Source organism: Streptomyces sp. NPDC020299 (assembly GCF_044387825.1).
In the GTDB taxonomy this organism is placed as follows: domain Bacteria; phylum Actinomycetota; class Actinomycetes; order Streptomycetales; family Streptomycetaceae; genus Streptomyces.
Genome location: NZ_JBIRWL010000003.1, coordinates 590745 through 648415, shown reverse-complemented (window position 1 = coordinate 648415; position 57671 = coordinate 590745). Strand labels below are relative to the sequence as shown.

Annotated in this window: 44 protein-coding genes and 1 tRNA gene (1 of these 45 only partly in view); 17 read left to right on the top strand and 28 right to left on the bottom strand. The window is 72.1% G+C overall.

The window, feature by feature from the left end; translation table 11 throughout:
• The 3 genes from ACH45E_RS10925 to ACH45E_RS10915 all read left to right on the top strand — a co-directional run.
• Positions 1-308, top strand: partial view of a LysE family translocator gene (locus ACH45E_RS10925; protein WP_361446094.1) — the 3' end only. It extends 319 nt beyond the left edge of the window; the window shows 308 of its 627 coding nt (coding positions 320-627); its start codon lies off the left edge, out of view; its stop codon occupies positions 306-308.
• A 61-nt stretch (positions 309-369) separates the two neighbouring features.
• Positions 370-1101 (top strand): Clp protease N-terminal domain-containing protein, encoded by a 732-nt coding sequence (locus ACH45E_RS10920; RefSeq protein ID WP_361446096.1) that lies wholly within the window; start codon positions 370-372, stop codon positions 1099-1101.
• A gap of 34 nt (positions 1102-1135) precedes the next feature.
• On the top strand, positions 1136-2821 hold the full coding sequence (locus ACH45E_RS10915) for a bifunctional 3'-5' exonuclease/DNA polymerase (protein WP_361446098.1): 1686 nt from the start codon (positions 1136-1138) through the stop codon (positions 2819-2821).
• Here ACH45E_RS10915 and ACH45E_RS10910 read toward each other — a convergent pair whose 3' ends face one another.
• The 4 genes from ACH45E_RS10910 to ACH45E_RS10895 all read right to left on the bottom strand — a co-directional run bounded on the left by ACH45E_RS10910 (position 2822) and on the right by ACH45E_RS10895 (position 10661).
• Positions 2822-6034 carry a BTAD domain-containing putative transcriptional regulator gene (locus tag ACH45E_RS10910; protein WP_361446425.1) on the bottom strand — a complete coding sequence of 1071 codons (3213 nt, stop codon included), beginning with the start codon at positions 6032-6034 and terminating at the stop codon, positions 2822-2824.
• A gap of 409 nt (positions 6035-6443) precedes the next feature.
• The gene (locus ACH45E_RS10905) at positions 6444-7337 is read right to left on the bottom strand and encodes a glycosyltransferase (RefSeq protein ID WP_361446427.1); all 894 of its coding nucleotides are present in this window, start codon (positions 7335-7337) and stop codon (positions 6444-6446) included.
• Between the two features lie 217 nt (positions 7338-7554).
• A complete protein-coding gene (locus ACH45E_RS10900; protein ID WP_361446100.1) occupies positions 7555-9963 on the bottom strand; it encodes an ABC transporter permease in 2409 nt (802 codons plus the stop codon).
• Complete coding sequence (locus ACH45E_RS10895) at positions 9960-10661, bottom strand: ABC transporter ATP-binding protein (RefSeq protein WP_361446102.1); 702 nt, start codon at positions 10659-10661, stop codon at positions 9960-9962. The genes ACH45E_RS10900 and ACH45E_RS10895 overlap by 4 nt, the downstream gene beginning before the upstream one ends.
• A 185-nt stretch (positions 10662-10846) precedes the next feature.
• On the opposite strand from ACH45E_RS10895, the gene ACH45E_RS10890 reads away from it, so the two are divergent.
• The 4 genes from ACH45E_RS10890 to ACH45E_RS10875 are packed head-to-tail and all read left to right on the top strand — an operon-like array spanning position 10847 to position 13670.
• Complete coding sequence (locus tag ACH45E_RS10890; RefSeq protein WP_361446104.1) at positions 10847-12277, top strand: histidine kinase; 1431 nt, start codon at positions 10847-10849, stop codon at positions 12275-12277.
• A complete protein-coding gene (locus ACH45E_RS10885; RefSeq protein WP_361446106.1) occupies positions 12274-12960 on the top strand; it encodes a response regulator transcription factor in 687 nt (228 codons plus the stop codon). The genes ACH45E_RS10890 and ACH45E_RS10885 overlap by 4 nt, the downstream gene beginning before the upstream one ends.
• 42 nt (positions 12961-13002) lie before the next feature.
• Complete coding sequence (locus ACH45E_RS10880) at positions 13003-13281, top strand: hypothetical protein (RefSeq protein ID WP_361446108.1); 279 nt, start codon at positions 13003-13005, stop codon at positions 13279-13281.
• Positions 13278-13670, top strand: a complete 393-nt coding sequence (locus ACH45E_RS10875) for a PIN domain-containing protein (protein ID WP_361446110.1) — start codon at positions 13278-13280, stop codon at positions 13668-13670. The genes ACH45E_RS10880 and ACH45E_RS10875 overlap by 4 nt, the downstream gene beginning before the upstream one ends.
• Here the strand turns inward: ACH45E_RS10875 and ACH45E_RS10870 are convergent.
• Together ACH45E_RS10870 and ACH45E_RS10865 are read right to left on the bottom strand one after the other, a co-directional pair.
• On the bottom strand, positions 13584-14363 hold the full coding sequence (locus ACH45E_RS10870; RefSeq protein WP_361446112.1) for a DUF6397 family protein: 780 nt from the start codon (positions 14361-14363) through the stop codon (positions 13584-13586). The two genes, ACH45E_RS10875 and ACH45E_RS10870, sit on opposite strands and share 87 nt — an antisense overlap.
• A 417-nt stretch (positions 14364-14780) precedes the next feature.
• A complete protein-coding gene (locus ACH45E_RS10865; RefSeq protein ID WP_361446114.1) occupies positions 14781-15470 on the bottom strand; it encodes a FadR/GntR family transcriptional regulator in 690 nt (229 codons plus the stop codon).
• Positions 15471-15658: 188 nt separating this feature from the next.
• Here ACH45E_RS10865 and leuA point away from each other — a divergent pair, with 188 nt between their 5' ends.
• Together leuA and ACH45E_RS10855 are read left to right on the top strand one after the other, a co-directional pair.
• Entirely contained in the window at positions 15659-17458 is a 1800-nt protein-coding gene (leuA, locus tag ACH45E_RS10860; RefSeq protein ID WP_361446116.1) for a 2-isopropylmalate synthase, read from the top strand.
• Positions 17455-18264, top strand: coding sequence for an ATP-binding cassette domain-containing protein (locus ACH45E_RS10855; protein WP_361446118.1), 810 nt, complete (start codon positions 17455-17457; stop codon positions 18262-18264). Before leuA ends, ACH45E_RS10855 begins: the two co-directional genes overlap by 4 nt.
• Before the next feature lie 56 nt (positions 18265-18320).
• On the opposite strand, the gene ACH45E_RS10850 is transcribed toward ACH45E_RS10855, so the two are convergent.
• The 11 genes from ACH45E_RS10850 to bldG all read right to left on the bottom strand — a co-directional run bounded on the left by ACH45E_RS10850 (position 18321) and on the right by bldG (position 35347).
• A tRNA-Thr gene (locus tag ACH45E_RS10850) sits at positions 18321-18397 on the bottom strand.
• 120 nt (positions 18398-18517) lie between these two features.
• Complete coding sequence (locus ACH45E_RS10845) at positions 18518-20185, bottom strand: alpha/beta hydrolase (RefSeq protein WP_361446120.1); 1668 nt, start codon at positions 20183-20185, stop codon at positions 18518-18520.
• A gap of 97 nt (positions 20186-20282) precedes the next feature.
• A complete protein-coding gene (locus ACH45E_RS10840) occupies positions 20283-21488 on the bottom strand; it encodes a DNA polymerase III subunit delta' (RefSeq protein ID WP_361446122.1) in 1206 nt (401 codons plus the stop codon).
• 104 nt (positions 21489-21592) lie between these two features.
• Positions 21593-24799 (bottom strand): dTMP kinase, encoded by a 3207-nt coding sequence (tmk, locus tag ACH45E_RS10835; RefSeq protein ID WP_361446124.1) that lies wholly within the window; start codon positions 24797-24799, stop codon positions 21593-21595.
• A gap of 121 nt (positions 24800-24920) precedes the next feature.
• Entirely contained in the window at positions 24921-27791 is a 2871-nt protein-coding gene (gene topA / locus ACH45E_RS10830) for a type I DNA topoisomerase (RefSeq protein ID WP_361446126.1), read from the bottom strand.
• A gap of 261 nt (positions 27792-28052) precedes the next feature.
• Entirely contained in the window at positions 28053-28250 is a 198-nt protein-coding gene (locus ACH45E_RS10825) for a hypothetical protein (RefSeq protein ID WP_361446128.1), read from the bottom strand.
• A gap of 927 nt (positions 28251-29177) precedes the next feature.
• On the bottom strand, positions 29178-30716 hold the full coding sequence (locus tag ACH45E_RS10820; RefSeq protein WP_361446130.1) for a class I SAM-dependent methyltransferase: 1539 nt from the start codon (positions 30714-30716) through the stop codon (positions 29178-29180).
• A 19-nt stretch (positions 30717-30735) separates the two neighbouring features.
• The gene (locus ACH45E_RS10815) at positions 30736-31353 is read right to left on the bottom strand and encodes a small secreted protein (RefSeq protein ID WP_361446132.1); all 618 of its coding nucleotides are present in this window, start codon (positions 31351-31353) and stop codon (positions 30736-30738) included.
• A gap of 193 nt (positions 31354-31546) precedes the next feature.
• Positions 31547-33955: a sodium-translocating pyrophosphatase gene (locus tag ACH45E_RS10810; protein WP_361446134.1), complete on the bottom strand. Its 2409-nt coding sequence runs from the start codon at positions 33953-33955 to the stop codon at positions 31547-31549.
• Between the two features lie 330 nt (positions 33956-34285).
• Positions 34286-34717, bottom strand: a complete 432-nt coding sequence (locus tag ACH45E_RS10805; protein WP_361446136.1) for an ATP-binding protein — start codon at positions 34715-34717, stop codon at positions 34286-34288.
• A 288-nt stretch (positions 34718-35005) separates the two neighbouring features.
• Entirely contained in the window at positions 35006-35347 is a 342-nt protein-coding gene (gene bldG / locus ACH45E_RS10800) for an anti-sigma factor antagonist BldG (protein WP_010986038.1), read from the bottom strand.
• Positions 35348-35428: 81 nt separating this feature from the next.
• Between bldG and ACH45E_RS10795 the strand changes: the two genes are divergently transcribed.
• On the top strand, positions 35429-37957 hold the full coding sequence (locus ACH45E_RS10795) for a DEAD/DEAH box helicase (RefSeq protein WP_361446138.1): 2529 nt from the start codon (positions 35429-35431) through the stop codon (positions 37955-37957).
• Here the strand turns inward: ACH45E_RS10795 and ACH45E_RS10790 are convergent.
• The 7 genes from ACH45E_RS10790 to ssd form a co-directional block, all read right to left on the bottom strand.
• On the bottom strand, positions 37848-38279 hold the full coding sequence (locus ACH45E_RS10790) for an Rv3654c family TadE-like protein (protein WP_361446140.1): 432 nt from the start codon (positions 38277-38279) through the stop codon (positions 37848-37850). The genes ACH45E_RS10795 and ACH45E_RS10790 overlap by 110 nt on opposite strands.
• Positions 38276-38638, bottom strand: coding sequence for a TadE family type IV pilus minor pilin (locus ACH45E_RS10785; protein ID WP_361446142.1), 363 nt, complete (start codon positions 38636-38638; stop codon positions 38276-38278). Before ACH45E_RS10785 ends, ACH45E_RS10790 begins: the two co-directional genes overlap by 4 nt.
• Before the next feature lie 70 nt (positions 38639-38708).
• Positions 38709-38909 carry a DUF4244 domain-containing protein gene (locus tag ACH45E_RS10780; protein WP_361446429.1) on the bottom strand — a complete coding sequence of 67 codons (201 nt, stop codon included), beginning with the start codon at positions 38907-38909 and terminating at the stop codon, positions 38709-38711.
• An 80-nt stretch (positions 38910-38989) separates the two neighbouring features.
• Positions 38990-39781 (bottom strand): type II secretion system F family protein, encoded by a 792-nt coding sequence (locus ACH45E_RS10775; protein WP_361446144.1) that lies wholly within the window; start codon positions 39779-39781, stop codon positions 38990-38992.
• Positions 39778-40653: a type II secretion system F family protein gene (locus ACH45E_RS10770; RefSeq protein WP_361446146.1), complete on the bottom strand. Its 876-nt coding sequence runs from the start codon at positions 40651-40653 to the stop codon at positions 39778-39780. Before ACH45E_RS10770 ends, ACH45E_RS10775 begins: the two co-directional genes overlap by 4 nt.
• Complete coding sequence (locus ACH45E_RS10765; protein ID WP_361446148.1) at positions 40646-41884, bottom strand: TadA family conjugal transfer-associated ATPase; 1239 nt, start codon at positions 41882-41884, stop codon at positions 40646-40648. Before ACH45E_RS10765 ends, ACH45E_RS10770 begins: the two co-directional genes overlap by 8 nt.
• A complete protein-coding gene (gene ssd / locus ACH45E_RS10760) occupies positions 41881-42972 on the bottom strand; it encodes a septum site-determining protein Ssd (RefSeq protein WP_361446431.1) in 1092 nt (363 codons plus the stop codon). The genes ACH45E_RS10765 and ssd overlap by 4 nt, the downstream gene beginning before the upstream one ends.
• A gap of 586 nt (positions 42973-43558) precedes the next feature.
• On the opposite strand from ssd, the gene ACH45E_RS10755 reads away from it, so the two are divergent.
• Positions 43559-44389 (top strand): HAD-IB family hydrolase, encoded by an 831-nt coding sequence (locus ACH45E_RS10755; protein WP_361446150.1) that lies wholly within the window; start codon positions 43559-43561, stop codon positions 44387-44389.
• Positions 44390-44724: 335 nt separating this feature from the next.
• Here ACH45E_RS10755 and ACH45E_RS10750 read toward each other — a convergent pair whose 3' ends face one another.
• Positions 44725-45549 carry an oxidoreductase gene (locus ACH45E_RS10750; RefSeq protein ID WP_361446152.1) on the bottom strand — a complete coding sequence of 275 codons (825 nt, stop codon included), beginning with the start codon at positions 45547-45549 and terminating at the stop codon, positions 44725-44727.
• 100 nt (positions 45550-45649) lie between these two features.
• On the opposite strand from ACH45E_RS10750, the gene ACH45E_RS10745 reads away from it, so the two are divergent.
• Entirely contained in the window at positions 45650-46630 is a 981-nt protein-coding gene (locus tag ACH45E_RS10745) for an ATP-binding protein (protein ID WP_361446154.1), read from the top strand.
• 18 nt (positions 46631-46648) lie between these two features.
• Here ACH45E_RS10745 and ACH45E_RS10740 read toward each other — a convergent pair whose 3' ends face one another.
• A complete protein-coding gene (locus ACH45E_RS10740) occupies positions 46649-47914 on the bottom strand; it encodes a hypothetical protein (protein WP_361446156.1) in 1266 nt (421 codons plus the stop codon).
• A gap of 339 nt (positions 47915-48253) precedes the next feature.
• On the opposite strand from ACH45E_RS10740, the gene ACH45E_RS10735 reads away from it, so the two are divergent.
• Positions 48254-50590: a SulP family inorganic anion transporter gene (locus tag ACH45E_RS10735; RefSeq protein WP_361446158.1), complete on the top strand. Its 2337-nt coding sequence runs from the start codon at positions 48254-48256 to the stop codon at positions 50588-50590.
• A gap of 426 nt (positions 50591-51016) precedes the next feature.
• On the opposite strand, the gene ACH45E_RS10730 is transcribed toward ACH45E_RS10735, so the two are convergent.
• Positions 51017-51649 (bottom strand): hypothetical protein, encoded by a 633-nt coding sequence (locus ACH45E_RS10730; protein WP_361446160.1) that lies wholly within the window; start codon positions 51647-51649, stop codon positions 51017-51019.
• The gene (locus tag ACH45E_RS10725; protein WP_361446162.1) at positions 51646-52299 is read right to left on the bottom strand and encodes an RNA polymerase sigma factor; all 654 of its coding nucleotides are present in this window, start codon (positions 52297-52299) and stop codon (positions 51646-51648) included. The genes ACH45E_RS10730 and ACH45E_RS10725 overlap by 4 nt, the downstream gene beginning before the upstream one ends.
• A 148-nt stretch (positions 52300-52447) precedes the next feature.
• On the opposite strand from ACH45E_RS10725, the gene acs reads away from it, so the two are divergent.
• The 4 genes from acs (at position 52448) to ACH45E_RS10705 (ending at position 57514) form a co-directional block, all read left to right on the top strand.
• A complete protein-coding gene (acs, locus tag ACH45E_RS10720) occupies positions 52448-54403 on the top strand; it encodes an acetate--CoA ligase (protein WP_361446164.1) in 1956 nt (651 codons plus the stop codon).
• Positions 54404-54558: 155 nt separating this feature from the next.
• Positions 54559-56004 carry a Na+/H+ antiporter NhaA gene (gene nhaA, locus ACH45E_RS10715; protein ID WP_361446166.1) on the top strand — a complete coding sequence of 482 codons (1446 nt, stop codon included), beginning with the start codon at positions 54559-54561 and terminating at the stop codon, positions 56002-56004.
• Positions 56005-56078: 74 nt separating this feature from the next.
• Positions 56079-56570, top strand: a complete 492-nt coding sequence (locus ACH45E_RS10710) for a phage holin family protein (protein ID WP_361446168.1) — start codon at positions 56079-56081, stop codon at positions 56568-56570.
• Entirely contained in the window at positions 56567-57514 is a 948-nt protein-coding gene (locus ACH45E_RS10705) for an alpha/beta hydrolase (RefSeq protein WP_361446170.1), read from the top strand. Before ACH45E_RS10710 ends, ACH45E_RS10705 begins: the two co-directional genes overlap by 4 nt.
• Positions 57515-57671: the final 157 nt, after the last annotated feature.

The following is a 57671-nucleotide window of genomic DNA, read 5'->3' as shown; positions in this document are numbered from 1 at the left end:
CGGGACGGCGGCGGGCCTTCTGGCGCGGGGCCGTCACCAATCTGCTGAACCCCAAGGTGATCCTCTTCAACGTGTCCTTCCTGCCGCAGTTCGTGGACCCCGGGCTGGGTCATGTGCGGGAGCAGTTCCTCCTGCTCGGCGTCACGATCACGGTGATGGGCCTGGTGGTGGACGGCTCGGTCGGGCTGCTGTCGGGGAAGCTCGCCGGGCTGCTGCGGCGCAGCCGGCGGGTGGCGCGGGGGCTGGACCTGTTCAGCGGGACGGTGTTCGCGGGGCTGGCGGTGCGGCTGGTGGCAGCGCCCAAGTAATGGACCCGGCCACTGTCAACTTCGGGTTGACGCCTTCAGGGTGTCAACCTAAGGTTGACACATGTCGACGAACCCGACCACGTCATCCGTACGTCTCGACGACCTCATCGCGGCGATCAAGAAGGTTCACACCGAGCCTCTCGACCAGCTCCAGGACGCGGTGATCGCCGCCGACCACCTCGGCGAGGTGGCCGACCACCTGATCGGCCACTTCGTGGACCAGGCCCGGCGTTCCGGTGCGTCCTGGACCGACATCGGCCAGAGCATGGGCGTCACCCGGCAGGCCGCGCAGAAGCGGTTCGTGCCGAAGGAGTCCACGGACCTCGACCCGAACCAGGGCTTCGGGCGGTACACCACGCGCGCCCGCAACGTGGTGATGAGCGCACACAACGAGGCCAAGGCCGCTCCAAACACCGAGGTCGGGCCGGCCCATCTGGTCCTCGGCCTGCTCGCCGAGCCCGACGGCCTGGCCGCCAAGGCGATCGCCGCCCGGGGCGTCTCCGCCGACGCCGTGCGGGCGGCCGCGACCGCCGCGCTCCCGCCCGCCGCCGAACAGGCCCCGGAACTCGTCCCGTACAACTCCGACGCCAAGAAGGTCCTGGAACTGACCTTCCGCGAGGCCCTCCGCCTCGGACACAACTACATCGGCACCGAGCACGTCCTGCTGGCCCTGCTGGAGTTCGAGCACGGCACCGGGGTCCTGTCCGGCCTCGGCATCGAGAAGGAACCGGTGGAGACCGCGCTCGCCAAGGCCCTGGAGCAGTATCTGCAGGCCCCGCCCCAGTCGAGCTGAGGCCATTGTCAGACCCCCCTGCCACACTCCAGTCATGACCGACCGCTGGGCACTCGCCCCGGCCGAGGACGGCGGCGTGGAGCTCGCCCCCCTCGGCCCGGACGGGCTGCCCTGCGGGCCGGTGCGGCGGGAGCCCGATCCCGCCGGGGCGGTGCGGAGCCGCCCGGAGGTGACGCGCTGGGTGTGGCGGTCGACCGCCGAGGTCTATCCGCGTCTGCTCGCCACGGGGGTGCGAGTGGAGCGGTGCTACGACATCGAGGACGCCGAGACGCTTCTGCTGGGCCACGAGGGGCGGTACGGCGAGCCGCGTTCGGCCGCCGCCGCCCTGGCCCGCCTCCGGGGCGGCCCCGTACCGCCCGATCCGCCGCAGCGGGCCGCCGAACCGGGCGCGCAGTCCCCGCTGTTCGAGCCACAGGGCACCCGCCTGCCGCTGACGGACCTCCTCACGGTCTACGCCGAGCAGCAGCGGCGGCACGACCGGGCCGCGCACCCCGACCGGATGCGGCTGCTGACGGCGGCCGAGTCGGCGGGGATGCTGGTGGCCGCCGAGATGAACCGCGCCGGCCTGCCGTGGAGCGCCGGAGTCCACCGCGAGCTGCTGCGCGACCTGCTCGGCGAGCGGTACGCGGGCGGGGGCGAGCCCCGCCGCCTGGCCGAGCTGGTGGACGAGGTCTCCACGGCGTTCGGCCGCCGGGTGCGGCCCGACCTGCCCGCGGACGTCGTCAAGGCCTTCGCCCAGGCCGGGATCAAGGTGAAGTCCACCCGCCGCTGGGAGATCGAATCCCTCGACCACCCGGCGGTGAAGCCGCTGCTGGAGTACAAGAAGCTGTACCGCATCTGGGTCGCGCACGGCTGGGCCTGGCTCCAGGACTGGGTGCGCGACGGGCGGTTCCGGCCGGAGTTCCTCGCGGGCGGGACGGTCACCGGACGCTGGGTCACCAACGGCGGGGGCGCCCTGCAGATCCCCAAGGTGATCCGGCGGGCGGTGGTCGCCGACCCCGGCTGGCGGCTGGTGGTCGCCGACGCCGACCAGATGGAACCGCGGGTGCTGGCGGCGATCTCCCGGGATCCGGGGCTGATGGAGGTGGCCGGCCGGGCGAGCGACCTGTACCAGTCCGTCTCCGACCGGGCCTTCTCCGGCGACCGCGCGCAGGCCAAGCTCGCCGTGCTCGGCGCGGTCTACGGCCAGACCTCCGGTGACGGCCTGAAGAACCTCGCCGCGCTCAGACGCCGCTTCCCCAAGGCGGTGGCGTACGTCGATGACGCGGCACGGGCCGGCGAGGAGGGGCGGCTGGTGCGCACCTGGCTCGGGCGGACCTGCCCGCCCGCGGCCGGGGCCGGCCAGGACGCGGCGGAGGAGGCGGGCATCCCGGTCGGCGACGAGGAATCCGACGGGCAGCAGTGGGTCCCCGGTTACGCCTCCACCAACGCCCGCGCGCGTGGCCGCTTCGCCCGCAACTTCGTCGTGCAGGGCAGCGCCGCCGACTGGGCCCTGCTGCTGCTCGCCGCGCTGCGCCGGGCCTGCGCGGACCTGGCGGCCGAGCTGGTCTTCTTCCAGCACGACGAGGTGATCGTGCACTGTCCCGAGGAGGAGGCCGAGACGGTGGTGGCGGCGATCCGGGAGGCGGCCGGCCTGGCGGGGCGGCTGACGTTCGGCGAGACGCCGGTCAGGTTTCCGTTCACGACCGCGGTGGTGGAGTGCTATGCCGACGCCAAGTGATCACCCGTCCGCCGCGAGCAGCTCCCGCAGCTGTGTCACGACCGCCTTCTCGTCCGTGCCGTCCAGCGCGGCGATCGCCTCGCGCCAGGCCTCGTACGCCTCCCGAATACGCCCGTCCTCGCGCAGCAGGAACCCGTGCTGGTGGCGGGCGAGGCCGCCCATGTAGCGGTCGGCGCGGGCGTCCGCGCGGCTCAGCAGCTCGGCGCACTCCCGCCCGGCGCGTTCCACGCGGCCCAGCTGCCTGAGCGCGCGGACCAGGCCGAGCCGGGTCTGGGACTCGCCGTGCCAGTCGCCGTGCCCGCCGAGGATGCGCAGGCTCTCCTCGAAGTGCGTGGCGGCGGCGGCCGGTTCGCCCAGGGCGAGGTGGGCGTAGCCGATGTTGCAGTGCGCGGAGTGCTGCACGATGACGGCACCGATCGCGTCCCCGATCGCCAGCGAGCGCCGGTGCTGCTCGATGGCGGCGCGCGGGTCGGTGTGCTCGTACAGATTGCCTAGGTGGCTGTAGGTGATGGCCTCACCGTAGGGGTCGTCGAGCTGCCGCGAGTACTCCAGGCTCTGCCGCAGGGCCTCGCCGGACTCCGCGTACCGGCCGAGGCCCTCCAGCAGCAGGCCCCGGTTGTTGAGGCAGCGGCGGATCCAGGAGACCGTGCCCAGCCGCCGCCAGAGCGTCAGGGCCTGGTCGGTGAGGGCCAGGGCGTCGTTCTGCCGGCCGGTCAGGAAGTGCAGCCCCGCGAGGTCGCCCAGCGCGTACGCCTCGGCCGCCTCGTCGCCGAGCCGCCGCGCCACGCCCAGGGCGGCCCGGCCGAGCACCTCCATCTCGGCCAACCGGCCGCCGCGCTGGAGACAGGGGAAGAACAGCCGTACCAGAGTGGCGAGATGGGCGGCCTGCCGGTCGTCGGGGGTCTCGGCGTACCGCTCGACCAGGGCGACGACGCTCTCCAGCTCCTCGTCGCCCCAGGCGAAGGCCTCCTCGGCGGAGGCGAAGGGGGGTACGGCCCGCACCTCCGCCGCGTGCGCGGGGGGCTGGGCGGCCGTCGGGCGGCGGCGGTCGTCCTGGTCGAGGCCCGGTTCCACGATCGCGGTGAGGGTGCGCTCGGCGACGGCGGCGTACCAGCGCAGGGCTTCGGTGGCGGCGGCGGTGTCCTCGCCGGCGGTGGTGAGTTCCCGGGCGAAGTCGCGGACGAGGTCGTGGGGCGCGTACCGGCCGTAGGCGGTCTCCTCCAGCAGGGCGACATCGACCAGGCGGTCGAGGGCGGCCTCGGCCCGGCGCTCGTCGGTGCCGGTGAGACGGGCGGTCAGGGCCGCGCCGTACGCGGGCAGGTCGAGGGCGCCGATGCGGCGCAGGGCGCGGGCCGCGTCCCGGTCGGCCTCGCGCATGGAGGCGGCGAGCGCGTCGTGCGCGACGGCCAGGGAGCGGCGGACGCTCAGGTCGTCGTACTCCAGGTGGTGCAGGCGGCCTTCGGTGGCGGCCAGTTGGCCGGCGAGGACGTCGGGGGTGAGGGCGCGGCGGGCGGCGAGCCGGGCGGCGACCACCCGCAGGGCGAGCGGCAGCCGGCCGGTCAGCTCGACGAGGGGGTGCCCGGCGTCGAGCCCGTCGCGGCCGGAGACCGTGCGCAGCAGCGCCGCGCTGTCCTCGCCGGTCAGCGGCCCGAGCGGGAAGCGGGCGGCACCGTCGAGGGCGGTCAGCGGGGAGCGGCTGGTGACGATCACCGCGCATCCGGCGCCGGCCGGCAGCAGCGGCCGTACCTGCGCGGCGTTCGCGGCGTCGTCCAGCACCATCAGGGTGCGGGTCGGCGCGAGCAGGGAGCGCAGCAACGCGGCGGCCGCGTCGGGGTGTTCGGGGATGCCGCGGGGGTCTGCGCCGAGGTCGCGCAGGAGGGCGCCGAGGGCCTGGGCGGGGGGCAGCGGGGTCATACCGGGGGTGGCGCCGTGCAGGTTGACGTACAACTGCCCATCAGAGAAACGTTCCCGCAGCTGATGTGCCACATGCAGGGCGAGCGCGCTCTTGCCGACGCCGGCCATACCGCTGATGACGGCGACCACGGGGGTGCGTGCGGGGCCGTCGTCCGCGCCGCCTTCGACCGCGCCGCCTTCGTCCGGGCTGTCTTCGTCCGGGCTGTCTTCGTCCGGGCTGTCTTCGTCCGCACCGGGCCGGGCGAGGGCAGCGCGCAGGTCCTGGAGTACGGCTGCGCGGCCGGTGAAATGAGCCGGTGGCGGCGGGAGCTGAGCGGGCCGGGGCGTCGCGTCCTTGCGCGTGGACGCGGGGACGTGCGACGGGTCGGGGGTCTCCTCTCGGGGCGGCGCGCCTTCGTCGTCCTCCGGGCCCGGGGGCAGGGTTGCCGCCCCGGCCTCCGGCACTCCCCGCAGCACCTCGACATGGGCTTTGCGGATCGCCGGGCCCGGCTCGATGCCGAGTTCCTCGACCAGTCGGGTGCGCAGATCGCGGTGGACTGCGAGGGCCTCGGCCTGGCGGCCGGTGCGGTGCAGGGCGAGCATGAGCTGGCGGTGGAAGGCCTCGCGCAGGGGGTGTTCGGCCACCATGGCGGCCAACTCCGGCACCAGGGCGGGCAGTCGGAGGCCGCCGAGGGCCAGCTCGGCGTCGTACCGCCACTCCAGCAGGAGCAGCCGTGCCTCATCCATGCGCTGGACGAAGGCGTACCCGCCGAGTTCGGCGGACAGGCCGCTCAGCGGCGCGCCCCGCCACAGCGCGAGCGCCGCCGTGCAGGCGCGCAGCACGCCCGCCCAGTCCCGGCGGCCGTGCGCGGCCCGTGCCTCGGTCACCCGCGCGTCGAAGACGTGCACGTCCAACTCGCCGTCGTGGACATGCAGCTGATACCCCGGGGCAACGGCCCTCAGCCGCTCCGGATCGTCGAGGATCCGGCGCAGCCGGGTGACGTGGTTGTGCAGCGAGGCCCGCGCGGAGGCGGGCGGCGCACCGCCCCACAGCGCGTCCTTGAGCGAGTCGACCGACACGACCCGGCCGGCCTCCAGCAGCAGCGCGGCGAGCAGGGCGCGCACCTTGGGGCTGCCGATCGGCCGTACCGAGGGGGCGGAGCCGCTGCGGTCGCCGGTGTCGTGGGTGTGGCTCGTGCGGGAATCCTGGACGAGCGGGTCAGCGGCGTCCTCCACGGCGTTGTACGAAATACCGTACGCCGCACGGTCGTACAGGACGGGTGGTCCCAGCAGTCCGAACCGCAGCTCGCACCGCCGCATCTCGCCGTTCACTGCCTTCCCGCCCGGTCATGCCGGACCGTGCCCCCCGGCGAGCGTGTACCCGCCGTCCATGGCGGAATTCCGCCCTGTCTCCGGCGGTTTCCCGCCACCTGTCCTCTGTCGGTTACCGCCGGAATCCGTTACGGTTCCCGCCTACGGCCGTCGTCACGCGGCGAGTTCACGCCATCCGACCAGCTGCCTCAGAAGAAACCGTTGGCCACATGTTAGCGATCCGTTGGCGTGGCCTGATGTGATCATTCCATCGGATCTGGCCCGACGGCGCGCGCGTATGACGCGTAACTCGGGGGAGTGTCGCCGCAGGCCACATCCGGGGACGCAAGAGGGCTCCGGTCGGCGGAGGTGACCGACCGGGGCCCTTGTCCCGTCCGCCTCCCCCGTTCGGCTCGCGTCAGATGACGGGCGGGCGTCCCAGGCGGGTCAGCCGCCACACCGTCCGCCAGCGCATGGGCCGCCGCTCCCCGGCGGATTCGCGCAGCCCTTCCATGAATCCGCCGAACCAGGCCCTGAGACCGGCGGCCGACCGGGTGCGTACGAGGGTGAGGAGCGTCCACACGCCCAGATGGACCGGGATCAGCGGCAGGGGCAGCCGACGCCGGACCAGCCAGACGCGGTTGCGGGCGGTCACCCGGTGGTAGATGGCGTGCCGGGCAGGCGAGGTTTTCGGGTGCCGCAGGAGCAGCTCGGGCGCGTAACGGATCTTCCAGCCGGCGTCGACGGCCCGCCACGCCAGATCGGTCTCCTCGTGCGCGAAGAAGAACTCGGCGGGCCAGTCACCGGTTTCGGCCAGCATCCGCATGCTCAGGGCGTGCCCGCCGCCGAGGAACCCGGTCACGTACCCGCCCCGCATCGGATCCGAGGCGCCGACCCGGGGCACGTGCCGCTGCTGGGTCTCGCCGTTCTCGTCGGCGATGCGGAAGCCGACGATGCCCAGGCGCGGGTCGGCGGCGTACAGGTCCCGCACCCGGCGCAGTACGTCGGCGTCGACCAGCAGCCCGTCGTCGTCGAGGTCCACCACGACGTCCACGTCACCGAACTCCCGCAGCCGGGCGAGGGCGACGTTCCGGCCGCCGGGGCAGCCGAGGTTCTCGTCCACGTCGACGGTGGTGACCTCGCCGGGCAGTGACAGCCGCCGGGCGAACTCGGGCAGCCTGCAGCCGTTGCCGACGATGACGATCCGGGCCGGGGCGAGGTCCTGCTTGGCCACGGACTCCAGCAGGGCGTCGACTTCGGCGGGCCGGTTGCCCATGGTCACCACGGCTACGGCGATCCTCGGCTCGACCACGTCCACGTCCTCACCCCATCCGGCCGACGGCGGCCCCGCGCTCCGCGCGCGAGGTCCACCGTTCACCAAGATGTTGCCTCAGGGGCGCCAGTGCTCCCGACTTCGGTTTACTTTGCGGCGGCTTTGCTCCTGGTTTGTCGGCGTTTTCCCCGCCTGCTTCGCCTCTTCACGCCTGTTCTCGCCTCACGTCCCTATACGGCCCCGGACGCGCGCCCGCTCATTCGGTGCGCAGTGCGCCGACGGTGTCCCCCCTGGCCGCCCACCCGGCCGGCAGCAGCGCGCCCGCCACCGCGATGACCAGACCGCCGAGGGCGAGCAGGACGAGCTGGGGCGCGTGGTAGACGGCGATGTCCGACGGGGGCAGGGTCAGGCCGACCGCGTCACCCATCATGGGTGTGACGTACCGGTGCAGGGCGACCCCCACCGGGACCCCCGCCAGACCGGCGAGCAGCCCGATCCCGGCGACCGAGGTGACGACCATGGCCACGGTCTGGCGCGGGCTCATCCCCAGCGCCTTGAGGACGCCGAGGTCGTGGACGCGGTCGCGGGTGTCGAGGAGGACCGTGTTGAGGACGCCCAGGCCCGCCACCGCGACGAGCATCAGGGTGAGCGTGCCGATCAGCGCGTCCATGGTCATGATCACGTCGGACTCGTCCCCGGTGTCGGCCATGGCGACCGCGCCGGTCGGCTGGAGGGCGGTCCGGAGCGGGGCGAGGTAGTGCGCGAGGTTCGTACCCGGCTTCGTCCGCACCTCGTACCGGCCCGGTGTCGCGTCGAGTCCCAGGTCCGCGAGGGTCGAGGTACGGGTGAGGAGTTCCATGCCCTCGCCCTCGGTGAAGAACGCCTCGCCGACGATCCGTACCGAGGTGTGCTCCGAGGGGTGTTCCGAGGGGTGCCGTCCCTGGTCGGTCAGGTTCACCGTGTCGCCCACGTGGATTCCGGCGGCGTCGAGGAAGCGGCGGGTGACCACCGCCTGGCCCGGGCCGTCCAGCCAGTGGCCCGAGACCATCCGGGGGGCGGCCCAGGAGGCGTCGCCCTGGTACGCGACCACGGTCGTGGCGCCGGTGATCCCGGACGCGTCCACCTGCGCCTGGGCGATGCCGTAGAAGCGGGCGGTGCCGGGCTGGGCGCGGAGTACGGCGGCGACCCGGGCCGGGTCGGCCTTCGGCCGGTCCTGCCCACCGTCCGCGGGGACCGCCTGGGCCCCCGCCGGAGCCTGCGAACCGCCCGCCGCCACGGTCACCGAACCGGCCGAGTCGAGCATGCGGCCCGACTGGACCGCCCCTAGCGTCAGGGCGAGCCCGACCCCGAAGGTGACGGTGACCGCGCCGAAGGCGACCGCCGCGGCCGTCGTGGCCGAGCGCGCCGGGCGGGTGAACGGGTGCGCCAGCCCAAGCCCGACCGCACGCGGCACCGGCAGCCGTCCCGTCAGCCGCCGCACCGCACGCCCTCGTCCCGCGCGGGGCGTGCGTCCCACCGTGATCGCCTCCACGGTGCGCAGCCGGCCGGCGCGCAGCGCGGGCGGCAGCGCGGCGAGGGCCACCAGGGCGAGGGCGGCGGCGGGCACCGCGACGTCGATCCACACCGGGATCGACGCCGACGGCCCGTCGAAGGCCTCGCCGACGTCACCGAGCACCGGGACGGCCAGCAGATTGCCCAGCGCCAGCCCAAGTACGCAACCGACCCCCGCCGGGATCAGCGCCTGCCCGACGTAGGCACGCACCACCTGCCCCGGGGTGAAGCCGAGGGACTTGAGGATGCCGATCCGCCGGGTCGCGGCGCCCACCGCACCGCTCACCACGATGCCGATGACCAGCACCGACAGCAGCAGCCCAAGGACACCGAAGGCGGCCAGGAAGGGCACGAACGCCATCGCGTTGGCGGTCTCCCGCTGCCGGACGGTCAGATACGACTGCGCCCCGGTCATCGCGTCCTTCCCCGCCGCCGCGCCGATCGCGGCCCGGTCGGCGGCCACTTCGGCGTCCGTACCTGCGTGACGGAAGCGGTAGAGCATCTCGTACGAGGGCGCGCTGCCCGTCCCGGTCAGGGCCTCGGCCTGCGCGGGGGTCACCCAGGCGTCCGCGGTGCCGGTCACCGAGCGGGCGACGCCCACCACGGTCAGGGTCGGGCTGCCCGGTGCGTCGGGGATCTCCAGCCGGGCACCCGGGCTCAGCGGAACCGTGCCGACGGCCAGCACGATCTGGCCCGGGCGGGTGGCCCAGGTGCCCTCGGTGAGGGTGACCCGGTCGACCGGGCCTCCCGCGGCGGTCCGGCCGGCGACGGTCAGCGGCGGCAGGTCGACACCGGCGGGCAGCATGTCCGACGCGGAGACCGTGCGGGGGCGCGCGGAGAGGGTCGCGAAGGGGCCCGCCACGCCGGTCACCCCGGCCGCGTGCGCGGTGGCCGCGAGCCGCGCCGGCGTCACCTTCGTCCCGTCGAACCGTGCGGTCAGGTGGGCGCCGTCGCGCTGGGCGAAGGCGTGGTCGAAGGGCGCCCGGGACGCCAGGAGGAGCCCGGCGGCGAGGACGGAGGCCGTGACGGACATGAACGTGGTCATGATCAGCACGGCGGTCTGGACGCGGCGACGGCTCACTCCGGCGCGTACGACTCGGCCGAGGGCGCTCATCGGGACACCGTCGCGGGGGCGCTGTCGCGGACGATGCGGCCGTCGACCAGTTCTACGGTGCGGGTGGCGCAGGAGCGGGCCAGGCCCAGGTCGTGGGTGACAAGGACAATCGTCTGGCCTTCCGCGTTGAGGCCGGTCAGCAGCTCGCGGACGTCCTCGCCGGCGGCGGTGTCCAGCGCGCCCGTCGGCTCGTCGGCCAGCAGCAGGGCCGGACGGTTCATCAGGGCCCGCGCCACGGCGACCCGTTGCCGTTCACCGCCGGACAACCGGCCGGGGTAGGCGTCGGCGTGCCGGTCGATGCGCAGGTGCTCCAGCAGCCCGGCGGCACGTCTGCGGGCCTCGGCCCGGGGCAGGCCGGCCAGTTGGGCCGGGAGGAGCACGTTGTCGGTGACGGTCAGGTCGTCGAGGAGGTTGAAGAACTGGAAGACCATGCCGATCCGGGTCCGCCGGTAGTGCGCCGACCCGGCCTCGCTCAGTTCGTCCACCCGCAGGCCGGCGACCGTGACGCTGCCCGTGCTCGGCCGGTCGAGCCCGGCGATCAGGTTGAGCAGCGTCGACTTGCCGCTGCCGGACGGGCCGAGGACGGCGACCGCCTCTCCGGCGCACACGCTCAGGGTCACGTCGGCGATGGCCGGCGGGCCTTCGCCGTACGTTCTGGTGGCGTCCCGGATGTCGATGACGGGCCGGTTCGTTGTCATGGGGCCCGAAGGTAGGGGCCGGACGGTGCCGCGGTCGTCGGCCGCGACGGCGAACCCGGCTGCCGTTTCCGGATGACCCGGCGGGGGCGTCATCCTCGCGATGTAGGCGGGGGTTGTAGCGCCCTGTCGTGCCGTCCGCGTCGCGAGGGATGTGGGTGGGAGCGGGGGGTTGCCAGACTGGGCGCATGGCCGGGGCTGTGGGGGCGGGGATCGCGGGGATCGCAAGAATCACAAGGATCGCGGGGCGGTGGCGGTCGGGCGTCGCCGCGTCACTGGCCCGGCTTCCGCTGCCGGCCCCGGTGGCGTTGCTGGGGCGGGGCGCGTTGCCGCGCCCGTCCCGCTGGGCGTGGGTGGCCGACGGGATCCTCGCCGTCGTGCTCGCCGCGTGCACGGTGGGCAGTACGCAGCGGCAGGACCACGGCGCGTTTCCGGTTCTGCCGGATGCGCCCGTTCCTGCGGACCCGGGCACGATTCCGGTTCCTCCGGACCCGCCGGTTCCGCCGGACCCGCCGCCGGTGTCCGGTGGCGTACGGGGCGTCGAGCCGACGGCGGCCGTCTCGCCCGGCCTCCTGGTGCTGGCGGCCCTGACGGCGTTGCTTCTGGTGACGCGGAGGCGGTATCCGCTGGCCTCGTTCTGGGCGGTGACCGCCGTGAGCCTGGCGTTCGGCCGGCGCCTGGGCGGGGGCGACGCGACCGTGTACACCTTCCTCTCCTGTGTGGTCGCCGCCTACAGCGCCGCCGTGTACAGCCCGCACCGGGTGGGTGCCCTCGCCAGTGTGGTGCTCGGCGCCGGCCTGCTCGCCGCGTTCCACGACGAGACCTTCCCGCACCTCACACCTGGTCTGCTGCCGTTCCTCGCACTGCTCGGAGTCGGCTTCGGCGCCGGCGCGGTGCACACCTGGAAACAGCGCGTACGCGTCCTGCGGGAGGAGCAGCGGGCCGCCACCCGGCTGGCCGTGGAACGCGAACGCTCCCGTATCGCACGCGAATTGCACGACATCGTCACCCACAATGTGAGCGTGATGGTCATCCAGGCGGGCGCGGCCCGCAAGGTGATGGACGCCGCGCCGGACCGGGCCCGCGAGGCCCTCCTCGCCGTCGAGGCCGGCGGGCGCACCGCGATGACCGAACTGCGCCATGTCATGGGCCTGCTCACCATGGCGGACCCGGACGATCCCCCGGACCGGGTGTCGGACCCCGAACTGGCGCCGCAACCGGGCCTGGCGCAGTTGGATGCCCTCACCGTGCGCATGCGGGCGACGGGCGTCCCCGTCGAGCTGACGGTCACCGGCATCCCAGCGCCGCTGCCCGCCGGCGCCGACCTGGCCGCGTACCGGGTCGTGCAGGAGGCGCTGACCAACACGGTCAAGCACGCCGTCGGCGCCCGCGTCCGGATCGCCGTCGACCACACCCCGGACGCCGTCCACATCGAGGTGTCCGACACCGGAGGCACCCCCGCGGCACCGGCCGGCCCCGGCGGCGGCCGTGGCCTGACCGGACTGCGCGAACGCCTCGCCGTCTACGGAGGCACGTTGGAAGCGGGCGAACGTCCCACCGGCGGCTTCCGGGTCCGAGCGGTCGTACCCGCCGCCCCACCGGCCCAGGAGCTCTCATGACCCCACCGCCGCGCGTGGTGATCGCCGACGATCAGGCGCTGGTCCGTACGGGCTTCGGCATGATCCTGGCCGCGGACGGCGTCGACGTCGTAGCCGAGGCCGCCGACGGCGACGAAGCGATCGAAGCCGTCCACCGCACCCGCCCCGACCTGGTCCTGATGGACATCCGGATGCCCGGCACCGACGGCCTGGAAGCCACCCGGCGCATCCTGTCCGGTGCCCTGCTGGAGCCGCCCCGCGTCATCATGCTGACCACCTTCGACCTCGACCGCTACGTCTACGCCGCGCTCACCGCCGGCGCCAGCGGCTTCCTCCTCAAGGACGTCACCCCGGAACACCTGGTCGCCGCCGTCCGCCTCGCCCGGGGCGGCGACGCCCTGCTGGCCCCCACCATCACCCGCCGCCTCATCGAACGCTTCGTCTCCCACGACCCGGACTCCCCCACCCTCCACCGCGACCTGGCGCCCCTCACCCCCCGCGAACTCGAAGTCCTCCGCACCCTCGCCACCGGCCTGAGCAACGCCGAACTGGCCGCCCGCTTCCACCTCAGCGAGGCCACCGTGAAAACCCACGTGGCCCGCATCCTCGCCAAACTCCACCTACGCGACCGGGCCCAGGCGGTGGTCGTCGCCTACGAGACGGGGCTGATCGTGCCGGGAGCGGGCCGGGGGCAGGAGGCGTAGTAACGGCGAGGGGCAAGAGGCGTAGGTGACGACCGGCGTCGCATGGTCACCACCCCCGACCCCAGCCCCGGAGAAGGGCCCGTCCGCCCGGTCTCCGTCTCCCTCCATGAAGGCACCATCGCCGCTCTCAAGGCTCGCACCGGCAAGCGCGGCATGTCCGCCTACGTCGAAGCCCTCATCCAGCGCCAACTGGAACGCGATCGACTGCGCGAACTCATCGAAGACGCGGAGACCGAGCACGGACCGGTGGACCAGGCAGCGGTCGAGGCCAAGCGGGCGCTCCTGCGCGGTGACGCGGCCGGCTCGGTGGACGCGGCGTGAGCGGCACGCTCGTCCTGGACTGCGAAGGCCTGTCCAAGCTCGTACGCCGCACGCCCGAACTCACCGAGTGGCTGGCTGCGGCCGAAGCGGAGGACACCCGCCTCGTCACCAGCTCAGTAACCCTCGTCGAAGCCCGTGACCCGAAGACCGACCAGGCCCGCTTCGACTACGCCGTCTCCCGCGTCAACATCATCCCGCCCACCGAAGCCATCGCCCGCCATGCCGGCAAACTTCTCGCCACAGCCGGCCTCCACGGCCACAAGTACGCCATCGACGCGATCGTGGCCGCCACCGCGATGGCCTCACCCTCTCCCGTGACCATCCTGACGTCGGACCCCGAGGACCTCCGCATGCTGTGCGGCCCCGGCATCCGCGTAATCAAAATCTGACGACGCATCCCCGACCCGCTCGCGAGGCGGTGAAGAAACCGGGCGTGGCCAAAAGCACGCCGCTCTCACCGGTCGAGCCACCGTCAGCCCTTCCTCCACGGCACGCCGCGCGAGATGGACGGCCTCGGCCTGGCTGACCTGCACGAGTTCGGCAGGCGGCTGCGCGGAGCGAATCCAGTGCGACCACGCGGCCGCTTTCACCCAGGGGTCACGCAGCATCAGCAACGCCTGAGCACGGAGCCGTGAGCGATGCCCCTCCGCCCGGCGGTCGGCCCCGATGGCCAGTTCGGCCAGGAAGGGGCCGGGCAGCCGGGTACCGAGGAACTCGGGACGCCGCTCGGGCAATTGACGGACGTCGGCGGCCGAATACTGCCAGACCTCGGCATGGTAGCGGTTGGTGTACGACCGGACCGGGCGAATGACCCCGCCGCGCACCAACTGGTCGAATCGGTGCCTGCTGATCCCCGCAAGCTCGGCGGCCTCCGACGCATGCACCAGGCGGGTGAGCTCGGCGAGTTCACCGGGGCTCGCGCACCACCGGGCCACCTCGCCCGGTTTGACGCACAACTCGTCCCCGCTCCAACATGTACGGATCACACCGTTTTCGATCCCCAGAATGAACTCGCCCTTCCCCAGGCCGAGTTCCCGGCGCGCCACTTCGAGCGTGAGGCTTTTCACCGTCGTACCGGCCATGATGTTCCTCCCCCGTGTTCCCTGTCCTTTCACACTGTGACACGAGACACTGACAATCAGTGATCGAGAGATCATCGCGGGCGGCGAGGCCAGGCCGCACCGCCCGAGGACGTACGCCGCCGAAGTCCACCGGTTCCGGGTTCCGTGCGCGCCCTGCCTCCCCCGACCTGCCGATCGCCGCCATAGCGGAACTGAACCGGCGAACAGTCCTCCACACCTCGCGCACCCGGGTGACGCACGCCGCCGGGCCACGTCGGTCACCTGCGCCGCGAGGTGCTGGTAAGAACCGGCGGAGCCGCCCGAGTGCGGGAGAAGAGGACTGTCCAGGGTGTGGCGGGCCATGCGGCGGCGGGGAAGCACCGTATCCACGGTTCGGCATCGAGCACGGCTGCCGCCTTCTCCGGAAGAACGAGCGCGTCAGAGGGAATGGAGCAGTGCGAGTGTCTGCCTGAGCTCCTCCCTCAGCGCGCGTCCGGCCGCCTCGGCGTCTTGCTGCACAACGGCGTTCACCAGTACGGCGTGCCCCTCGTCGCCGTGGTTCGGATCGTCGGAGCGGAGGCTGAGCAGCTCGACCAGATCCAGCAGCCGTCGTTGCAGCACGGGGACGAACTCCGTGAACAAGCCGGTGAGCACCGGGTTGTGCGCCGCGGCGACCACGGCCTCGTGCAGGGCGATGTCGGCCTCGACGAACTCGGCGTTGCCGGCGTTCGCGGCGTCACGGCGCCTGGCCAGGGCCTCATGGAGGGCGACGATGTCCTCTTCGGTTCGGCGCTGCGCGGCCAACTGCGCCGCTTCCACCTCGACGAGCATCCTGACTTCGTAGACATCGGTGATGATCGCCTGGCGGAGCTGGGTGGACCAGTCCTCCTTCGGCTTGGTCGCGATGACGAAGACACCGGATCCCTGGCGCGCCTGCACCAGCCCGGCGCCGGCCAGTGCGCGGAGGGCCTCTCGGACGGTGGAGCGCCCCACGCCGAGGGCCTTGGCGAGGGAGGTCTCGCCGGGGAGCTTCGCCCCCACGGCCCACTCACCGCCGGTGATCTGCTCGCGCAGGTGTTCAGTGGCCTGCTCGACCAAGGGGGACGGCCGCAAGGCGCCTAGTGACATGTGAGGTTCACCTTCCCGCACCTCTCAGGTTGTCTGAGGAGCTGAGTTGTCGTTACTGTACCCCCATGCTGCTGCACGAGCTCCTTCTCCTCGGCTGCCGCTGCGGGGCCTGACCTGACCGGCACCCCGCAGCGGGGTGCCGGGCTGCGCCGGTCATTCGGATGGCCGACTGAAAGAAGTTCCGCACGATGGATTCCTCCTTCCAGAACACGGTGTTCCCCAGCCTGCGCACGCCCTCCGGTGACGTCCCGGTGGATGCTCCGCGCTGGAACCCCCAGCGTCCGAGCGCGATGCCGCATCACCGCTACCAGCCCGCGCACCAGCGAGTCGCCCTGCCACTGACCGACCGGACCTGGCCGTCGCGCCGGATCGAGCAGGCCCCGCTGTGGGTGCCGGTCGACCTGCGTGACGGCAACCAGGCGCTGGCCGAGCCGATGGACACCGAGCGCAAGCGTCGTATGTTCGACCTCCTGGTCACCATGGGCTTCAAGGAGATCGAGGTAGGTTACCCCTCCGCCAGCCAGACCGACTTCGACTTCGTACGCCACCTGGCCGAGAGCGGCGCCGTCCCCGAGGACGTCACCGTCTCCGTGTTCACCGCGGCCCGCAGGGATCTGATCGACCGGACCATCGCCTCCGTCGAAGGACTCCCCCGCACTCTCGTGCACCTCTACACCGCGACCGCGCCCACGTGGCGGAACGTGGTCCTCGGCCGCTCCCGTGCCGAAGTCCACGAGCTGATCCGGGGCGCGGCCACCCATGTGATGCGCCGTGCCGAGGAGCATCCGGGTGCCGACATCCGGTTCGAGTTCTCCCCGGAGGTCTTCAACCTCACGGAGCCGGACTTCGTCCTGGAGGTGTGCAACAGCCTGACCGAACTGTGGGAGGCGAGCCCGGACCGGCCGGTGGTCCACAACCTGCCGGCGACGGTGGAGATCGCCACTCCCAACGTGTACGCGGATCAGATCGAGTACATGGACCGCCATCTGGCGCGCCGTGAATCCGTGATCCTGTCGGTCCACCCGCACAACGACCGCGGCACCGGCGTCGCCTGTGCCGAACTCGCCGTCCTGGCGGGGGCGCAGCGGGTGGAGGGCTGCCTGTTCGGCAACGGTGAGCGCACCGGGAACGTCGACCTGGTGACCCTGGCTCTGAACCTGTACGCGCAGGGCGTGAACCCGATGATCGACTTCTCCGACATCGACGCGGTGCGCGAGGTGGTGGAGTACTGCAACCGGCTGCCGGTCCACCCCCGGCACCCCTACGGTGGCGACCTCGTGCACACGGCCTTCTCCGGCACCCACCAGGACGCCATCGCCAAGGGCATGGCCCACCACGCCAAGCAGGCCGCCGAGCAGGGCGTCCCCGCCGAGCAGGCGCCGTGGGCGGTGCCGTATCTGCCCATCGACCCGGGCGACATCGGCCGCACGTACGAGGAAGTCATCCGCATCAATTCCCAGTCCGGCAAGGGAGGCATCGCGCACCTCCTCCACACCCACCACAGCCTGGACCTGCCCCAGGCCATGCGCCCGGACTTCTCCCGCACGGTGCAGCAGGTCACCGACGCCACCGGCCAGGAGCTCACCCACAAGGAACTGTTCGAGCTCTTCCGCACCACCTACCTCGCCCCGGCCCTGGACGGCCCGGTCACCCTGGTCTCCTGGAACACCGAGGAAACCGCCCCCGGCAAGCACCGGTTCACCTGCACGCTGCGGACCGACGGGCAGGAGCGCCCCTGCCAGGGAACCGGCAACGGCCCGCTGTCCGCCCTCGCCGAAGCCCTCCGTACCGTCGGCATCACGATCGACATCCTCGGCTACACCGAGCACTCCACCGCCACGGGACCGGGCAGCCCCGCCGTCGCCTACGCCGAGTGCCGCGTGAACGACGTCACTTGCTGGGGTGCCGGCTGGGACACCTCCGTCCTGACCGCATCGGTCCACGCGGTCATGGCCGCCGTCAACCGCTCCGGGCGGACCTCCTCGTGAACGCCACCCCAGTACTGCGCGTGACGGACGCGGCTGTCGTCCGCGACGGCAACCCGATCCTGTGCGAGGTGTCGCTGACGGTACGAGCCGGCGAGCACTGGGCGCTGCTCGGCGCCAACGGGGCGGGCAAGAGCACGCTGCTCAGTCTTCTCGGGGCGCTCGCGCACCCCACCCGTGGCACCGTCGAGGTGCTGGGCCACAGGCTGGGGCGGGTCGACATGCGCCGGCTGCGTTCCTACGTCGGCCACGTCAATCCGCGGCACGATCTGCGTTCACCGCTCACGGTGCGGGACGTCGTACTGACGGGGCTGACCAACACCATCGAGCGCGTTCCCCGCTGGGAGCCGACACCCGAGCAGATCGCGACGGCCGACCGTCTGATCGGCCTGCTCGGCCTCGGCGAGCGCCACGGGGCGCGGTGGCCGACGTTGTCGCAGGGGGAACGGGGCCGCGCGCTCATCGCCCGTGCGCTGATGCCCAGTCCGCGACTCCTGCTGCTCGACGAGCCCGCGACCGGTCTGGACGTCGCCGGCCGGGAACAGCTCATCGAGCGGCTCGACACGCTGCAGCACACCTACACGGAACTCGCGTCCGTCCTGGTCACCCACCATCTGGAGGAACTTCCTCCCGGGACGACCCATGTGATGCTGCTACGTGACGGGCGCTGTCTGGCCTCGGGCCCCGCGGACGAGGTCCTCACCAGCGACCAGGTCAGCAAGTGCTTCGACCATCCCATCCGCCTCACTCGCGCGGAAGGGCGGTGGAGCGTGAGGGCGAACCGCCCGGTCGGACCACGAGCCGGCTGAGGTGGTGGCCGCGCAACAAGAAACCCCAGGTCATAATCATGACCTGGGGTTCACCATGGAGCCGCTTTCGGGATTCGAACCCGAGACCTACGCATTACGAGTGCGTTGCTCTGGCCATCTGAGCTAAAGCGGCGTGTCGTGCGCACCATGGTGCGATCAGCAACGTCGGTAAGTCTACACAGTTTCGGGGGGTGCTTCGTACACGCCCCGGGACGGGGGGCTCCGGGGCGTGCGGTGTGGCCGGGAGCTGGGGTTATGTGCAGCGCTTGGCGGGGGCGGGGGGTGTGCCGCGCAGGAGGTAGGTGTTGATCGCGGAGTCGATGCAGGCGCTGCCCCGGCCGTAGGCGGTGTGGCCGTCGCCGACGAAGGTGAGGAGGCGGGCCGAGGAGAGCTGGTGGGCGAGGGACCGGGCCCAGGGGTAGGGGGTGGCCGGGTCGCGGGTGGTGCCGACCACGACGATCGGGGCGGCGCCCTCGGCCTGGATGCGGTGGGGCTCGCCGGTGGGCTTCACCGGCCAGTACGCGCAGTTCAGGGAGGCCCAGGCGAGGCCGTCGCCGAAGACCGGGGAGGCCTTCTCGAAGGCGGGGAGGGCCTTCTCGACCTGCTCGGGGCTGGCGAACGCGGACGGGAGGTCCAGGCAGTTCACGGCGGCGTTGGCGAACATCAGGTTCGTGTAGCGGCCGTCGGGGTCGCGTTCGTAGTAGCTGTCGGAGAGGGCCAGCAGGCCCGCGCCGTCGTTTTTCTTCATCGCCGAGGCCAGGGCCGCGCGCAGTTGCGGCCAGGTCTCCTGGTCGTACATCGCGGCGATCACCCCGGTCGTGGCGAGGGCCTCGCCGAGCTTGCGGCCGCTCGTGTCGCCGGCGGGGATGGGGTGGGCGTCGAGTTTCCGAAAGAAGGCCTTGAGGTTGTGACCGACCTGGGTGGGGGGCGTGCCCTTGTGGCCGAGCGGGCAGTCGCTGTGCCGTACGCAGTCCTTCGCGAAGGCCTGGAACGCCGTCTCGAAGCCCGCGGTCTGGTCCAGGTTCATGCGGCGCGCCGAGAGGGAGGGGTCCATCGCGCCGTCCAGGACCACCCGGCCCACGCGCTTGGGGAACAGGCCGGCGTAGGTCGCCCCGAGGAACGTCCCGTACGACGCCCCCACGTAGTTCAGCTTCGGGTCGCCCAGTACGGCCCGCAGGATGTCCATGTCCCGGGCCGCCTCCACCGTGGAGACATGGCGGAGCAGCCGGGGGTCGTGCGCCCCGCAGCCGCCGGAGAACTTCTTGTACGCGTTGACCAGCGCGTTCGTCTCCTTCTGGTCGTCGGGGGTGGAGTCCGTCTGGGTGAATGCGTCCATCTGCCGAGCGCTGAGGCATTCGATCGGCTCGCTGCGGGCGACACCTCGCGGGTCCATCGCGACCATGTCGTAGCGGGCGCGGACCTGGGCCGGGTAGCCGATGCCGGCGTACTGCTGCAGATAGCCGATCGCCGAGCCGCCCGGCCCGCCCGGGTTGACCATGAGCGAGCCGATGGGCTTGCCCTTGCCGGTGGCCTTCTTGCGCGCGACGGCGAGCCGGACGTCTCCCGCACCGGGCTTGTCGTAGTCCAGCGGGGCCTTCATCGTGGCGCACTGGAAGCCGGGGACACCGCAGCTGCGCCAGGTCAGTCTCTGCGTGTAGTACGACGTGAGCCCGGACGGGGTGGCACTCGGCAGCGCGGCGAGCGCCGCCTCGGCCGCGCCGTCCGCCGCCCGCGTCGTGCTCGTCGCGCTCGTCGCGCTCCCGGAGGAGCAGGCGGAGACGAGCAGCGCGGCGGCCGCGAGCAGGGGTACGGCCGCCCTGCCGGGGCGGGGCCGGACGGGAGGGGTGGCCCGGGGGGCTCTGGAGGCCCCGGGGGTCTCGGTGGTTCGGGCGGTCGGGCGGAGAATTCGCCTGAGGTGCATCAGGCGAGCGTAACGCTGTGCCATGGATCGGATGCCCTACGTGTGCGCCGTGCCTCTTACGGGTGATGCCGTCAACCTGTGCGCGACTGTGTGCCGGTCACCCCGCTCTCAGCGCCATCGTCATCGCCTCCACCGCCAGCAGCGGCGCCACATTGCGGTCGAGTGCCTCGCGGCAGGCGGCGACCGCCTCGATGCGGCGGAGGGTGGATTCCGGGGAGCTGCCCCGGGCGAGCCGGTCCAGGGCGTCCTCGGCGTCCCCGTTGGCGATCGCCACGCGGGAGCCGAGCTGGAGGGCGAGGACGTCGCGGTAGAAGGCGGTGAGGTCGCCCAGCGCGACGTCCAGGCTGTCGCGCTGGGTCCGCGTCCTGCGCCGCTTCTGCATGTCCTCCAGGTCCTTCATCACGCCCGCCGTACCGCGCGGCAGCCGCCCGCCCTGGGCGGCGCCGAGAGCCGCCTTCAGCTCCTCGGCCTCCTTGCCGTCCATTTCCTCGGCGAGCTGCTTGGCGTCCTCCGCCGCCGCGTCCACCAGCTCCTGCGCGGCCTTGAGGCAGGCACCGACCTCGTCGAGCCGCAGCGGCAGCTTCAGCACGGCGGCACGGCGCTCGCGGGCGGCGGGGTCGGTGGCCAGGCGGCGGGCCCGGTCGACGTGACCCTGGGTGGCGCGGGACGCGGCGGCGGCCACGCCGGGTTCGACGCCCTCGCGTCGGACGAGCATGTCGGCGACGGCGTCGACCGAGGGCGTGCGCAGGGTGAGGTGGCGGCAGCGGGAGCGAATGGTGGGCAGGACGTCCTCGATCGAGGGGGCGCACAGCAGCCAGACCGTACGGGGGGCGGGCTCCTCCACGGCCTTGAGGACGGCGTTGGCCGACTTCTCGTTCAGCCGCTCGGCGTCCTCGACGAGGATGATCTGCCAGCGGCCGTTCGCCGGTGCGGTGTACGACTTGCGGACCGTGTCCCGCATGTCCTTCACCAGGATCTCGGCGCCGACCGCGGCGATCGTGTTGACGTCGGCATGGGTGCCGACGAGCGCGGTGTGGCAGCCGTCGCAGAAGCCGCAGCCGGGGGTTCCGCCGAGGGCGCGGTCGGGGCTCACGCACTGCAGCGCGGCGGCGAAGGCCCGCGCCGTCTGGTTCCGGCCCGCGCCGGGCGGTCCCGTGAACAGCCAGGCGTGCGTCATCCGCGACGCCTCCGGCGGGGGCGCGCCGGCGGCGGCCGCGGTGACGAGGGCGTCGGCGTCCCGGGCGGCGGCCTCGAGCACCGCGCTCACCTTCTCCTGCCCGACGAGGTCGTCCCACACGGTCATGGGTCACGCCGCCCTTTCCGTCACGTTCACGTTGCGTAGTCCATTGTGCGGGGCGGCACTGACAACGGCCCAGGGACCGCCGACGGCCCAGGTGAGGGAGCCGCTCAGCGCCCCCGGCCCCGCCGGCGCCCCCGCCCCTCGTCGGGGTCCTCGTCCTCCCGGTGCGGTCCGAGCAGTTCGTCCGCCAGCGACGGCAGGTCGTCCAGCGGGGTCTCCTCGGCCCAGTCGGGCCGCTCCCGCCGCCGGGGCACCCCGTCCTCGTCGACCTGCGGCAGCTCCCGGGTCCGGTCGCCGGAGCCGTCGGGGTCCGCGGCAGCCCGCTCGTCGCGGAAGAATCCCTTCGGCATCCGGTCCGCGGGATCCGTGTTCCGCACCGGCGGCAGCACGGCCGTCTCGTCCGCCCGGTCCGGAGTCACCGGGGGCAGTACGGCGGTCTCGTCGGCCGCACCGGACGGCACCGGCGGCAGAACCGCCGTCTCGTCCGCCGCGGAGGGCGCCGGCGGCTGCGGCAGTTCCGCCGTCACCTCGGAGTCGGCGTCCCGGTCCCGGCCCCTGTCCCTGTCCCTGACGGGCCGCAGCACGGCCGTCTCCTCCACCGGACCACCCGACGCGTTCTTCGGCGTCACGACGGGCGTCGGCACGGTCAGCGCCTCCGGCGGCGCCGCGGCGGCGTCGGGCACCACCGGGCGCGGACCGGCCTGCGCCTCGGCCATGGCCCGCTCGGCCGCCCTGCGGGCCTCCTCGGCACGCAGCAGCGCCTCCTCGGCCTTCCGCTGCTTCTCCAGGCGCCGCGCCTCGGCCTCGGCCTGCAGCCGGGCCTGCTCCTCGGCCTCCTTGCGCCGCCGCTCCTCCTCGACCTTGCGCCGGGCCTCCTCCTCGGCGCGGGCCTTCTCCTCGGCGAGCAGCCGCTGCCGCTCCTCCTCTGCCCGGCGCCGCGCTTCCTCGGCCCGCTGCCGGGCCTCCTCCGCCTGCCGTTCGGCCTCCCGGCGCTGCGCCTCCTCCAGCTCGCGCCGCTTGCGCTCCTCCTCCTCGGCACGCAGCTTGGCGAGCTGTTCCTGGCGCTCGCGCTCCAGGCGCTCCTCCTCGGCCTTGCGGGCGGCCTCCTCCTCGGCCTTGCGGCGGGCCTCCTCCTCGGCCTTCTTCCGCGCCTCCTCCTGCGCCTTGATCTCCGCTTCGGACAGCGGCAGCACGGTGTCGAGCCGGTGCCGGACCACGGTCGTGACGGCCTCGGGCTCCTGACCGGCGTCGACGACCAGGTAGCGGCCGGGGTCGGACGCGGCGAGCGCGAGGAAACCGGCCCGCACGCGCGCGTGGAACTCGGCGGGCTCCGACTCCAGCCGGTCCGGGGCCTCGGTGAACCGCTCCCGGGCGGTCTCCGGCGAGACGTCGAGCAGGACGGTGAGGTGCGGTACGAGGCCGTTGGTCGCCCAGCGGTTGATGCGGGCGATCTCGGTCGGGGACAGGTCGCGGCCCGCCCCCTGGTAGGCCACCGACGAGTCGATGTACCGGTCGGAGATGACGACGGCCCCGCGCTCCAGGGCGGGCCGTACGACGGTGTCGATGTGCTCCGCGCGGTCGGCGGCGTACAGCAGCGCCTCCGCCCGGTGCGACAGGCCCGCCGACGACACGTCCAGCAGGATGGAGCGCAGCCGCTTGCCCACCGGGGTCGCCCCGGGCTCACGCGTGAGCACGACCTCGTGGCCCTTGGCCCGGATCCACTCGGCGAGCGCCTCGGCCTGGGTGGACTTGCCGGCGCCGTCGCCGCCCTCCAGGGCGATGAAGAAGCCGTTGCCCGCCGGGGCGGTGGCGGGGTCGTCGCCGCCGAGCAGCGCGTCCCGCAGGTCGTGCCGCAGCGGCACTCCGGAGCGGTCGTCGGCCTTGGCCAGCACCAGCGCGGCCACCGGCAGCAGCAGCGCGCCGACCAGCATCAGCGTGAACGCGGCGCCGCCGTGCGCGAACACGAACTTGCCGTTCTCCAGACGGTGCGGGCCGATCAGCGCCGCCACCAGGGGCGCGATCAGCGCGCCGAGCGCCACGAAGACCCGTACGACCGCGTGCAGGTGTTCGGTCGTACGCGGCCGGCGGTACTCCTCGGTCTCCTGGTCGAGAAGGGTGTGCCCGGTGTTGGCGGCGACGCCCGCGCCGACGCCGGCCAGCGCGGAGATCAGCAGCACGCTGGTGACGTCCGGGACGAGACCGGCGGCCAGCAGCGCGATGCCGGTGAAGGCGATCGCCAGCGCCAGCATCCGGCGGCGGGAGAGCGAGGGCAGCAGGGAGGGCGCCGTGCGGATGCCGACGACGACTCCGCCGGTCAGCGCGAGCACCAGCAGCCCGTACAGCACCGGGCCGCCGCCCAGGTCCTTGGCGTGCAGCACGGCCACGGCCACGGCGGCGGAGATCGCTCCGGCGACGGCGGCGCAGGCCAGGACGAGCAGCGGCAGCGCGCTCGTGCGCCCCTTGTCGACGCCCGTGCCGGTCTTGGGGCGGCGCAGCCCCTCGAGCGGGGACCGCGCGCGGGGGGTGCGTGTGGCGGGCAGTTCCAGGGCGGTCAGCACGGACAGGGAGGCGGCGAACAGCCCGGCCGCCACATACGACCCGAGGGCCGCCTGGTGCTGGGCGAACCAGGCGATCCCGGCGCCCAGCAGATTGTTGAACAGCGAGGCGACGACCAGGGCGACGGCGGCCAGGGGGATCGCGACGAAGCCGGTGCGCAGCGACAGGCGGCGCAGGGCGTCCATGTGGTCCGGCAGCGGCCGTACCGTCGCGCCCTCGGGGGGCGGGGCGGGCAGCAGCGCGGGGGCCGCGCTCTCCCGGCACACGGTCCAGAACCGCTCGGCGACCCCGGTGACGAAGGCGGTGACCAGCAGGGCTGCCAGCGCGTTGGCCGGGGTCCAGTCGATCCACAGCGGGGCGACGATCAGCAGCGCGGCGCGCAGCCCGTCGGCGCCGGCCATGGTCCAGCGGCGGTCGAGCGGGCCCTCCTGGGAGGTCAGCGACGTGAGCGGTCCCAGGAGGACGGCTCCGAAGAGGAGGGTCGCCAGGATCCGCGCCGCGAAGACGGTCGCCACTGCGAACGCCACGCCGCGGTAGCCACCGCCGAACGAGCCTTCGGCGATCGCCGCCTGAAGGGCCAGGACGACCAGTACGAGGAGCGCGAGGGTGTCACCGACACCGCTCACGAGCTGTGCGCTCCACAACCGCCTCAGCTGGGGCCGGCGCAGCAGCGCACGGACCGCGCGCTCACGGGAGTCCGCCACGAGGGTGTCGTCGGGGGCCGGGTTGAGGGCCGTAGGCTGCTCGGCTCGCGTCATGCGTTCAGCCTATCGGCAGCGACTGACAGCCCGACGTGACCGTCCGGACGTGCGCACGCCCCGACACCAAAGTGATGCCGGGGCGTTCTTTTCGCGAAGCGTTCGTGCGGGTTGTGTGACCTCAGTCCTCCGTCGCCTCGGCAGCCGCCGTCTTGGAAGCCGCCTTGGAAGCGGTCACCTTCTTCGCGGTGGTCGTCTTGGCGGTGGTCTTCTTCGCGGCCGTGGTCGTCTTCTTGGCGGCCGTCTTCTTGGCCGCGGTCTTCTTCGCCGGGGCGGTCTTCTTCGCGGGCGCCTTCTTCGCCGTCTTCTTGGCGGGCCCCTTGGCCCGCTTCTCGGCGAGCAGCTCGAAGCCGCGCTCCGGGGTGATCGTCTCGACGCTGTCGCCGGAGCGCAGGGTCGCGTTGGTCTCCCCGTCGGTGACGTACGGCCCGAAGCGGCCGTCCTTGACCACGACCGGCTTGTTGCTGACCGGGTCCTCGCCCAGCTCCTTCAGCGGCGGCTTGGCGGCGGCGCGACCGCGCTGCTTGGGCTGGGCGTAGATCGCCAGCGCCTCCTCCAGCGTGATCGTGAAGAGCTGGTCCTCGGCCTGGAGGGAACGCGAGTCCGTGCCCTTCTTCAGGTAGGGCCCGTAGCGGCCGTTCTGCGCGGTGATCTCCACGCCCTCCGCGTCCGCGCCGACGACACGCGGCAGCGACATCAGCTTCAGGGCGTCCTGAAGCGTGACCGTGTCCAGTGACATCGACTTGAACAGCGAGGCCGTACGCGGCTTGACGGCGTTCTTGCCGGTCTTCGGGGTGCCCTCGGGGAGCACCTCGGTGACGTACGGGCCGTAGCGGCCGTCCTTGGCGATGATCTGGTGGCCGGTCTCCGGGTCGGCGCCCAGCTCGAAGTCGCCGCTCGGCTTGGCGAGCAGCTCCTCCGCGAGCTCGACGGACAGCTCGTCCGGCGCCAGGTCGTCCGGGATGTCCGCGCGCTGGTGCTGCTCGGTGTCCTTCTCGCCGCGCTCGATGTACGGGCCGTACCGGCCGACCCGCAGCACGATGTCGTTGCCCACGGGGAACGACGACACCTCGCGCGCGTCGATCGCGCCCAGGTCGGTCACCAGCTCCTTGAGGCCGCCGAGGTGGTCCCCGTCGCCGTTGCCGGCGTCGGCCGCGGCGCCCGTGACCCCCGCGGCGAAGCCGCTGTCGGGCACTGTCTCGCCGAAGTAGAACCGCTTCAGCCACGGCACGGCCTGTGCCTCGCCGCGCGCGATGCGGTCGAGGTCGTCCTCCATCTTGGCGGTGAAGTCGTAGTCGACGAGCCGCCCGAAGTGCTTCTCCAGGAGGTTGACCACGGCGAAGGACAGGAAGGACGGCACGAGGGCCGTGCCCTTCTTGAAGACGTAGCCGCGGTCGAGGATCGTGCCGATGATCGACGCGTACGTCGACGGGCGGCCGATCTCGCGCTCTTCCAGCTCCTTGACCAGCGAGGCCTCGGTGTAGCGGGCCGGGGGCTTGGTGGCGTGCCCGTCGACCGTGATCTCCTCGGCGCTCAGCGCGTCGCCCTCGGCGACCTGCGGCAGGCGGCGCTCGCGGTCGTCGAGCTCGGCGTTCGGGTCGTCGGCGCCCTCGACGTAGGCCTTCAGGAAGCCGTGGAAGGTGATCGTCTTGCCGGACGCGCTGAATTCGACGTCGCGGCCGTCGGCGGCGGTGCCGCCGATCTTCACGGTCACGCTGTTGCCGGTGGCGTCCTTCATCTGGGAGGCGACGGTCCGCTTCCAGATCAGCTCGTACAGCTTGAACTGGTCGCCGGTCAGACCGGTCTCGGCGGGGGTGCGGAAACGATCACCCGAGGGGCGGATCGCCTCGTGCGCCTCCTGCGCGTTCTTGACCTTGCCGGCGTACGTGCGGGGCGTGTCCGGCAGGTACTGGGCGCCGTACAGCTGCGTGACCTGGGCGCGGGCGGCGGAGACCGCCGTGTCGCTCAGGGTCGTGGAGTCCGTACGCATGTACGTGATGTAGCCGTTCTCGTACAGCTTCTGAGCGACCTGCATGGTCGCCTTCGCGCCGAAGCCGAGCTTGCGGCTGGCCTCCTGCTGGAGCGTCGTCGTACGGAACGGGGCGTACGGCGAGCGGCGGTACGGCTTGGACTCGACGGACCGCACCGAGAAGCGGGTGTTCTCCAGGGCGGCGGCGAGGGCGCGGGCGTTCGCCTCGTCGAGGTGGAGGGTGTTCGCGCTCTTGAGCTGTCCCAGGGAGTCGAAGTCGCGGCCCTGCGCGACCCGCCTGCCGTCGACGGTCTGGAGGCGGGCGACCAGCGACGACGGGTCCGAGGGGTCCCCCGCGCGGCCGGTCGCGAAGGTGCCCGTCAGGTCCCAGTACTCAGCGGAACGGAAAGCGATGCGCTCGCGTTCCCGCTCCACGACGAGGCGGGTGGCGACGGACTGGACACGGCCCGCCGACAGACGCGGCATGACCTTCTTCCACAGCACCGGCGAGACCTCGTAGCCGTAGAGGCGGTCGAGGATGCGGCGGGTCTCCTGGGCGTCGACCATGCGCTGGTTGAGGTCGCGCGGGTTGGCGACGGCCTCGCGGATCGCGTCCTTGGTGATCTCGTGGAACACCATCCGCTTGACCGGGACCTTGGGCTTCAGGACCTCCAGGAGGTGCCACGCGATGGCCTCGCCCTCGCGGTCCTCATCGGTGGCCAGGAAGAGTTCGTCGGAGTCCTTCAGCAGGTCCTTGAGCTTCTTGACCTGGGCCTTCTTGTCGGCGTTGACGACATAGATCGGCTCGAAGTCGTGTTCTACGTCCACACCGAGGCGGCGGACCTCGCCGGTGTACTTCTCCGGCACCTCCGCGGCGCCGTTGGGGAGGTCGCGGATGTGCCCGACGCTCGCTTCGACGACGTAGCCGGGGCCGAGGTAGCCCTTGATCGTCTTCGCCTTGGCAGGCGACTCGACGATGACGAGTCGGCGGCCGCCCTGTGCGGTCTCGCTGGTCGGGGACAACTTCGCTCTTCTCTCCGGTCGACGCTGGGGCCTCCCGGCCTTGGTCCCGGGGGCGTGGCGTTGCTGTGTGGCTCACTCTTGTGACGCTGCGGAGTGTGACGGTACATCCCGCCCCCGTGTCAAACGGGAAAAGCCCACAACGGCCACTCGAACGGTAACCCGACTACCGCCCTTCCTGCCGCCCGGAGTCCTCAGCCGACCGTCCGCCCCTGTCCGGAGCGTGACGCTCCCCTTACCGGGACGACATGACGCGGGCCGCCTTCAGAGGCGGGTCAGGCAGTACGTTCCGAGGCCCAGCGCGATCACTGCGGCGAGGCCCGCGAGGGTCGCGGATGCGACCTGACTCACACCGAGGGCGACCGGCTCGCCGCGCCGGACCCGAGTGACGGTCCACACCAGCAGTGCGGCTCCGAACAGGGCGAACGCCACTCCCGCGAAGATCGCCGGTCCGCTCTCCATGACCCCGTGCGCCCCTTGTCTGCCGTCTGCGAGTGCCCCAGCGCGGGGAGAGTGACACATCCGGGCGGCGGGCGGGCGAACCCGAGGTGAACACCGGGCCGACAACACTCCGCGCGCTCCTTCGCGCCCCTCGGGAGGGCCGTTGGAGCACCGGTATTTTTCCGGTCGAATTCTTGTCGTGGACGTGCCCCGGGAGCGCGAGAATCCCGCTCCCGCGCTTCTTGGCCGGTTTCCGACGGCCGCGGCCCAAGGCTCCGGGGCGGGCGGTGGGCCAGGCTGGGGCTTCCGGCGACGATGGGTGGGGGAGACAGCCCTGACCGGGCGGTCCGGCCCTGCGGGGCGCGGCCCGCGTGCCGGGTGGGACGGCCTGTGGCGGCCGGCGACGTGACCCGGCGCACCCGCGTCCGGGCCGGGGAGACCTCGGCGGTACATCTCGGGTGCTGCGGTCCCGGGGCGGGTGGGTCGGGCTCGGGATTCCGGCAGCGATGGGCGGAGGGAGACAGCCCTGGGGGCGGCCCGTGTACCGGGTGGGGCGGACTGCGGTGGGCTCGGCGGGGCATCCCAGGTTCTGCGGTCCCGGCCCAGGTCGGCCCGGGCCGCCCCGGCGCGGCGGGGCGGTCCCGGCCCAGGTCGGCCCGGGCCGCCCCGGCGCGGCGGCGTCGAGCGGGGCAGCCCCCGGAGCCCCGGTCAGCCCACCCACGCTCGACCGGGCCGGGCTCAGCCCGGCTCCATGGCCCCTGCGACCCGACGAGCATCGGCCCGGTGAGCCCCGCGACCCCGGCCCGGCCTCCAGCCCTGCCGGCCCAGGCCCTGGCCTGCCCTCGGCTGCCTCAGCCCGGATCCCAAGGCCTCACAGCCTCGGCCCGACGACCTGGCCCTGCGGCTTCAAGCTGACCGTCCCAGCCCGGCACGGCCCCGCCCCCGACCTCAGCCCGCCGGCTCCAGGAACCCCTGCTCGACCAGCAGCCGGATCTGCGCCGGTGTGCGGTCGCGCAGGACCACGGGGTCCTCGCCCATCAGCTGGGCGATGGCGTCCAGGATGCGGCCGGCGCTGAGCGTGCCGTCGCAGACGCCCGCGAAACCGGCGCCGACCGTGTCCACCTTGGTGGCGCGGCGCATCCCGCGGTGCTGGCGCAGCACCACGTGCTCCGGGTCCTCGGCGCCGGGCAGCCCGACCTGCTCCTGAACCACCTCCGCGGCGAGCTTGAAGTGCCCGGCGAGCAGCGCCGCGTCGTCATGTTCCCGCAGGTAGTCGAGGCGTTCGAAGTGGGCCCGGACCGTGGCTCCGAGCGGCTGTTCGATCGAGTGCGGCCACTCCTCCACGGTGACCGAGGGCTCGGCGGCCCCGGTCCTGCGCAGCGTGATCCAGCCGAAGCCCACCCCCTTGACCTTGCGCGCCTCGAACTCCTCCAGCCAGGCGTCGTACCGCGCCTGGTACTCGGCCGGGCCGGACCGGTGGTCACCGGCGTCCCTCAGCCACAGCTCGGCGTACTGCGTGACGTCCTGCACCTCGCGCTGCACGATCCACGCATCGCACCCGCGCGGCACCCACGACCTGAGCCTGTCCTGCCAGTCCTCCCCTTCCACGTGCTGCCAGTTGGCGAGGAACTGCGCGAACCCGCCCTCGTTCAGCCGCTCCCCCGCTCCTTGAACGAGCGAGCGGCACAGATCGTCCCCGCCCATCCCGCCGTCGCGGTACGTCAGCCGGGCGCCCGGCGAGATCACGAAGGGCGGGTTGGACACGATCAGGTCGTACCTCTCCCCCTCCTTGACGGGCTCGAACAGCGAGCCCTGGCGCAGATCGGCGGCGGGGGCGCCGGACAGTGCGAGGGTCAGCGCGGTGATGTGCAGCGCGCGCGGGTTGAGGTCGGTCGCCGTCACGCGCGTGGCGTGCCGGCCGGCGTGCAGCGCCTGGATGCCGGAGCCGGTGCCGAGGTCGAGCGCCGCGCCGACGGGTGTGCGGACGGTGATGCCCGCGAGGGTGGTGGACGCGCCGCCGACACCGAGGACGACGCTTTCGTCGCGGCTGCCGATGCCCCTCGCGCCGCCGACCGCGCACCCGAGGTCGGACACGATGAACCAGTCCTCGCCGCCGGGCCCGCCGTACGGCCGTACGTCGACGGTCGCGGCGACGTCGCTCCCGGCGGCACCGCCCGGGCGCACCAGCCAGCCGCTCTCCAGACACTCTTCGACGGGCAGCACGCCCGCCACGCGCGCGTGCGGTACCGGCTGCTGCAGCAGGAACAGCCGTACGAGCGCTTCCAGGGGCGTGTCGCCGCGGGTCGCCCTGAGCGCGGGCACGGTCTCGCTGCGGGCCAGCGCCGCGTACGCGGGCGCGCCGAGCAGTTCGAGCAGCCCGTCGGCGGTGAAGGAGGCGCTGAGCAGGGCGTCGCGCAGCCGGGCGGCGACGTCGGGGCGGTCGGCGGACGGCGGGGAGGGCACAGTGGCGTTACTCACGCCCCCCATTGTGACCCGCGGGCCGGGCTCAGCCGGAGGTCGCCGGAGCCGAGGCCGAGGAGGACACCTTCTTGCAGCTCGCCTGCTTGGCGATGGCGTCCTTGACGTCGCCCTGCTCCAGGTTCTGCAGCGCGGCGGTGCCGCTCTGGCTCTGCTTCTGCAGATCCGTCATCTGGGTGGCGATGTCGTGCAGCCCGGTGGCGAACTTGCCCTGGTTCTTCGTGTCCAGCGCGTCGACCTTCTTCTTCAGGTCGGCGTAGGCCGAGGAGAGGTCGCCCAGGTTCTTGACGGCGTCCTGCTGCCGCTTGGCGCCCCCGTCGACCCCGGGAGGCGCCCCGGCGCCGCTGATGGCCCCGGCGAGCGCCTTGTAGCCGTCGGACATGTCCTGGAAGGCCTGGGAGTCGGTCTTCTGGATGGTCGCCGGCGGGTTGGACGTGTCCGAGGCGGTCTTCGTGATGGCGGCGTTGGCGGCCTTGATCTTGGCGTCCTGCGCCGGCACCGCGTCGCAGACCTGCTTGGCCCAGGCGTCCAGCTTGGGGTTGCCCTTGTCGCCGCCGCTACTGCATCCCGTCAACGCCACTGCCAGTACCGCACCGCCGGACAGCGCGGCCGCGAGCTTCTTGTTCACCGGTTTGGTCCCTTCCATGGCTCTCGGCCCCCGGAATCTACACGGCGGACGGCGGACGCCCCAGTAATAACATCCGCTAAGACCGTATTGGCACTGTTTGAACCATGAGAGAAGGCTCACGGTGAGGCGGCGCACACACGTGAAAGCGGGCGGACGGCGCGCCAACACGCGCCCTCCGCCCGCCCCTTGACCAGGGCATCCGTAAGACGGCCTACGAAACCACCGCAGGGTCAGCCGGCTTCGACACCCGTTCCGCGTTTCCCTCCTCGTCCCCCACCGCGATGCCGCGCCGCTTGGAGACGTACACCGAGCCGGCGATCACAAGGAACGCGAGGACCGCGATCGCGATCCGTACGCCGATGTTCTTGTCCGCTCCGTAGGAGAACTTGATCACCGCGGGCGCGATGAGCAGCGACACCAGGTTCATGACCTTCAGCAAGGGGTTGATCGCGGGACCGGCGGTGTCCTTGAAGGGGTCGCCGACCGTGTCCCCGATCACCGTTGCCGCGTGGGCCTCGCTGCCCTTGCCGCCGTGGTGGCCGTCCTCCACGAGCTTCTTGGCGTTGTCCCAGGCACCGCCGGAGTTGGCGAGGAACACCGCCATCAGCGTGCCCGCGCCGATCGCGCCCGCCAGGTACGAGCCGAGCGCACCGACGCCGAGCGTGAACCCGATGAAGATCGGCGCCATGACGGCGAGCAGACCAGGCGTGGTGAGTTCCCGCAGGGCGTCCTTGGTGCAGATGTCGACGACCTTGCCGTACTCCGGCTTCTCGCTGAAGTCCATGATCCCGGGGTGCTCGCGGAACTGCCGCCGCACCTCGTACACCACGGAACCCGCCGACCGCGACACCGCGTTGATCGCCAGCCCCGAGAAGAGGAAGACGACCGCCGCGCCCGCGATCAGGCCGACGAGGTTGTTGGGCTGCGAGATGTCCATGATCAGGCTCATCGGCGCGCCCGGCCCGGACAGCTTCGCACCGACGTCCTGCGCGCCGGTGGTGATGGCGTCGCGGTACGACCCGAACAGCGCCGACGCCGCCAGCACGGCGGTGGCGATGGCGATGCCCTTGGTGATGGCCTTGGTGGTGTTGCCGACCGCGTCCAGGTTGGTGAGCACCTGCGCGCCCGCGCCTTCGACGTCACCGGACATCTCGGCGATGCCCTGCGCGTTGTCGGAGACCGGACCGAAGGTGTCCATGGCGACGATCACGCCGACCGTGGTGAGCAGGCCGGTGCCGGCCAGGGCCACCGCGAACAGGGCCAGCATGATCGACGTACCGCCGAGCAGGAACGCCCCGTACACGCCGAGACCGATCAACAGGGCGGTGTAGACAGCCGATTCGAGACCGACCGAGATGCCGGAGAGGACAACGGTGGCCGGGCCCGTGAGGGAGGTCTTGCCGATGTCCCGCACGGGACGGCGGTTGGTCTCGGTGAAGTAGCCGGTGAGCTGCTGGATCACGGCGGCGAGCAGGATGCCGATGGCCACCGCGACCAGGGCGAGGATCCGCGGGTCGCCGTCCTTGGCCTTGATCGCCGCGTCGGTGACGCCGTCGAGGTCGGCGTACTTGGCGGGCAGATAGACGAAGACCGCGATCGCCACCAGGGCCAGCGAGATCACCGCGGAGATGAAGAAACCGCGGTTGATCGCGGACATGCCACTGCGGTCGGAGCGGCGCGGGGCGACCGCGAAGATGCCGATCATCGCGGTGACCACGCCGATCGCGGGCACCAGCAGCGGGAAGGCGAGCCCGGAGTCGCCGAACGCCGCCTTGCCGAGGATCAGCGCGGCGACCAGGGTCACGGCGTACGACTCGAAGAGGTCGGCCGCCATGCCCGCGCAGTCGCCGACGTTGTCGCCCACGTTGTCGGCGATGGTCGCGGCATTGCGCGGATCGTCCTCCGGAATGCCCTGTTCGACCTTGCCGACCAGGTCGGCGCCGACGTCGGCGGCCTTGGTGAAGATGCCGCCGCCGACACGCATGAACATGGCGATGAGGGCGGCGCCGAGGCCGAAGCCCTCGAGCACCTTCGGCGCGTCGGCCGCGTACACCAGCACCACACAGGAGGCGCCCAGCAGGCCGAGCCCCACCGTGAACATGCCGACGACGCCGCCCGTGCGAAAAGCGATCTTCATGGCTTTGTGCGAGACGGTGGTGAGATCCTTTTCCGGCTCACCCTCCGCGGGAGTCGCTTCCCGGGCCGCCGCGGCTACGCGCACATTGCTGCGCACGGCGAGCCACATGCCGATATAGCCGGTGGCCGCCGAGAACACGGCACCGATCAGGAAGAACACCGACCGTCCGGCACGCTGATTCCAGTCGTCCGCGGGCAGCAGCATGAGCAGGAAGAACACGAGGACGGCGAATACGCCGAGCGTGCGCAGCTGCCGGCCGAGATAGGCCTTGGCGCCTTCCTGGACCGCTTCCGCGATCTCTTTCATGCTGTCGGTGCCCTCGCCCGCCGCCAGCACCTGGCGCACCAGGACGCCTGCGACCACGAGCGCGGCCACCGCGACGGCCGCGATGGCCGCCACGATGATCCGGTTGTCGTCGGTCAGTACTGCGGCTGCGAAGGTTGTGGGGTGGTCCAGCTGATGAGGGGTAGAAAGCCCCGCCATTCGTCCTCCTTGACGCTTGGGCTGAGCTCAAGATGTGGACGGATTCTAGGTACCGGAACCTGATCTAAACAGAGCGCGGTAAGCGGAATTGGCCTTCACCTGCTCTTCAGCAAATGATCGAGATCGCGCCAAAGAACCCGAAAGCGGTAATGCCTCAAAAGCATTGACGCTTGATCAAATTATCGGCGGTTGATCGTGAATTCGTTCACGAATTCCGGCGTGTGTCGACAATAAGACAGAAGGCCGGGGAACGCCAAGGCAGGAAGACAACGCAAAAAGGACCCTGCTGAGCAGGGCCCTTCGGGTGACGCGGGGGTGATGCGGGGTGGCTCAGGCGAGTGCGACGGCCGGCGGGATGGTCGGCCAGGTCATGCGGATCAGCCCGCCGTGCTCCCCGGTGCTGACCTCCACGTCGTCGACGAGGCCGCTGATGACCGCCAGGCCCATCTCGTCCTCGTCGGCCTCCACGTCCGCGTCCGGCGCGGCTCCGGTGGACGTCCCCGGGACCGCGTGCGGTGCCTCGTCGCCGACCTCGATGGAGAACTGTTTCTCCTCTTCGATCAAGGCCACCTTCACCGGCGCCGTGATGCCGACGCTCTGGTGCAGTCCGACGGCACGGGAGCAGGCCTCGCCCACGGCGAGCCTGACCTCGTCGAGGACGGCCTCGTCCACCCCGGCCCTGCGTGCCACCGCTGCCGCCACCAGCCGGGCGGTCCTGACGTGCTCGGGAAGCGCGCTGAAGCGGAGTTCGACGGTGGCCATGCATCCCCCTCGGAACATCGGGTTGCGGTCGGGGGCCGGGCCGCCGAGAGCCCGAGCCCCCTGATGAACTTCTTCCGCCCTGGTGATCAACACCCGGGAAACGGACGGACCGGATCGACCGGACGACCGGGTCGACGGCACACGGCCCCCCAGGGCCCGCGTCCCTCGACGACTCGGTCCCGGCCTGCGGCCCGGGCTCGCCGCCACACCCCGGGCCGTCTCAGCGGCTCCGCAGTGTGTCGTCGGCCCGGGACCGGCCGGTGACCGAGACCGGTCGGGTCACCCGAGTCAGTCGGTTGCCGCCACCGCTTCCTCAACCGAGGTGTGAATCGGGAACACCTTGGTGAGGCCGGTGATGCGGAAGATCTTCAGAATGCGCTCCTGGTTGCAGACCAGGCGCAGCGAGCCCTCATGGGCACGCACCCGCTTCAGGCCGCCGACCAGCACGCCGAGACCGGTGGAGTCGAGGAAGTCCACGCCCTCCATGTCGACGACGAGGTGGAAATTCCCGTCGTTCACCAGCTCGACCAGCTGCTCGCGCAACTTGGGCGCGGTATATACGTCGATTTCGCCACCGACCTCGACGACCGTACGATCGCCGACGGTACGGGTCGACAGGGACAGGTCCACGGATCCTCCAGCACCTTGCTATCGAGCGGTCGCCCCTCGGGCACCTCGGCTTGCGGCCCCCGGGACGCAACGCCAGCCGCGATGGCATTCAATCACTTACCGGCAGGCGTGCACGACGCCTTGGCTCCATTGTCCGTCACTCCAGTGACACACTCGGTGCCGATGGCCAAGAATCACCGAACCGATCGACCCCCGGCGGAGCCCGTGTCCCGGTTCTCGCCGGGCACGGTCCTGGACCGGCTCGCCTCGGGACCGAGCCGGGCCTCGCGCATCACTCATACGGAGCACTTGCCCCCGCGCGCGGGTCGCCATGCCGTTTGGCCTGATCGAATTCGCCCGGAAGTGATTGCAGCCGTACAAGCGTGCGGCATCGAGCACCCCTGGGCCCACCAGGCACTCGCCGCCGAGCACGCCCTGGACGGCGACTCGGTGGTCGTCGCCACGGGCACGGCGTCCGGCAAGTCCCTGGCCTACCTCGTCCCCGTGCTGTCCACCCTCCTGGCCGGCTCGGAGGCGGCGAACGGCCGCGGCACCACCGCCCTGTACCTGGCCCCGACCAAGGCCCTCGCGGCCGACCAGTGCCGTTCGGTGAAGGAACTTTCACAACCGCTGGGTTCCGCGATTCGCCCGGCCGTGTACGACGGCGATACTCCGTTCGAGGAACGCGAGTGGATCCGCCAGTACGCCAACTACGTCCTGACCAACCCCGACATGCTGCACCGCGGCATCCTCCCCTCCCACCCCCGCTGGGCCTCCTTCCTGAAGGCGCTCAAGTACGTCGTCATCGACGAGTGCCACACCTACCGGGGTGTCTTCGGCTCCCACGTCGCCCAGGTCCTGCGGCGGCTGCGCCGACTGTGCGCCCGCTACGGCGCCTCCCCGGTGTTCCTGCTGGCCTCGGCGACCGCCGCCGAGCCGTCCGTGGCCGCCCGCCGGCTGACCGGCCTGCCGGTGGTCGAGGTCGCCGACGACGCCTCCCCGCGCGGGGAGCTCGTCTTCGCCCTCTGGGAGCCTCCGCTGACGGAGCTGCACGGCGAGAAGGGCGCCCCCGTCCGCCGTACCGCCACCGCCGAGACGGCCGACCTGCTCACCGACCTCACCGTTCAGGGCGTCCGCTCGGTCGCCTTCGTACGTTCCCGGCGCGGGGCCGAGCTGATCTCGGTGATCGCTCAGGAACGCCTGGCCGAGGTCGACCGCTCCCTCGCCCGGCGTGTCGCCGCCTACCGGGGTGGCTACCTCCCCGAGGAACGCCGCGCCCTGGAGCGTGCCCTGCACTCCGGGGAGCTCCTCGGGCTGGCCGCGACGACAGCCCTGGAACTCGGCGTGGACGTCTCCGGACTGGACGCCGTGGTGATCGCCGGGTACCCGGGCACGCGCGCGTCCCTGTGGCAGCAGGCGGGCCGGGCGGGCCGCTCCGGCCAGGGCGCCCTGGCGGTGCTGGTCGCCCGCGACGACCCGCTGGACACCTTCCTGGTCCACCATCCCGAGGCCTTGTTCGACCAGCCGGTGGAATCCACCGTCCTCGACCCCGACAACCCCTACGTCCTCGCCCCGCACCTGTGCGCGGCCGCCGCGGAGATCCCGCTGACCGAGGACGACCTGGAGCTGTTCGGGCCCGCCTCGGCGGAGCTGCTGCCGCAGCTGGAGGCCGCGAAGCTGCTGCGCCGCCGTACGAAGGCCTGGCACTGGACCCGCCGGGAACGGGCCGCCGACCTGACCGACATCCGCGGCGAGGGCGGCCGTCCGGTGCAGGTCGTCGAATCCGGCACCGGACGCCTCCTCGGCACGGTGGACGCCTCGGCCTCGCACTCGACGGTGCACGAGGGCGCGGTCCACCTGCACCAGGGGCGCACGTACCTGGTGCGCTCCCTCGACCTGGAGGACTCCGTCGCCCTGGTCGAGCAGGCCGACCCGCCGTACTCGACGGTCGCCCGAGACACGACGTCGATCTCCGTGCTGGAGACGGACATCGAGCTCCCCTGGGGCGCGGGACGGCTCTGCTACGGCTCGGTGGAAGTCACCAACCAGGTGGTCTCCTATCTGCGCCGGCGGGTCATCACCGGTGAAGTGCTGGGCGAGACGAAACTCGACCTCCCTCCTCGAACGCTGCGCACGCGCGCGGTGTGGTGGACGGTCACCGAGGACCAGCTGGACGAGGCCCGGATCAACCCGGAGATCCTCGGCGGCGCCCTGCACGCCGCCGAGCACGCCTCGATCGGCATGCTGCCGCTCTTCGCGACCTGCGACCGCTGGGACATCGGCGGGGTCTCGGTCCCCCTGCACCCCGACACGCTCCTGCCCACCGTCTTCGTGTACGACGGCCACCCCGGCGGCGCGGGCTTCGCGGAGCGCGCCTTCCACACCGCCCGCGGCTGGCTCACCGCCACCCGCCAGGCCATCGCCTCGTGCGAGTGCGACGCCGGCTGCCCGTCCTGCATCCAGTCCCCCAAGTGCGGCAACGGCAACGATCCACTGCACAAGCGGGGTGCCGTGCGGCTCCTCACGGTGCTGTTGCGGGGGGCGCCGGAGGAGAAGCCGGACGAGGAGACGCCGGAGGGGGAACGGCCGCAGGAGCAGAAGCCGGTCCGGCAGGCCCCGCCCGCGATCTGACCTCCGCGGCGAACGGTCCCCGGCCGGACGCCGCCGTCACGTCCGAGGTCTCGCCCACGATCGCGCACCGCACCAGACGTGCCCCCTGGGCCCGCGCCACCCGATCGGCCCGGTCGCAGGCCCCGGTGGTGCCCTCGGCCCAGTGGTCCGCCGCCGCGAGCGCGGCGAGATCGGCGCCGCCGGCCGCGCGATGCCGGACGACGAGGGCCTGCCCGAGGGCGAGGAAGGCGCCGAAGACCACGCACAGCACGGCGATGACGGCGACACTCCAGACGGTGGCGGATCCCCGGTCGCGACGGCGGCCCGAGAAGCGGTCTCTCATGGCCCCGCCTCCGCCCTGGCAGGAGCGGCCGGCGGCCCGGCGCCGACGGTCTCCTCCGCCGCGGCCACGGCCTCCTCCCGCACCTCGAAGGGCAGGCCGGTCAGCACCGGCGGCTTCGCCACGACCGTCACCCGCACCTGTTCACCCTCCCGGGCCACCGTGATCGTAGCGCCGTGCGGTGCCGCCTCACGGGTCACCGCCACCACCGCGTCCGGGGCGTCCTGACGGGCCGCCGCCCGGGCACCGGCGCGCGCGGCGTCCACGCACTGGAGCTGGGCGGCCATCACGAACAACCCCCAGACCAGCGCCATGGTGAACGCCACCAGCACCGGCAGCGCCACGGCCGCCTCCACGGTCACGAACCCGCGGTCCGCGACCCGTCCCCGGGCGCGCCCTCGGTCTCGCACCGGAGCGCGCCCACTCCGGCGTTCACATCCGCGCACTGAGGGCTCGTTTCACGATGTCCTGCAGTTCCGCCCGGACCTGCCCGCTCGTCACGACCTCGTAGAGCAGCATGGCGAACCCCACCGCCGCGACGATGCCCATGGCGTACTCCGAGGTGACCATGCCCGCGTCCCGGCGCCAGCGCGCCCGCAGCCGCCGCCCCGCGTCCTTCGGTTTCTTGCTCATGCCGGACCCCGTGTTCTCGCTCATCTCAACTCCCCTGAGGTTCGTTCCAACGACCACTTGTGATCACTTCGCCGGTTGCTTCATTTCGCGCCACCCCCTCCCACCACCCCGCTCGCCAGCCCGATCACCACGGGCAGCACGCCGACCGCGATGAAGGCGGGCAGGAAGCACAGCCCCACCGGCGCGCTGACCAGAACGGCCGCCCGTCTGGCCCGTGCGGTCGCGGCCCGCGCCCAGTCCGCGCGCGCGTCAGCCGCGAGCCGCGCGACCGGTGTGGCCGCCGGGAGGCCCGACACGTCCGCCCGCTCCAGCAGCCGCGCCAGGGCACCGGCGCCCGGCATAGAGGCCAGCCGGCGCCAGCCGTCCGCCGGTTCGCCGCCCAGGCGCACCTCCGCGGCCCCCTGAGCCAGCGCCTCCCCGACAGGGCCTCCGAGGGCCTCGCCCACGGCCCGGGCGGCGGCCACCGGCCCCGCTCCGGCCGCGATGCAGGCGGCCAGGAGATCGGCTGCCAGTGGGAGTTGGCGGGCGGCCGTCGCGGCGTCGAACCGCGCCGCCCGGTCCGCGTCCTCCCCCTGCCGACTCCGCCACCGCCACAACGCCCCCGCGACCACCAGGCCCACCGCGGCCCCACCGGCGCCACCGACCAGGACCCACCCGGCGGCCACCACCCCGGCCATGGGCAGCCATCGCCGTACGGCACCCCGCACATCGACGGACGGCCGCGGGGGCGGGGGCCGCAAGGCCAGCAGCTCGGCCAGGCGACGCCGCGCCCAGCGCTTGCGCCGCGCCGTCTCCAGTCGCCGTACCAGCCATCCGAGGGCCACGACCACCGAGACGGCCATCCCCAGCCTGTGGACGAATTCGGTGCTCATACCGCCTCCGCCGCGCGCACGATCCGCGCCGACCACCACAGCCCGGCGGCCTCCAACAGGCCGCCGACCAGCAGACATCCCATCCCCGCCCCACTGTGCAGCAGCACGTGCAGCGGGTCGGCGCCCATGGCCGTACCGAGCAGGAGACCGAGGACCGGCAGGGCGGCGAGCATCACCGTCGTGGCCCGCGCGCCCGCCAACTGGGCTCGTAGGTCGGCACGCTGGTCCCGTTCGGCGCGCAGTGCCGCGTCGAGCCGGTCGAGGCCCGCCGCGAGCCCGGCGCCCTGGTCCACAGCCACCCGCCAGCAGGCCGCGAGCCCGAGCAGCCCCTCGGCGCCCGGCTGCCGGGCCGCCCCCGCGAGCGCGCCCGGTACGTCGCCTCCGAACCTCGCCGCCGCGAGCACGGTCGCCTGCGCCTCGCCGAGCCCGCCGGAGTCCCGCGCGGCATACGACAGCGCCTCGCCCGGCTGCCGTCCGGCGCGCACCTCGCCCGCGAGCGCCCCGCACAACGCGATTACCGAGCCCCCGCGCCGCTCACGCGCCCGCCGTGCCTCCCCGGCCAGCCGCAGCCGGCGCAGCACCGGCACCCCGGCCGCCCCCGCGACGACCGGAACGACCGAAGCACCCAGCAGCGCCAGCACCAGCCCGGCGCACAGCGCCCACCACTCGCTCCGCAACCGGCCGCCCAGGCGCCGCAGTTCACCGACGACCTGCCGGGCGGAGGGCGGGCCGGCCCCCACCATTCCGCCGCCCGCGAGCAGCAGCCGTGCCCGCCGCGCCCCGTAGTGCCGTCCGCCCGTCAGCCATGCCGCCGCTCCGACGCACGCCAGAGCGGCACCCATGGCCACCTCACTCGTCGAGACCTCACCCATCTCCCTCGCCTCCTTCGTCACCATGGCCGTTCGCCCCGCCGCCCGGTTCACCTTCGACGTCGCTTCGCAGAAGCCCGCGCAGCCGCTCCCATCCCCGCTCCCGTGCGAAGGCCTCCGGGCCCCAGCGCAGCGCCGGCACCGTGCGCACCAGCCCGGAGGGGCCCCGCTCCAGCACGTGCACCTCGGAGATACGGCGCCGACCGGCCCGGTCGCGCACGAGGTGCAGCACCACCGACAGCGCGGCCGCCAACTGACTGTGCAGCGCGGCCCGGTCGAGCCCGGCGGCCGTGCCCAGCGCCTCCAGGCGGGCCGGTACGTCCGCCGCGGCATTGGCGTGGACCGTGCACGAGCCGCCTTCGTGTCCCGTGTTCAGCGCGGCCAGCAGATGCACCACCTCGGGGCCGCGGACTTCGCCCACGACGAGCCGGTCGGGGCGCATCCGCAGCGCCTGCCGCACCAGGTCCTCCAGAGTGACCAGGCCCGCGCCCTCCTGGTTGGCGGGTCTGGTCTCCAGCCGCACGACGTGCGGATGGTCCGGTCTCAGCTCCGCTGAGTCCTCGGCGAGCACGATCCGTTCGCCGGGTCCGACCTGTCCGAGCAGCGCGCTCAACAGCGTTGTCTTGCCGCTGCCCGTGCCGCCGCTGACCAGGAAGGACAGCCGCGCCCGCAGCAGCGCCCGCAGGATCCGGTCCCCGCCGGGCGGGACCGTGCCCGCGGCGACCAGTTCGCCGAGCGTGAACGCCCGGGGCCGTACCACCCGCAGGGACAGACAGGTGCAGCCGACGGCCACCGGGGGCAGCACCGCGTGCAGCCGGGTGCCGTCGGGCAGCCGGGCGTCGGCCCAGGGGCGGGCGTCGTCGAGCCGGCGTCCGGCCACCGCGGCCAGCCGCTGCGCGAGGCGTCGTACGGCCGCCGCGTCGGGGAAGGTCACGCCGGTGAGTTCCAGTCCGCCGCCGCGGTCCACCCACACCCGGTCCGGGGCAGACACCAGGACGTCGGTGACCGACGGATCGGCGAGCAGTGGCTCCAGCGGCCCGCTGCCCACCAGCTCGGACCGCAACTCGGCGGCGGCTCCGAGGACTTCGGCGTCGCCGAGGACGCGTCCCTGTTCCCGCAGCGCCTGTGCCACGCGCGCGGGTGTCGGTTCTGCTCCGCTCTCGGCCAGCCACCGTCGCACCCCGTCGAGCAACGCAGGGGAGTCCGCCCGTTCGAGCCGGGGAAACGTGCTCATGCGCCACCCGCCTCCACCAGGGCCTGCTCCCAGAACCGTGTGCAGAAGCGCGCCAGCGGCCCGCGGCCGGCCGCGCCGGGCGGTTTGCCGGCGCCGTCCGGGCGCAGCAGCCCTGGTTCGACGGGCACCTCGCCGGCCAGGGGCAGGCCGAGCAGCCGGGCCACCTCGCGGTCGTCGAGTCCCGGCGCGTACGGCCCGCGTACCGCCACTCTGAGATCGCGCAGGACCATGCCGACGGCGGACGCCACCCGTCCGGCCGCCGCGACGGCACGCAGTTCGGCGGGTACGACGAGGAGCGCGAGATCGATCTGGGCGAGCGCCTCGGCGACGCCGTCGTCGAGGCGTCGCGGCAGGTCGACGACGACGGTGCCTCCGCGACGCCGGGCTGCGGCGAGCACCGCCCGCACGGCCTGGGACGGGATGGCGACGCAGTCGCCGCGGTCCCAGCTGAGCACCCGCAGGGAGTGCAGCCGGGGCAGCGACTCCTCCAGGGCACCGCCGCCGACCCGGCCGCGCGAGGCGGCGAAGGCGGGCCAGCGCAGCCCGTCGGCGCTTTCTCCGCCGAGGAGTACGTCGAGTCCGCCGCCGAGCGGATCGGCATCGACGAGCAGGGTGCGCAGTCCCTCGCGCGCCGAGGTGACGGCCAGGGCGCAGGCCAGCGTGGACGCGCCGGCCCCGCCTCGGCCGCCGATGACGCCGACGGTCAGCGCCGGGCGGCCCACGCCCTCGGCGACGTCGGCGATGCGGTCGACCAGCCACTGCTCGCCCTCGGGGAGCATGAGGACGCTGTCGGCGCCGATCTGGACGGCCCGTTTCCAGACGCCGGCGTCGTCCTGGTCGCGGCCGACGAGTACCACTCCCTGCCGGCGGGCGGCCCCGCGGACGCGGTGCGCCGCGTCGTCCCCGACCAGGACGAGCGGAGCCGCCTCCCAGCCGCCGCGTTCCGGTACTCCGTGGTGGACCTCGGGTGTGGCGCCGGCCGCCGCGCACAGGCGCAGCAGGTCGTCGAGGAGTTCGGCGTCCTCGGTGATGATCAGTGGCTGCCCGGCGGTGGCGGGCTGTGGATCATGGGTGGCGGTCTTGGCCATGGCGTGTTCCCCCTTCGCCGCGTCGTGCGCGCAGTCCCCTGCGGCCACGCGATTCCCAAATGTGTGAAGAACCGGCAAGCGGCCTCCATATGAGCGACCGATACAAACCGGCCATAGACGCTCCGGCAAACAGAACCGGCCATGAACTCGCCGCGGTCGGAGCGCGCTGGAATCACGGTGCAGCGATCCCGGAAATCGTGTGGATCTTGGTGGAAAACTGTGGACAACTCAGCGGTTGTGAATATCGCCATCACTCATACCGGTGACCATCACAACCGGCCCCGGTTCGACTTCCGCAGAGCACCGCATTGACTACCGTGAGTAACGGATCTTGGACATGCGGAGACGAGGGCCGCCGCTGGACGCCGACGGCCCGGCAACCGCTTGAAAGGAGAAGAAAACCCACCCGGACATGCGACGACCCCCGCCGGGGGGGAGAGCGGGGGTCGTCCCCACGGCCGACTCGGGGGGGGAGGAGTCGGACCGGGTTAGCACGGTCGCGAACGATCCGTGACTTCCATGGTGTACCCGAGAGCCCTCTCAGGCAAACCCACGCGCCCCACCTTACGCCGAATGGTGGGCGCCTATGCTCAGGGTCGTGGAAAACCACTCCTTGCCCCGCACAGCGGCCTTCTTTGACCTGGACAAGACGGTCATTGCGAAGTCGAGCACACTCACGTTCAGCAAGTCCTTCTACCAAGGCGGACTGATCAACCGCCGGGCCGCGTTGCGTACCGCATATGCCCAGTTCGTCTTCCTGGTCGGCGGACTCGACCACGATCAGATGGAGCGCATGCGCGAGTACTTGTCGACGCTGTGCCGCGGCTGGAACGTGCAGCAGGTGAAGGAACTCGTCGCCGAGACCCTGCACGACCTGATCGACCCGATCATCTACGACGAGGCCGCCTCCCTCATAGAGAGGCACCACACGGCCGGACGCGACGTGGTGATCGTCTCCACGTCGGGCGCCGAGGTGGTCGAGCCGATCGGCGAGCTGCTCGGGGCGGACCGGGTGGTGGCCACCCGCATGGTCGTGGGCGACGACGGCTGCTTCACCGGCGAGGTGGAGTACTACGCCTACGGCCCCACGAAGGCCGAGGCGATCCGGGAGCTGGCCGAGTCGGAGGGGTACGACCTCGCCCGCTGCTACGCCTACAGCGACTCGGCGACCGACCTGCCGATGCTCGAGGCCGTAGGCCATCCGCACGCCGTGAACCCCGACCGTGCCCTGCGCCGCGAGGCACTCGCGCGCGGGTGGCCCATCCTGGACTTCCACCGGCCGGTGCGGCTCAAGAAGCGGCTGCCCACGCTGTCCGTACCGCCGAGACCGACCCTGGTCGCAGCGGCGGCGATAGGAGCGGCGGCCACCGCGGGACTCGTCTGGTACGCCAGTCGGCGCCGCAGCTCAGCGATCTGAACCTGAACCTGAACCTGAAACGGTTTGTGACCGTTTTGGACCTAAAAGTAAAGAACCGTGGGCAGGGGTTCCGCTTGCTCCGGGCGTGCAGTACAAAGGACTTAACGGCCCGCGAGACCGAAGGACATCCGAGAGGATCACCTTTAAAACGCATTTGGCCCCACGGACCGAGCATGAACATCGGGCACCCACGCGACGTCGACCCGTCGATTACGGGCCAGCCGCACCAGGTGACGGGCGAAGCTCCCGACCTGATGGGCAACATATCGAGGACGCCTGGTAACTCGGTGGTCATGCCAGCGGCGGTACGAGTATTCGTACCGCCGCAACCCTGTTCAGGCCGCCCCGCGCTGCAGCGCCTCGCACACCGCCGTCGACTCGCGCACGCCCAGTTCCACCGCCCTGCCGCAGTGCGCCATCCAGGCCGTCATGCCCTCCGGGGTCCCGGAGACATAGCCGTCCAGGGCCGCCAGGTACGCGGCGCGGCCCAGCTCGGCGTGCCCCACCTCGGCCGGGCAGACCGCCTTCGGGTCCAGGCCGCTGCCGATCAGGACGATCCGCTCGGCCGCGCGCGCGACCAGGCCGTTGTGCGACACGAAGGGGCGCAGCGCGAGCAGCTCGCCGTGCACGACCGCGGCCGTCACCAGCGCGGGCGCGGAACTGCCCGCGATGATCAGCTGGGAGAGGCCCTCCAGCCGACCGGACACCTCCGCGGCGTCCGGCAGCGGCAGCTCGATCAGCGGCTCGTCGACCGGCTCACCCGTCTGGCGCGGCCGGCCCACCTCGTCGTCCTTGCCCGCCGAGGCGACCAGATGCAGCCGGGCCAGCACCCTGAGGGGCGACTGACGCCAGATGGACAGCAGCTGGCCGGCCTCCGCGGTCAGCCGCAGGGCCGCGCCCACCACGCGCGCCTCGTCGTCGCCACTGAAATCGGTGCGCCGGCGCACCTCCTCCAGGGCCCAGTCGGCACCGGACAGCGCCGCGGAGCCGCGGGCGCCGCGCAGGGCCGCTTCGGAGGTGATCGCGTTGCTGCGTCGCCGCATGACCCGGTGCCCGTAGACCCGGTCCACGGCTTTGCGCACGGACTCCACGGACTCGGTCACACCGGGCAGCGAGCCCAGGGTCGCGAGCGGATCGGCGGACGCGCCTGTCGTACTCATGAGTACGACCCTACGCACCCCGGCGCCGCGCCCCACGAAGGAGTGGTCTTCTTCACTCATCCCGCCACTCAGGGACATCGACTGACTACCCTTGGTGAACATGAAAATTGCTTTCGTCGGGAAGGGCGGCAGCGGCAAGACCACACTGTCCTCCCTCTTCATCCGCCACCTCGCGGCGGCAGGCGCGCCGGTGGTCGCCATCGACGCCGACATCAACCAGCACCTCGGCGCCGCACTCGGCCTCGACGACGCGCAGGCGGCCGCGCTGCCCGCCATGGGCGAGCGGCTGTCGCTGATCAAGGACCATCTGCGCGGCAGCAACCCGCGCATCGCCTCCGCCGCCACGATGATCAAGACGACCCCGCCCGGCGAGGGCTCACGCCTGCTGCGGGTACGGGAACCCAACCCGGTGTACGACGCCTGCGCACGACCGGTGGAACTCGACGGCGGCGCCGTCCGTTTGATGGTCACGGGCTCCTTCACGGACGCCGACCTGGGGGTCGCCTGCTACCACTCCAAGACGGGAGCGGTGGAGCTGTTCCTGAACCACCTGGTCGACGGCCGCGACGAGTATGTCGTGGTCGACATGACCGCCGGATCGGACTCCTTCGCCTCCGGCATGTTCACCCGCTTCGACATCACGTACCTCGTCGCCGAACCGACCCGGAAGGGGGTCTCCGTCTATCGCCAGTACAAGGAGTACGCCCGCGACTTCGGCGTCACCCTGAAGGTCGTCGGCAACAAGGTGCAGGGCCCGGACGACCTCGACTTCCTGCGCGCGGAGGTCGGGGACGACCTGCTGGTGACCGTCGGGCACTCGGACTGGGTGCGCGCGATGGAGAAGGGCCGGCCGCCCCGGTTCGACCTCCTGGAGGATGTCAACAGCCGCGCCCTGCGCACCCTTCGGACCGCCGCCGATGCGACGTACGAGCTGCGGGACTGGGAGCGGTACACGCGCCAGATGGTGCACTTCCACCTGAGGAACGCGCACTCCTGGGGCAACGAGCGCACCGGGGCCGACCTGGCGGCGCAGGTCGACCCCGCCTTCGTGCTCAGTGAGGCGGTCGCCGCTCCCGCCTGACGGCGACCACCCCGATCCTCACTGCGGGACCGCCGGCGCCCCCGGCACCCCCTTCGGGGCCGGGGCGGTGCGGCCCGACAGGAAGGACGCCCAGCCCTGCCGGGGGGCCTCACCCACCTTCAGGGTGCGCAGCCTGGCCAGTACCTGCGGGTCCTGGGCGTCCAGCCAGTCGGCGAGTTGCCGGAAGGAGACGCAGCGCACCTCGGGCTTGTTGCACACCTGCTCGACGACCTCGTCGATCGCGCGCATATAGGTGCCGCCGTTCCAGGACTCGAAGTGGTTGCCGATGATCAGGGGTGCGCGGTTGCCGTCGTAGGTGCGGTAGAAGCCCTTGAGCAGGCCGTCACGCATCTGGGCGCCCCAGTAGTCGTACTTGGCCGGGTCTCCCTGGGTCGAGGTGCCGGACTGGTTGACCATGAAGTTGTAGTCCATGGTCAACTGCTCGTAGGAATGCCCGGGAAAGGGCACGAGCTGCATCGACAGATCCCACAGGCCGTGCTTCTTCTTCGGCCAGACCTGGTCGTCGACCCCGCTGGTGTCGTAGCGGAAGCCGAGCTCGCGGGCCGCCTTCATGAAGTTCTTCTGCCCTTCCAGGCAGGGGGTGCGGGCGCCGATGAGCTCCTTGTCGTAGTCGAAGGGCAGCGGAGCCTCCTTCGTCATGCCGGTGTTGGTCTTCCAGGTCTTCACGAACTGCTTGGCCTGGGCGATCTCGCTCTTCCACTCCGCCACCGACCACTTGCCGACCCCGCCGTCCTCGCCGCAGAAGTGGCCGTTGAAGTGGGTGCCGATCTCGTTGCCCTCCTCCCAGGCCAGGCGCAGTTGCGTGACGGTGTCCGCGATGCCCTGCTCGTCGTTGAAGCCGATCTCGGAGCTGCCCGGCGGGTGCTGCGGCGGCGTGTAGAGGTCGCGTTTCTCCTTCGGAAGCATGTACACGCCGCTGAGGAAGTACGTCATCGTCGCGTTGTTGGCCTTGGCGACGCCGCGGAAGTGGGAGAACAGCTTCTGGCTGTCCTCGCCCGCCCCGTCCCAGGAGAAGACCACGAACTGGGGAGGCTTCTGACCGGGTTCGAGCCGCTCGGGTCTGGGCAGATGCGGCTGGCTTCCGGTGTACGCGGTGGAGCCGTCGCCGATCAGCTGGAGCACGCTGTTGGGCGGCGGTGCTCCCTTCTGCGGGCCGGGCGCCCCTTCCTTCGAACCGCTGGAGCCGCCGGCACAGCCGGCCAGCGACGCGGCACAGGCCGCGGCGGCCATGGCTCCCGCGGCGATCCTCTGGGTGGCGGCCATGTTCCGCCCACCTTCTTCCTTCTCTCAGGCAAACGCTGACGAGGGCGTTTTGTGGTGATCTGATGGATTTGCCGACAGTGCCGCCAAGGTCGCACGAGGCCGAGAAAGGAATTAATACGACAAGCCGATAAAAAGCCCACGCCACTCGGGCGAGTGAACTAATGAGCCATTTGCCCCAAAAGTCCTTGCGTGACTTTTACTCTGCATTACGATTCATTTACCGAGTGTTGATTCACGCGTTTCACGTGTTCCACGCGTTGCTCCATCCCGCCGCTGCACGCCGTGACCCACGGCCGCGACCAGTTCCGCGACCGCGCTTCCCCGGAGGAGACGGGAAACATGTCAGCCTGCGCACCCACCCAGCCCCAGACCCCGGCGCGGACCGAGCGCCCCCACCAGCCGCACAGTCCGCCCCGCCGCTTCCGCGTCGCCGGCGCCGACGTGTCCGCGGCGATCGCCGTCTTCCTCATCGCCCTGCCCCTGTCCCTCGGCATCGCCCTGGCCACGGGCGCCCCGCTCCAGGCCGGGCTGGTCGCCGCCGCCGTCGGCGGGATCGTCGCCGGGCGGCTGGGCGGCTGCCCACTCCAGGTCAGCGGCCCCGCCGCCGGACTCACCGTCGTCACGGCCGACTTGATCGGGCGCTACGGATGGCGGGCGACCTGCGGCATCACCGTCCTCGCCGGTCTCGCCCAGCTCGGCCTGGGCTGCCTGCGCGTGGCACGCTCGGCACTCGCCGTGAGCCCGGCCGTGGTGCACGGCATGCTCGCCGGCATCGGCGTCACCATCGCCGTCGCCCAGCTGCACATCGTGCTCGGCGGCAGCCCGCACAGTTCCGTACTCGACAACATCCGTGCTCTGCCCGAGCAGTTGGCCCAGCTGCGACCCGCCGCCGTGATGATGAGCGCGCTGACTCTGACCCTGTTGCTGGCCTGGCCGAGGCTGCCCGGCCGCCCCGGCCGTCTGCTGCGCGGGATCCCGGCCGCGCTCGTCGCCGTCGCCGGGGCCACCGCGACCGCCTCGCTCACCGGGCTGACGCTGCCCAGAGTCGATCTGCCGTCCTGGCGCAGCCATGCCCTGGCCGGGCTGCCCGAGGGACCCGTACTCGGCGTCGCCGCCGCCGTGCTGACCACCACCCTGGTGTGCAGCGTGCAGTCGCTGCTCGGGGCGGTCGCCGTGGACAAGCTGGTCGCCGGGCGCCCCGGTCCGCAGGCCCGCGTCGGCCGCTCGAATCTGGACCGGGAGCTGCTGGGCCAGGGTTCCGCCAACATCGTCTCCGGAGCGCTCGGCGGGCTACCGGTCGCGGGGGTGGCCGTGCGGAGTTCGGCGAATGTCCAGAACGGCGCCGTGAGCCGGAACTCCACGATGCTGCACGGCGTTCTCGTAGTAGTCGCCGCGCTGCTGATGGTCCCGATCCTGGAACTCATCCCGCTCGCCTCGCTCGCCGCCCTGGTGATGGCCGTCGGCATCCAGATGGTGTCCCTGCACCACATCCGCACGGTGACCCGCCACCGCGAGGTGCTGGTGTACGCCGCCACCACCCTCGGCGTGGTCGTCCTGGGTGTCCTGGAGGGTGTGCTGTCCGGGGTCGCCGTGGCCGTCGCCGTCGCCCTGCACCGCCTCGCCCGCACGCGCATCACGCACGAAGAGAAGGGAGGAGTCCATCACATCCATGTGAGAGGCCAGTTGACGTTCCTCGCGGTGCCCCGGCTCAGCCGGACCCTGCATCTCGTACCCCAAGGCGTGCACGCCGTCGTGGAGTTGCACGGTTCGTTCATGGACCACGCGGCGTACGAGTCACTGCAGGACTGGCAGCACGCGCACACCGCGCAGGGCGGCTCCGCCGAACTGACCGGCCGCCGGGGCGGTGTCCAGACCGCCACGTCCGAACACCACAGATCCAGGCCCGGCGACAGATCAGACCGCGGATCGGACGTCAGACCAGACGTCGGATCAGACATCAGGCCCGGCTACAGACCCGGCGGCGACGGAAGCGTCCGCAGACACGACCGCAGACACGACCTGGCACGCGGCATCAGCGCGTTCCAGCGCGACACCGCGCCCCTGGTGCGGGGCGAGCTGGCCCGGCTGGCGCGGGAGGGGCAGAAGCCGTCACAGCTCTTCCTCACCTGCGCCGACTCGCGGCTCGTCACCTCGATGATCACCTCCAGTGGTCCGGGCGACCTCTTCGTCGTGCGCAATGTCGGCAACCTGGTCCCGCTACCGGGCGAGGAGAGAGGCGACGACTCGGTGGCTGCCGCCATCGAGTACGCGGTGGACGTGCTGAAGGTGCGCTCCATCACGGTGTGCGGGCACTCCGGGTGCGGGGCCATGCACGCGCTGCTCGCCTCCGAACCGGGCGGCGCGCGGACATCGCTGAGGCGGTGGCTCCGGCACGGGCGGCCGAGCCTGGAGCGCATGGCCGACGGCACCCGCCCCGGAGCACGGCTGGCCGGCCAATCCGCCACGGACGCGGTGGAACAGCTCTGCCTGACCAACGTGGTCCAGCAACTGGAGCACCTGCGTGCGCACGAGTCGGTCGCGCGAGCTCTGCGGGACGGAGCGCTGGAGTTGCACGGCATGTACTTCCACGTGGGCGAGGCCCAGGCGTACCTGCTCGACGGGGTGAGCGGGGACGAGCTGTTCGACCGTGTGCGGGAGGCGGATCTGTCGGCGTGACCCGCTCCCCCGCGGGAGGCCGACGCCTGCGGCAGGCCGCCTCTGCGGGTGGCCCCCGGCCGAGCCGGGACCGGGGTCCACCACCCGCGGCGTGCCCGGGTCCGCCTAGGGTCTGTTGCGAAAGTCCCGTCGTCCGCCCGGAGGGCGGGCCCGGCGCCCGCCGCGATGGGGGTGCCCCCGCGCGAGTGTGTTCGAGCGTGGGGGAGGCCTGGTGTCGCAGTCGGTGCGTGCTCTGGGGTCCCCCCGGCCGAAGGCTGGGGGAGTGCCGGGCGCAGGCCCTCGTACGGGATGTATTTGGGTCTGTGCCCGGTGCGGCGAGTGGGGGCACCTCCCACGCCCTTGAGGCAGTGGGGGAGCGTGCCGGGCGTCGCCGGGCTGGGGGCACCTCCCGGCCGAAGGCTGGGGGAGGGACTTTCGCAACAGGCCCTAGCCGACGGGCTCCAGTTTGCAGGGTGCGATCTTGCCCTTGACCGCGTAGAACATCTCGCTCGGCGTCGCCTTGGGGTTCTTCTGGCTGACGTTTTCGATCGCCAGGGAGTCGCCGGGGTGCAGGGTGACCTTCCAGACGTGCCCCGGACCGGGCTCGCCAGTCGGGACGGAGCCCTCCTTGGGCGGCTTCCCGATGTAGGCCCGAATCAACGTGTTCGACAGCAGCTCACCGCGTGGCTGCGCGCACTGGTGGGCGTACGCCAGGTCGTCGATGGTGACGTGGATGCCGTCGGCACGCAGCCGTTCGGCGAGTTGGCGCTGGGCCGTCGGGCCGATGCCGATCTTCAGCAGGCTGAAGGTGACGGTGCCGTCGTGGTGGCGGTCCACCGCGTACGCCGGTGACTCGGCCGGGGAGCCGGGCACCAGCACCATCGCGAGCCCGGCGACCGCGCAGGCCCCGGCGGCGAGGGCGAGACGGCGGCGGGTGAACAGCGGACGGCCCTGAGCGGGTGCCGCGGTCCGACCGGTGTGCTCGTCCGCGTCGAGCTCCCGCCGTGCGACCTCACGTCGCTCGATCTCCGCCTGCAACTCCGTCAGCAGCCGGTCCTCGAACATCGCCTTCGTGGTCATGCTTCCCCCTCGATTCCTCCGTTGGCGTACGACAGTGACGTGCCCCTCGGGTCCGGGGCGGGCGGGTCAGCCTCCGTTCGCAGGGACTCCGCGCGCAGGGACTTGCGGGCCCGGTGGAGCCGTACGCGGGCGGTGACCTGACGGATGCCGAGCGCGGCCGCCGCCTCGGGGAGCGTGAGCTGATCGACCGCGATCAGTTCCATGACGGCCCGCTCCCCCTCGGGGAGCCGCTCCAGTGCGGCCAGGGCGCGGCGGCCCGGGCTCTCCGCGTCGAGCTTGTCCTCGAGGCGGGCGATGTCGTCGCCCTCCAGCAACCGCCGTCCCGAGATACGCCGGACGCGCTCGGTCTCCCGGGCGGCGCGGCGGTGCTCGCCGGAGACGACGTTGCGGGCGATGCCGTAGAGCCAGGCCGTCTCGCTGCCCCGGGAGGGACGGTAGGTGTGGGCCGAGTCCAGGACCGCGAGGAAGACCTCGGCCGTCAGGTCGGCCACCGTGTGGGCGTCGGCGACACGCCGGGCCACGAAAGATGTCACCGCATCCACATGGCGCCGGTAGAAATCTTCGAAGAGCTGTGGATCGCGAGCCGCCGCAGCCGGCCCGCCCCGTATTCCTTCCACCCGGTCTCCCCATCCTCGTCGGTGGCGTTTCATCTGTACTTGGACCGGGATGTGAAAGGCGTTACAAGAGCAGATGGAACATAGGTCTAAACCAATTTTCGGTCTGGCCTTGTCACCGGACCCCCGGGTCTGATGAGCTGTGGCCTGGGACACAACGGACACCCTGCGATTGGGAGATGTCGTGAGCAACGAAAGCCTGGCCAACCTGCTCAAGGAAGAGCGCAGGTTCGCGCCGCCCGCCGAACTGGCCGCGAACGCCAACGTCACGGCGGAGGCGTATGAACAGGCCAAGGCTGACAGGCTCGGCTTCTGGGCCGAGCAGGCACGCCGGCTGACCTGGGCCACCGAGCCCGCCGAGACGCTGGACTGGTCGAACCCGCCGTTCGCCAAGTGGTTCAAGGACGGCAGTCTCAACGTCGCCTACAACTGCGTGGACCGGCATGTGGAGGCGGGGCACGGCGACCGGGTCGCCATCCACTTCGAGGGCGAGCCCGGCGACAGCCGCGCGATCACCTACGCCGAGCTGAAGGACGAGGTGTCCAAGGCGGCGAACGCCCTGCTGGAGCTGGGGGTTCAGAAGGGCGACCGGATCGCGATCTACATGCCGATGATCCCGGAGACCGCGATCGCGATGCTGGCCTCGGCCCGGATCGGCGCCGCGCACTCCGTCGTCTTCGGCGGTTTCTCCGCGGACGCGCTCGCGACGCGCATCCAGGACGCCGACGCCAAGGTGGTCATCACCTCCGACGGCGGGTACCGGCGCGGCAAGCCGTCCGCGCTCAAGCCGGCCGTGGACGAGGCGGTCGCCAAGGTCGACAACGTCGAGCACGTACTCGTGGTCCGCCGCACCGGCCAGGAGGTCGCCTGGAACGGCGAGCGGGACGTGTGGTGGCACGAGGTCGTCGAGCGGCAGTCCGCCGAACACGCTCCGGAGGCGTTCGAGGCGGAGCACCCGCTGTTCATCCTCTACACCTCGGGGACGACCGGGAAGCCCAAGGGCATCCTGCACACCTCCGGCGGCTATCTGACGCAGACGGCGTACACGCACTGGGCGGTGTTCGACCTCAAGCCGGAGACGGACGTGTACTGGTGCACGGCCGACGTCGGCTGGGTCACCGGCCACTCGTACATCGTGTACGGACCGCTGGCGAACGGCGCGACCCAGGTCATGTACGAGGGCACGCCGGACACCCCGCACCAGGGCCGGTTCTGGGAGATCGTGCAGAAGTACGGGGTGACGATCCTGTACACGGCGCCGACCGCGATCCGTACGTTCATGAAGTGGGGCGACGACATCCCCGCGAAGTTCGACCTCTCCTCCCTCCGCGTCCTCGGATCGGTCGGCGAGCCGATCAACCCCGAGGCCTGGATCTGGTACCGCAAGAACATCGGCGCCGACCGCACGCCGGTCGTCGACACCTGGTGGCAGACCGAGACCGGCGCGATGATGATCTCGCCGCTGCCCGGCGTCACCGCCGCCAAGCCCGGCTCCGCCCAGACCCCGCTGCCCGGCATCTCCGCGACGGTCGTCGACGACGAGGCGCACGAGGTGCCCAACGGCGGCGGTGGCTACCTGGTGCTCACCGAGCCGTGGCCGTCGATGCTGCGCACCATCTGGGGCGACGACCAGCGGTTCATCGACACGTACTGGTCGCGGTTCGAGGGCAAGTACTTCGCCGGTGACGGGGCGAAGAAGGACGACGACGGGGACATCTGGCTGCTGGGCCGGGTGGACGACGTGATGCTCGTCTCCGGGCACAACATCTCCACCACCGAGGTCGAGTCCGCCCTCGTCTCCCACCCCTCCGTCGCCGAGGCGGCCGTCGTCGGCGCCGCCGACGAGACCACCGGTCAGGCGATCGTCGCCTTCGTGATCCTGCGCGGTACGGCGTCCGAGGACGCCAAGCTCGTCGGCGAGCTGCGTGACCACGTCGGCAACACGCTCGGCCCGATCGCCAAGCCGAAGCGGATCCTGCCGGTGGCGGAGCTGCCGAAGACCCGCTCCGGCAAGATCATGCGGCGTCTGCTGCGGGACGTCGCGGAGAACCGCCAGCTCGGTGACGTCACCACGCTGACCGACGCCACGGTCATGAACCTCATCCAGGCGAAGCTGCCGGCGGCGCCCAGCGAGGACTGAGCAGGACTGAGCAGGACTGGGCAGGGGCACCCGGCGTGCGCGCCGGGTGCCCTTTCACGGCACGTTAGGTAAAATAAACAAAAAACGTTCGCCTCAGGTGCGCCGGGAAGTCTGGTCGGCATGTGCTCCGTCCTGCCCACCGACCGGAGGTCCTCGTGCCCGCGCCCCGCACCACCGCCCCCCGCAAGGTCCTCGGACGGCTGTCCCTGCCCGAGCGGAGGCATGTCGCGGACGCCCTGCGCACCGAGACCGTCGGCGGTGTGCTGCTGCTGGTCGCCGCCGTGGCGGCCCTGGTCTGGGCGAACGTCCCGGCGCTGCACCACAGCTACGAGAGCGTCAGCCACTACCGCCTCGGCCCCGCCGCCCTCGGCCTGAACCTCTCCGTGGCGCACTGGGCGGCCGACGGACTGCTCGCGGTCTTCTTCTTCGTCGCCGGTATCGAGCTCAAGCGCGAGCTCGTCGTCGGTGACCTCCGGGACCGGAAGGCCGCCGCGCTGCCCGTGGTGGCCGCGCTGTGCGGCATGGCCGTACCGGCGCTCGTCTACACCCTCACCAACATCGCCGGCGACGGCTCGCTCGCCGGCTGGGCGGTGCCCACCGCCACCGACATCGCCTTCGCGCTCGCCGTGCTCGCGGTCATCGGCACGGCGCTGCCCGGCGCCCTGCGCGCCTTCCTGCTCACCCTGGCCGTCGTCGACGACCTGTTCGCGATCCTGATCATCGCGGTCTTCTTCACCGCGCGCATCGACTTCGCCGCGCTCGCCGGCGCGGTCGCCGGGCTCGTCGTCTTCTGGCTGCTGCTGCGCGTGGGCGTACGTGGCTGGTACGTGTACGTGCCGCTCGCGCTGGTCGTCTGGGCGCTGATGTACAACAGCGGCGTCCACGCCACCATCGCGGGCGTCGCCATGGGCCTGATGCTGCGCTGCACCACCCGTGAGGGCGAGGAGTGCTCGCCCGCCGAGCGCGTCGCGCATCTCGTGCGCCCCCTGTCGGCGGGGCTGGCCGTGCCGCTGTTCGCGCTGTTCAGCGCAGGGGTGGCGGTCTCCGGCGGGGCGCTCGCGGACGTGTTCACCAAGCCGCAGACGCTCGGCGTGGTGCTCGGGCTGGTCGTCGGCAAGACGATCGGCGTCTTCGGCGGCACCTGGCTGACCGTCCGCTTCACCCGGGCCTCGCTCAGTGACGACCTCGCATTGGCCGACGTCTTCGCCGTGGCGACGCTCGCCGGCATCGGCTTCACCGTCTCGCTGCTCATCGGCGAGCTCGCCTTCGCGGGCGATGCGGTCCTGACGGACGAGGCGAAGGCCGCCGTACTGACCGGGTCGCTGATCGCGGCGGTCTGCGCGACGGCCCTGCTGAAGGTGCGCAACGCCAAGTACCGGAGGCTGTACGAGGAGGAGGAGCGGGACGAGGACCGCGACGGCATCCCGGACATCTACGAGCAGGACGACCCGGCCTACCACCTGCGCATGGCGGAACTCCTGGAGCGCAAGGCCGCCGAGCACCGGCGGCTCGCCGCGGACCTCGCCGACACGGCCGCCGGACGCCACACGAGTGCCGAAGTGCCGGGCAGGGCAGGCGAGGAAGGCGACCGTCCGGCATGATCTGACGAGACGGTACAAAACGAGTCGGCGCGAAAAGACGAAGTCGGCACGAAAAGACGAAGAGGGAGACCGCGATGAGCGCACCCGACGGCAGCCCGGTCGGCGCCGAACGCAGCATCGGCCAGCTGTTCGCCTCGGCGACGACCGAAATGTCGGCGCTGGTGCACGACGAGATCGCACTGGCCAAGGCCCAGCTGAAGCAGGACGTCAAGCGCGGCGCGACCAGCGGCGGCGCCTTCACGGTGGCCGGCGCGGTGCTGCTGTTCTCGCTGCCGATGCTCAACTTCGCCCTCGCGTACGGCATCCGGACCTGGAGCGGCTGGAACCTGGCGGTCTGCTTCCTGCTGTCCTTCGCCGCCAACGTCCTCGTCGCCGGCGGTCTCGCGCTGATCGGCGTGCTCTTCGCGAAGAAGGCGCAGAAGAGCAAGGGCCCGCAGAAGGTCGCGGCGTCGATGAAGGAGACGGCGGGCGTCCTGCAGAAGGCCAAGCCGCACCCCCGCCAGGCACCGGCCCTGGAGGACCGGTCCCCCGCGGCCATCGAGGCTGTGGCACGCTCGTCGTCATGACGGACCCCGCCGCTTCGGCACACCCTTTCTCGGTCGCACGGCTGGACGTTCCCGGCGGCCGGGAGGTGACGCACCGGGACGTCGCCGCCAACGGCGCCCGCTTCCACATCGCGGAGCTGGGCGACGGCCCGCTGGTGCTGCTGCTGCACGGCTTCCCGCAGTTCTGGTGGGCATGGCGGCACCAGCTCGTCGCGCTCGCCGACGCGGGCTTCAGGGCCGTCGCGATGGACCTGCGGGGCGTGGGCGGCAGCGACCGCACCCCGCGCGGGTACGACCCCGCCAACCTCGCCCTCGACATCACCGGCGTGGTGCGCTCCCTCGGCGAGCCGGACGCCGCGCTGGTCGGCCACGACCTGGGCGGCTACCTGGCGTGGACGGCCGCCGCGATGCGGCCCAAGCTGGTGCGGCGGCTCGCGGTGGTGTCCATGCCGCATCCGCGGCGCTGGCGCGCGGCGATGCTGCGGGACGCCCGGCAGACGGTCGCCGGCTCCTACATCTGGGGGTTCCAGCGGCCGTGGATCCCCGAGCGGCAGCTGACCGCCGACGACGGGGCGCTGGTGGGCGAGCTGATCCGGGACTGGTCCGGGCCGCGGCTGCCGGACGACGAGGCGGTGGAGACGTACCGCCGGGCCATGTGCATCCCGTCGACCGCGCACTGCGCGATCGAGCCGTACCGCTGGATGGTCCGGTCGCTGGCCCGCCCGGACGGCATCCAGTTCAACCGCCGTATGAAGCGGCCGGTTCGCGTGCCCACACTGCATCTGCACGGCTCCCTCGACCCCGTCATGCGCACGCGGAGCGCGGCCGGTTCGGGCGAGTACGTCGAAGCCCCGTACCGCTGGCGGCTGTTCGACGGACTCGGACACTTCCCGCACGAGGAGGACCCGGTGGCCTTCTCCTCGGAACTCATCAACTGGCTGCAGGACCCGGAGCCCGACCGCTGACGCGCATGGGCCGGCCCGGCCTCCGCTGGGGGTCCGGGGGTTATCCCCCGGGACAGCACAGTCCGCACGAGGAGGACCCGGTGGCCTTCTCCTCGGAACTCATCAACTGGCTGCAGGACCCGGAGCCCGACCGCTGACGCGCATGGGCCGGCCCGGC

Bases quoted from the DNA above. Each gene is read 5' to 3' on its own strand.
- ACH45E_RS10900 (WP_361446100.1), bottom strand. From the start codon at position 9,963: ATGAGCGCCCTCGGCCGAGTCGTACGCGCCGGAGTGAGCCGTCGCCGC.
- ACH45E_RS10825 (WP_361446128.1), bottom strand. From the start codon at position 28,250: ATGGAGAGCGGACCGGCGATCTTCGCGGGAGTGGCGTTCGCCCTGTTC.
- ACH45E_RS10810 (WP_361446134.1), bottom strand. From the start codon at position 33,955: ATGGCGGGGCTTTCTACCCCTCATCAGCTGGACCACCCCACAACCTTC.
- ACH45E_RS10765 (WP_361446148.1), bottom strand. From the start codon at position 41,884: ATGAGCACGTTTCCCCGGCTCGAACGGGCGGACTCCCCTGCGTTGCTC.
- ACH45E_RS10790 (WP_361446140.1), bottom strand. From the start codon at position 38,279: ATGAGAGACCGCTTCTCGGGCCGCCGTCGCGACCGGGGATCCGCCACC.
- ACH45E_RS10840 (WP_361446122.1), bottom strand. From the start codon at position 21,488: ATGACCGTGTGGGACGACCTCGTCGGGCAGGAGAAGGTGAGCGCGGTG.
- ACH45E_RS10845 (WP_361446120.1), bottom strand. From the start codon at position 20,185: ATGCACCTCAGGCGAATTCTCCGCCCGACCGCCCGAACCACCGAGACC.
- ACH45E_RS10780 (WP_361446429.1), bottom strand. From the start codon at position 38,909: ATGAGCAAGAAACCGAAGGACGCGGGGCGGCGGCTGCGGGCGCGCTGG.
- ACH45E_RS10795 (WP_361446138.1), top strand. From the start codon at position 35,429: ATGGCATTCAATCACTTACCGGCAGGCGTGCACGACGCCTTGGCTCCA.
- ACH45E_RS10910 (WP_361446425.1), bottom strand. From the start codon at position 6,034: ATGCGGCGGTGCGAGCTGCGGTTCGGACTGCTGGGACCACCCGTCCTG.
- ACH45E_RS10725 (WP_361446162.1), bottom strand. From the start codon at position 52,299: ATGAAACGCCACCGACGAGGATGGGGAGACCGGGTGGAAGGAATACGG.
- ACH45E_RS10775 (WP_361446144.1), bottom strand. From the start codon at position 39,781: ATGAGCACCGAATTCGTCCACAGGCTGGGGATGGCCGTCTCGGTGGTC.
- ssd (WP_361446431.1), bottom strand. From the start codon at position 42,972: ATGGCCAAGACCGCCACCCATGATCCACAGCCCGCCACCGCCGGGCAG.
- ACH45E_RS10880 (WP_361446108.1), top strand. From the start codon at position 13,003: ATGGTCACCACCCCCGACCCCAGCCCCGGAGAAGGGCCCGTCCGCCCG.
- ACH45E_RS10870 (WP_361446112.1), bottom strand. From the start codon at position 14,363: ATGGCCGGTACGACGGTGAAAAGCCTCACGCTCGAAGTGGCGCGCCGG.
- ACH45E_RS10735 (WP_361446158.1), top strand. From the start codon at position 48,254: ATGTCAGCCTGCGCACCCACCCAGCCCCAGACCCCGGCGCGGACCGAG.
- ACH45E_RS10865 (WP_361446114.1), bottom strand. From the start codon at position 15,470: ATGTCACTAGGCGCCTTGCGGCCGTCCCCCTTGGTCGAGCAGGCCACT.
- ACH45E_RS10770 (WP_361446146.1), bottom strand. From the start codon at position 40,653: ATGGGTGAGGTCTCGACGAGTGAGGTGGCCATGGGTGCCGCTCTGGCG.
- ACH45E_RS10890 (WP_361446104.1), top strand. From the start codon at position 10,847: ATGGCCGGGGCTGTGGGGGCGGGGATCGCGGGGATCGCAAGAATCACA.
- ACH45E_RS10915 (WP_361446098.1), top strand. From the start codon at position 1,136: ATGACCGACCGCTGGGCACTCGCCCCGGCCGAGGACGGCGGCGTGGAG.
- ACH45E_RS10710 (WP_361446168.1), top strand. From the start codon at position 56,079: ATGAGCGCACCCGACGGCAGCCCGGTCGGCGCCGAACGCAGCATCGGC.
- ACH45E_RS10895 (WP_361446102.1), bottom strand. From the start codon at position 10,661: ATGACAACGAACCGGCCCGTCATCGACATCCGGGACGCCACCAGAACG.
- ACH45E_RS10705 (WP_361446170.1), top strand. From the start codon at position 56,567: ATGACGGACCCCGCCGCTTCGGCACACCCTTTCTCGGTCGCACGGCTG.
- ACH45E_RS10885 (WP_361446106.1), top strand. From the start codon at position 12,274: ATGACCCCACCGCCGCGCGTGGTGATCGCCGACGATCAGGCGCTGGTC.
- ACH45E_RS10920 (WP_361446096.1), top strand. From the start codon at position 370: ATGTCGACGAACCCGACCACGTCATCCGTACGTCTCGACGACCTCATC.
- ACH45E_RS10730 (WP_361446160.1), bottom strand. From the start codon at position 51,649: ATGACCACGAAGGCGATGTTCGAGGACCGGCTGCTGACGGAGTTGCAG.
- ACH45E_RS10750 (WP_361446152.1), bottom strand. From the start codon at position 45,549: ATGAGTACGACAGGCGCGTCCGCCGATCCGCTCGCGACCCTGGGCTCG.
- ACH45E_RS10755 (WP_361446150.1), top strand. From the start codon at position 43,559: ATGCTCAGGGTCGTGGAAAACCACTCCTTGCCCCGCACAGCGGCCTTC.
- tmk (WP_361446124.1), bottom strand. From the start codon at position 24,799: ATGACGCGAGCCGAGCAGCCTACGGCCCTCAACCCGGCCCCCGACGAC.
- ACH45E_RS10740 (WP_361446156.1), bottom strand. From the start codon at position 47,914: ATGGCCGCCACCCAGAGGATCGCCGCGGGAGCCATGGCCGCCGCGGCC.
- leuA (WP_361446116.1), top strand. From the start codon at position 15,659: ATGGATTCCTCCTTCCAGAACACGGTGTTCCCCAGCCTGCGCACGCCC.
- ACH45E_RS10815 (WP_361446132.1), bottom strand. From the start codon at position 31,353: ATGGAAGGGACCAAACCGGTGAACAAGAAGCTCGCGGCCGCGCTGTCC.
- ACH45E_RS10820 (WP_361446130.1), bottom strand. From the start codon at position 30,716: ATGGGGGGCGTGAGTAACGCCACTGTGCCCTCCCCGCCGTCCGCCGAC.
- ACH45E_RS10745 (WP_361446154.1), top strand. From the start codon at position 45,650: ATGAAAATTGCTTTCGTCGGGAAGGGCGGCAGCGGCAAGACCACACTG.
- ACH45E_RS10805 (WP_361446136.1), bottom strand. From the start codon at position 34,717: ATGGCCACCGTCGAACTCCGCTTCAGCGCGCTTCCCGAGCACGTCAGG.